46 protein-coding genes, 1 tRNA gene and 1 pseudogene (2 of these 48 cut by a window edge) are annotated in these 57,671 nt (G+C 58.6%); 16 read left to right on the top strand and 32 right to left on the bottom strand.

What is annotated here, in order from left to right:
• The 8 genes from eda to V0U79_RS10665 form a co-directional block, all read right to left on the bottom strand.
• On the bottom strand, nt 1-211 hold the 5' end (the start) of the coding sequence (gene eda / locus V0U79_RS10630; RefSeq protein WP_330199489.1) for a bifunctional 4-hydroxy-2-oxoglutarate aldolase/2-dehydro-3-deoxy-phosphogluconate aldolase. It extends 416 nt beyond the left edge of the window; only the first 211 of its 627 coding nucleotides appear in the window; the start codon lies at nt 209-211; the stop codon falls past the left edge of the window.
• 1 nt (nt 212) lies between these two features.
• Nucleotides 213-1,181, bottom strand: a complete 969-nt coding sequence (glk, locus tag V0U79_RS10635) for a glucokinase (protein WP_330199490.1) — start codon at nt 1,179-1,181, stop codon at nt 213-215.
• Nucleotides 1,181-3,019 (bottom strand): phosphogluconate dehydratase, encoded by a 1,839-nt coding sequence (gene edd, locus V0U79_RS10640; RefSeq protein WP_330199491.1) that lies wholly within the window; start codon nt 3,017-3,019, stop codon nt 1,181-1,183. Before edd ends, glk begins: the two co-directional genes overlap by 1 nt.
• Complete coding sequence (gene pgl / locus V0U79_RS10645) at nt 3,016-3,765, bottom strand: 6-phosphogluconolactonase (RefSeq protein WP_330199492.1); 750 nt, start codon at nt 3,763-3,765, stop codon at nt 3,016-3,018. The genes edd and pgl overlap by 4 nt, the downstream gene beginning before the upstream one ends.
• Entirely contained in the window at nt 3,749-5,224 is a 1,476-nt protein-coding gene (gene zwf, locus V0U79_RS10650; RefSeq protein ID WP_330199493.1) for a glucose-6-phosphate dehydrogenase, read from the bottom strand. Before zwf ends, pgl begins: the two co-directional genes overlap by 17 nt.
• Entirely contained in the window at nt 5,224-6,870 is a 1,647-nt protein-coding gene (locus V0U79_RS10655; protein WP_330199494.1) for a sodium/sugar symporter, read from the bottom strand. Before V0U79_RS10655 ends, zwf begins: the two co-directional genes overlap by 1 nt.
• A 64-nt stretch (nt 6,871-6,934) precedes the next feature.
• The gene (locus V0U79_RS10660; protein ID WP_330199495.1) at nt 6,935-9,535 is read right to left on the bottom strand and encodes a glycoside hydrolase family 3 protein; all 2,601 of its coding nucleotides are present in this window, start codon (nt 9,533-9,535) and stop codon (nt 6,935-6,937) included.
• A gap of 219 nt (nt 9,536-9,754) precedes the next feature.
• On the bottom strand, nt 9,755-12,925 hold the full coding sequence (locus tag V0U79_RS10665; RefSeq protein WP_330199496.1) for a TonB-dependent receptor: 3,171 nt from the start codon (nt 12,923-12,925) through the stop codon (nt 9,755-9,757).
• A gap of 171 nt (nt 12,926-13,096) precedes the next feature.
• Between V0U79_RS10665 and V0U79_RS10670 the strand changes: the two genes are divergently transcribed.
• The 4 genes from V0U79_RS10670 to V0U79_RS10685 are packed head-to-tail and all read left to right on the top strand — an operon-like array spanning nt 13,097 to nt 19,118.
• Nucleotides 13,097-14,626: a tryptophan halogenase family protein gene (locus V0U79_RS10670; protein WP_330199497.1), complete on the top strand. Its 1,530-nt coding sequence runs from the start codon at nt 13,097-13,099 to the stop codon at nt 14,624-14,626.
• 4 nt (nt 14,627-14,630) lie between these two features.
• The gene (locus V0U79_RS10675) at nt 14,631-16,073 is read left to right on the top strand and encodes a tryptophan 7-halogenase (protein ID WP_330199498.1); all 1,443 of its coding nucleotides are present in this window, start codon (nt 14,631-14,633) and stop codon (nt 16,071-16,073) included.
• Nucleotides 16,066-17,613 (top strand): tryptophan halogenase family protein, encoded by a 1,548-nt coding sequence (locus tag V0U79_RS10680; RefSeq protein ID WP_330199499.1) that lies wholly within the window; start codon nt 16,066-16,068, stop codon nt 17,611-17,613. The genes V0U79_RS10675 and V0U79_RS10680 overlap by 8 nt, the downstream gene beginning before the upstream one ends.
• Nucleotides 17,610-19,118 (top strand): tryptophan halogenase family protein, encoded by a 1,509-nt coding sequence (locus V0U79_RS10685; protein WP_330199500.1) that lies wholly within the window; start codon nt 17,610-17,612, stop codon nt 19,116-19,118. The genes V0U79_RS10680 and V0U79_RS10685 overlap by 4 nt, the downstream gene beginning before the upstream one ends.
• Before the next feature lie 15 nt (nt 19,119-19,133).
• Here V0U79_RS10685 and V0U79_RS10690 read toward each other — a convergent pair whose 3' ends face one another.
• On the bottom strand, nt 19,134-20,183 hold the full coding sequence (locus tag V0U79_RS10690; RefSeq protein WP_330199501.1) for a LacI family DNA-binding transcriptional regulator: 1,050 nt from the start codon (nt 20,181-20,183) through the stop codon (nt 19,134-19,136).
• A gap of 331 nt (nt 20,184-20,514) precedes the next feature.
• Between V0U79_RS10690 and V0U79_RS10695 the strand changes: the two genes are divergently transcribed.
• Nucleotides 20,515-21,423 carry a TSUP family transporter gene (locus tag V0U79_RS10695; protein WP_330199502.1) on the top strand — a complete coding sequence of 303 codons (909 nt, stop codon included), beginning with the start codon at nt 20,515-20,517 and terminating at the stop codon, nt 21,421-21,423.
• A gap of 6 nt (nt 21,424-21,429) precedes the next feature.
• Here V0U79_RS10695 and V0U79_RS10700 read toward each other — a convergent pair whose 3' ends face one another.
• Nucleotides 21,430-23,019, bottom strand: a complete 1,590-nt coding sequence (locus V0U79_RS10700) for an AbgT family transporter (RefSeq protein ID WP_330199503.1) — start codon at nt 23,017-23,019, stop codon at nt 21,430-21,432.
• Between the two features lie 166 nt (nt 23,020-23,185).
• On the opposite strand from V0U79_RS10700, the gene V0U79_RS10705 reads away from it, so the two are divergent.
• Nucleotides 23,186-24,571 carry a M24 family metallopeptidase gene (locus tag V0U79_RS10705; RefSeq protein WP_330199504.1) on the top strand — a complete coding sequence of 462 codons (1,386 nt, stop codon included), beginning with the start codon at nt 23,186-23,188 and terminating at the stop codon, nt 24,569-24,571.
• 43 nt (nt 24,572-24,614) lie between these two features.
• On the opposite strand, the gene V0U79_RS10710 is transcribed toward V0U79_RS10705, so the two are convergent.
• The 10 genes from V0U79_RS10710 to V0U79_RS10755 all read right to left on the bottom strand — a co-directional run bounded on the left by V0U79_RS10710 (nt 24,615) and on the right by V0U79_RS10755 (nt 36,198).
• The gene (locus V0U79_RS10710) at nt 24,615-26,828 is read right to left on the bottom strand and encodes a glycoside hydrolase family 3 N-terminal domain-containing protein (RefSeq protein ID WP_330199505.1); all 2,214 of its coding nucleotides are present in this window, start codon (nt 26,826-26,828) and stop codon (nt 24,615-24,617) included.
• 51 nt (nt 26,829-26,879) lie between these two features.
• The gene (locus tag V0U79_RS10715) at nt 26,880-28,355 is read right to left on the bottom strand and encodes an MFS transporter (protein WP_330199506.1); all 1,476 of its coding nucleotides are present in this window, start codon (nt 28,353-28,355) and stop codon (nt 26,880-26,882) included.
• A 37-nt stretch (nt 28,356-28,392) separates the two neighbouring features.
• Nucleotides 28,393-29,379: a glycoside hydrolase family 16 protein gene (locus V0U79_RS10720; RefSeq protein WP_330199507.1), complete on the bottom strand. Its 987-nt coding sequence runs from the start codon at nt 29,377-29,379 to the stop codon at nt 28,393-28,395.
• 357 nt (nt 29,380-29,736) lie between these two features.
• A complete protein-coding gene (locus tag V0U79_RS10725) occupies nt 29,737-30,609 on the bottom strand; it encodes an aldo/keto reductase (protein ID WP_330199508.1) in 873 nt (290 codons plus the stop codon).
• 39 nt (nt 30,610-30,648) lie between these two features.
• Nucleotides 30,649-31,527: a glycoside hydrolase family 16 protein gene (locus V0U79_RS10730; RefSeq protein WP_330199509.1), complete on the bottom strand. Its 879-nt coding sequence runs from the start codon at nt 31,525-31,527 to the stop codon at nt 30,649-30,651.
• Between the two features lie 3 nt (nt 31,528-31,530).
• Complete coding sequence (locus V0U79_RS10735; protein WP_330199510.1) at nt 31,531-32,544, bottom strand: LacI family DNA-binding transcriptional regulator; 1,014 nt, start codon at nt 32,542-32,544, stop codon at nt 31,531-31,533.
• A gap of 74 nt (nt 32,545-32,618) precedes the next feature.
• Nucleotides 32,619-33,518, bottom strand: coding sequence for a glycosyl hydrolase family 17 protein (locus V0U79_RS10740; RefSeq protein ID WP_330199511.1), 900 nt, complete (start codon nt 33,516-33,518; stop codon nt 32,619-32,621).
• A gap of 41 nt (nt 33,519-33,559) precedes the next feature.
• Nucleotides 33,560-34,450, bottom strand: a complete 891-nt coding sequence (locus V0U79_RS10745) for a glycoside hydrolase family 17 protein (RefSeq protein WP_330199512.1) — start codon at nt 34,448-34,450, stop codon at nt 33,560-33,562.
• 110 nt (nt 34,451-34,560) lie between these two features.
• Entirely contained in the window at nt 34,561-35,124 is a 564-nt protein-coding gene (locus V0U79_RS10750) for a hypothetical protein (RefSeq protein WP_330199513.1), read from the bottom strand.
• A gap of 114 nt (nt 35,125-35,238) precedes the next feature.
• The gene (locus V0U79_RS10755) at nt 35,239-36,198 is read right to left on the bottom strand and encodes a Gfo/Idh/MocA family protein (protein ID WP_330199514.1); all 960 of its coding nucleotides are present in this window, start codon (nt 36,196-36,198) and stop codon (nt 35,239-35,241) included.
• 178 nt (nt 36,199-36,376) lie between these two features.
• Here V0U79_RS10755 and V0U79_RS10760 point away from each other — a divergent pair, with 178 nt between their 5' ends.
• Both V0U79_RS10760 and V0U79_RS10765 read left to right on the top strand, forming a co-directional pair.
• On the top strand, nt 36,377-36,907 hold the full coding sequence (locus V0U79_RS10760) for a PadR family transcriptional regulator (RefSeq protein ID WP_330199515.1): 531 nt from the start codon (nt 36,377-36,379) through the stop codon (nt 36,905-36,907).
• Nucleotides 36,904-37,725 carry a hypothetical protein gene (locus V0U79_RS10765; protein WP_330199516.1) on the top strand — a complete coding sequence of 274 codons (822 nt, stop codon included), beginning with the start codon at nt 36,904-36,906 and terminating at the stop codon, nt 37,723-37,725. Before V0U79_RS10760 ends, V0U79_RS10765 begins: the two co-directional genes overlap by 4 nt.
• Here the strand turns inward: V0U79_RS10765 and V0U79_RS13705 are convergent.
• The 5 genes and pseudogenes from V0U79_RS13705 to V0U79_RS10785 all read right to left on the bottom strand — a co-directional run.
• A pseudogene (locus V0U79_RS13705) lies at nt 37,724-37,885 on the bottom strand (IS6 family transposase); the annotation flags it as partial. The gene V0U79_RS10765 and the pseudogene V0U79_RS13705 overlap by 2 nt on opposite strands.
• 270 nt (nt 37,886-38,155) lie before the next feature.
• Nucleotides 38,156-38,860: a hypothetical protein gene (locus V0U79_RS10770; RefSeq protein ID WP_330199517.1), complete on the bottom strand. Its 705-nt coding sequence runs from the start codon at nt 38,858-38,860 to the stop codon at nt 38,156-38,158.
• Between the two features lie 421 nt (nt 38,861-39,281).
• Nucleotides 39,282-40,148 (bottom strand): hypothetical protein, encoded by an 867-nt coding sequence (locus V0U79_RS10775; RefSeq protein WP_330199518.1) that lies wholly within the window; start codon nt 40,146-40,148, stop codon nt 39,282-39,284.
• Nucleotides 40,149-41,222: 1,074 nt separating this feature from the next.
• Entirely contained in the window at nt 41,223-41,969 is a 747-nt protein-coding gene (locus V0U79_RS10780) for a hypothetical protein (RefSeq protein ID WP_330199519.1), read from the bottom strand.
• The gene (locus tag V0U79_RS10785) at nt 41,966-42,793 is read right to left on the bottom strand and encodes a hypothetical protein (protein WP_330199520.1); all 828 of its coding nucleotides are present in this window, start codon (nt 42,791-42,793) and stop codon (nt 41,966-41,968) included. The genes V0U79_RS10780 and V0U79_RS10785 overlap by 4 nt, the downstream gene beginning before the upstream one ends.
• A gap of 159 nt (nt 42,794-42,952) precedes the next feature.
• Between V0U79_RS10785 and V0U79_RS10790 the strand changes: the two genes are divergently transcribed.
• Nucleotides 42,953-44,272, top strand: coding sequence for a S41 family peptidase (locus tag V0U79_RS10790; RefSeq protein ID WP_330199521.1), 1,320 nt, complete (start codon nt 42,953-42,955; stop codon nt 44,270-44,272).
• A gap of 156 nt (nt 44,273-44,428) precedes the next feature.
• Nucleotides 44,429-44,887, top strand: coding sequence for a hypothetical protein (locus V0U79_RS10795; RefSeq protein ID WP_330199522.1), 459 nt, complete (start codon nt 44,429-44,431; stop codon nt 44,885-44,887).
• A 369-nt stretch (nt 44,888-45,256) separates the two neighbouring features.
• Here the strand turns inward: V0U79_RS10795 and V0U79_RS10800 are convergent, their stop codons facing one another.
• Nucleotides 45,257-45,868: a TetR/AcrR family transcriptional regulator gene (locus V0U79_RS10800; protein WP_330199523.1), complete on the bottom strand. Its 612-nt coding sequence runs from the start codon at nt 45,866-45,868 to the stop codon at nt 45,257-45,259.
• Nucleotides 45,869-45,993: 125 nt separating this feature from the next.
• On the opposite strand from V0U79_RS10800, the gene V0U79_RS10805 reads away from it, so the two are divergent.
• From V0U79_RS10805 to V0U79_RS10815, 3 genes are all read left to right on the top strand, one after another.
• Complete coding sequence (locus V0U79_RS10805; RefSeq protein WP_330199524.1) at nt 45,994-46,740, top strand: DUF3108 domain-containing protein; 747 nt, start codon at nt 45,994-45,996, stop codon at nt 46,738-46,740.
• Nucleotides 46,741-47,325: 585 nt separating this feature from the next.
• Nucleotides 47,326-47,964, top strand: coding sequence for an SOUL family heme-binding protein (locus V0U79_RS10810; protein WP_330199525.1), 639 nt, complete (start codon nt 47,326-47,328; stop codon nt 47,962-47,964).
• A 158-nt stretch (nt 47,965-48,122) separates the two neighbouring features.
• Complete coding sequence (locus V0U79_RS10815) at nt 48,123-49,121, top strand: hypothetical protein (protein WP_330199526.1); 999 nt, start codon at nt 48,123-48,125, stop codon at nt 49,119-49,121.
• Nucleotides 49,122-49,522: 401 nt separating this feature from the next.
• Here V0U79_RS10815 and V0U79_RS10820 read toward each other — a convergent pair whose 3' ends face one another.
• The 6 genes from V0U79_RS10820 to V0U79_RS10845 all read right to left on the bottom strand — a co-directional run bounded on the left by V0U79_RS10820 (nt 49,523) and on the right by V0U79_RS10845 (nt 54,831).
• Entirely contained in the window at nt 49,523-50,488 is a 966-nt protein-coding gene (locus V0U79_RS10820) for a glycosyltransferase family 2 protein (protein ID WP_330199527.1), read from the bottom strand.
• Nucleotides 50,485-50,850, bottom strand: a complete 366-nt coding sequence (locus V0U79_RS10825) for an EamA family transporter (protein ID WP_330199528.1) — start codon at nt 50,848-50,850, stop codon at nt 50,485-50,487. Before V0U79_RS10825 ends, V0U79_RS10820 begins: the two co-directional genes overlap by 4 nt.
• Nucleotides 50,851-50,852: 2 nt before the next feature.
• Complete coding sequence (locus tag V0U79_RS10830) at nt 50,853-52,226, bottom strand: DUF2142 domain-containing protein (RefSeq protein WP_330199529.1); 1,374 nt, start codon at nt 52,224-52,226, stop codon at nt 50,853-50,855.
• A 408-nt stretch (nt 52,227-52,634) separates the two neighbouring features.
• Nucleotides 52,635-53,336: an IS6 family transposase gene (locus V0U79_RS10835; RefSeq protein WP_330199530.1), complete on the bottom strand. Its 702-nt coding sequence runs from the start codon at nt 53,334-53,336 to the stop codon at nt 52,635-52,637.
• Nucleotides 53,337-53,949: 613 nt separating this feature from the next.
• Nucleotides 53,950-54,039, bottom strand: a tRNA-Ser gene (locus tag V0U79_RS10840).
• A 57-nt stretch (nt 54,040-54,096) separates the two neighbouring features.
• A complete protein-coding gene (locus V0U79_RS10845) occupies nt 54,097-54,831 on the bottom strand; it encodes a hypothetical protein (RefSeq protein ID WP_330199531.1) in 735 nt (244 codons plus the stop codon).
• Nucleotides 54,832-54,981: 150 nt separating this feature from the next.
• On the opposite strand from V0U79_RS10845, the gene msrA reads away from it, so the two are divergent.
• The 3 genes from msrA to V0U79_RS10860 form a co-directional block, all read left to right on the top strand.
• Nucleotides 54,982-55,638, top strand: a complete 657-nt coding sequence (gene msrA, locus V0U79_RS10850) for a peptide-methionine (S)-S-oxide reductase MsrA (protein ID WP_330199532.1) — start codon at nt 54,982-54,984, stop codon at nt 55,636-55,638.
• 173 nt (nt 55,639-55,811) lie between these two features.
• Entirely contained in the window at nt 55,812-57,113 is a 1,302-nt protein-coding gene (locus V0U79_RS10855; protein WP_330199533.1) for a phosphoribosylglycinamide synthetase C domain-containing protein, read from the top strand.
• Nucleotides 57,114-57,191: 78 nt separating this feature from the next.
• Nucleotides 57,192-57,671, top strand: the 5' portion of a protein-coding gene (locus V0U79_RS10860; RefSeq protein WP_330199534.1) for an HAD-IB family phosphatase. Its footprint extends 183 nt past the window's final position; only the first 480 of its 663 coding nucleotides appear in the window; it begins with the start codon at nt 57,192-57,194; its stop codon lies off the right edge, out of view.

Raw genomic sequence — 57,671 nt, forward strand, 5'->3', positions numbered from 1 at the left:
TGCGCAGAGTCCCCATGCCGACAATCAGCTCGGGCGAAGCCTGCTTCATCTCTGCCATGATCGTCAGCGCATCAGCCGTGCGCATCGTCATCTCGATAACCCGCAAACCGCCCGCAGCCAACGCTTTGGCCAGGGGGGCTGAATCGGCCCGGTCACCGACGGTCAGAACCGGTATGACGCTGGCGGCGCTCATGAGTTGTTCGACAGTCATTTCAGGCCTCTCCTGCTTCCGCAATGGCCCCCGCGCCCAGCAAGGCGGCAGCATCTGTGGTGATGAGGTCAACCGGTATGGATTCGACGTACTGGGTCATTGGCCCGCGCCGTGATCGGCGGGCATTGAAGGCGCTGTCGGGCAACATGCCGGCAATGGTCGGCAGTATGCCGCCCGCCAGGAAGGTCCCGCCCCGGGCACCGGTAATGACGCTGATATCTCCGGCATAGGCGCCCAGCGCAGCCAGAAAGAGATCCACCACCCGGCCACACAGCGAATCGCGGTTGGCGAGCGCTTCCTCGGTGATGTTTTCCGGCCGATGACCGGGCCAGCGCACCCCCTCGATATGGCAGAGTGCCCGATGGATATTCACCAGCCCCCGTCCGGACAGCAGCCTTTCCCAGGAAACAAAGCCATACTCGTCGGCTATGAAACGCCCGACCTCGACCTCGATATCCGTGCGCGGCGCAAACCCGGCATGGCCGCCCTCGGTTGCAACGACATGGACATGATCGCGTCCCGGCATCAACAGGCCGAGGCCCAGACCGGTTCCCGGCCCCAGGACGGCAATCGGTGTATCCAGCTGCGGGGTTCCGGGGCAAACGGAGATCACGCCGTCAGCCGGGCACAGCGGGGCGCCTCGGGCCTGGGCCGCAAAATCATTGATGGCGACCAGCTTCTTGAGCCGTAGCTCCTCGGCCAGCTCTTTCGGTTCAAACCGCCAGCGGGAATTTGTCAGGCGAACGACGCTGCCACCCACCGGTCCGGCAACCGCAATGCAGCCGGAATCCGGGCGCTCGTCATCAATGCTTTCCAGAAACGCATTCGCAGCATCGCGAAGATTCTCGAAATCCTCGGCCCGGAGGCGCTGGACATGTTTCAGTGTGAATCCGCTTTCAGCGGCGCCTTCCGCGATGGCAAAACGCGCATTGGTTCCGCCTATATCCGCCACCAGATAGGTCGACGACATCAGACCGTCTCCCCGGACTGAACAGCCTGGTCGATACCGGGCAGCGAAATACCCCCCGTCTCGGCACTGGACGCGACCGACCGGAATCCGGCAAACAGTTCGCGTCCAAGGCCGGACTCACTGACCGGTTCGAATCTGGCAGGCGTTCGCTCCAGCACGGATGGGTCAACCGACAATTCACCGGTCTCGCCATTCAGCGTGATGACATCACCGTCCATGACCTTCGCGAGGGGGCCGCCACAGGCCGCTTCCGGGCAGACATGGATGGCCGACGGCACCTTTCCGGACGCACCCGACATCCGGCCATCGGTCACCAGCGCCACCTTGAAGCCACGATCCTGGAGAACGCCCAGCGACGGCGACAACTTGTGCAATTCGGGCATACCGTTGGCACGCGGACCCTGGAAACGGATGACGGCTATGAAATCGCGATCCAGTTCCCCGGCCCTGAAACGTTCGAGGAAACTGTCCTGATCGTCGAAGACAATCGCCGGTGCGGTGACAATGCGATGTTCCGGCTTGACCGCCGATACCTTGATCACCGCACGGCCCAGCGGCCCGTCCAGGACTTTCAGCCCGCCATCGGCGGAGAAGGGCTCCGCAACACCGCGCACGATATCAGTATCGGCACTGACCGGCGTTCCCGCCTGCCATCTGACCCCGTCACCCGCCTCGACCGGTTCTTCCGCATAAGCCGCCAGGCCTCTGCCCGCGACGGTTTGGACATCCTCATGCAGCAGGCCGGCATCGAGCAATTCGCGGATCACCAGCGCCAGCCCGCCCGCGGCGTGGAAATGGTTCACATCGGCAGGGCCATTCGGATAGATGCGGCACAATAGCGGCGTCACACCGGCCAGATCGTCAAAATCATCCCAGTCGATAATGATCCCGGCCGCCCGTGCAATCGCGACGAGGTGCAGGGTGTGATTGGTCGAGCCGCCCGTGGCATGAAGCCCGACAATCGCGTTCACAATGGCGCGCTCATCCACCACTTCACAGAGCGGTGTCGGCGAAGAACCCGACGCTGTCAGGTCAACGATCCGCCGCGCGGCTGCCTCGGTCAGACGCGGGCGGAGCGGATCATCCGGATTGATGAAGGCCGCGCCCGGCAGGTGCAGCCCCATGATCTCCATCAGCATCTGGTTGGAATTGGCGGTGCCATAGAAGGTGCAGGTACCCGGAGAATGATAGCTGGCAGATTCCGCTGCCAGCAGCTTTTCCCGGCCAACCTTGCCCTCGGCATAAAGCTGACGGATCCTGGCCTTTTCCGGGTTCGGCAGACCCGAACGCATCGGACCGGCCGGCACGAAGATCGCCGGCAAATGCCCGAAACGCAGCGCTCCCATCAACAGGCCGGGCACTATCTTGTCGCACACGCCCAATGCCAGTACGCCGTCGAACATGTCATGCGACAGGGCAATGGCGGTCGACATGGCGATGACATCGCGGCTGAACAGCGACAATTCCATGCCGTCCTGACCCTGGGTGACACCGTCACACATGGCTGGAACACCGCCGGCTACCTGCCCGGTTGCCCGGACCTCTCGCAGCGCCGCCTTGATGATATCGGGATAGGTCTGGAAGGGCTGATGCGCCGACAGCATGTCATTATAAGCGGTAACAATGCCGATATTCGCCGCCCGCTCACCGCGCATTTCTTCCTTGTCTGACGCCGGACAGGCTGCATAGCCATGCGCGATATTTCCACATGACAGGGACAAGCGCCGCGGTCCCTCCGATCGCATGGATCGCATCAGGTCCAGATAGGCCGCCCGGCTTTCGCGGCTGCGGCCGATAATCCGGTCCGTGACCTCGCGAAGCACAGCCGGCCGGTTCATGACGCGGCCTCGCCATCCGCTGGCGCCCAGAACACGATCGGCTCGATCGACGGGTCATTGATCAGGGCCCGAACGGGCATGTCCTCGACCGGCCCCGGATTGACGGCCCGGATCCAGGTTTCGCGCTTGTCCTGTCCTTTCAGCAAAAGGATTGTGAAGCGCGCCCCGCGCAACGCGGCCCTGCTGAGCGTCATGCGTTCGGTGAAGGGGCCAGTGATCTCGGAACGCTCGGCCGTCAGCGCCACGGCCATCGGCGCATCCTCCGCCAGGGCCGCCGCCAGTCCCTCGGCATGCGGAAACCAGCTCGCGGTATGACCATCACCGCCCATACCCAGAACCACGACATCAAAGGGCCGTTCCAGGATGGCCAGGCGTTCATTGACCGCCTCTTCCGCTTCATCCGGGCGGCCATGTGGCGTCTTCAGCCCGATGAAACGCGCTGACGCGGCAGACCCTTTCAACAGGTCAGACCGGATAGCCCCTTCATTCGATCCCTTCAGACCCGGCTCGACCCAGCGGTCATCGACCAGAACGATTGTGACCTTGCTCCAGTCCAGCGGGTAATGGGACAGACGCTCATAGACGGGTAGCGGCGTAGAGCCGCCCGACACAGCAAAAACAGCATGGCCGCGAGACTTGATGGCGGCATCCAGAGCCTCGGCGATCTGATCGCTGACATCTGCGACAAGCCCATCAAACTCGTCGTATTCACGGAAGTCTGTCATCAGCTCAAGCACTGCCTTCATCGAACCATTCCCTGTTGTCCCTCGCCAGCATGAGCGCCGAGGCAGTCGGGCCGTCTGTGCCGGCCGGATAGGTCTGCAACGGGCTCTGCGCATCCTCCCAGCTCTGCAGAATGCGGTCGGTCCAGCGCCACGCGGCTTCCACCTCGTCACGGCGCATGAACAGGCCGAGATTGCCCCGGATGACCGCCATCAACAGGCGCTCATAGGCATCCGGATAATCCTTCTCGAAAGTATCGGCATAGCTCAGATTGAGCGGCACATAGCGCAGGCGGACCCCGCCCGGGCCGGGATCCTTGGTCATCAGCATCAGGCGGACAGCCTCATCGGGCTGCAGGCGGATGATCAGCCGGTTGGGCTGAATCTTTCCACTGTCGGCCTGCACCACATCATGCGGCACCGGCTTGAACTGGATGACGATTTCCGAATAGCGGCGCGACATGCGCTTGCCGGTCCGCAGGTAGAAAGGCACACCTGCCCAGCGCCAGTTATCGATCTCGGCCTTGACCGACACGAAGGTCTCGGTTCCGCTCTTTGAGCCCAGCTCTTCCTGATAACCGGGAACAGCCACCCCCTTGATGGCCCCGGAACTGTACTGCGCGCGGATCACCTTGTCGGTGATCTCGGCCCGGCCGATCGGGCGAAGCGCTTGCAGGATTTTCAGCTTCTCGGTCCGGACCGTGTCGGCTCCCAGATCAGAGGGCGGCTCCATGGCGACAAGACACATCAGCTGGAGCAGATGGTTCTGGACCATATCCCGGAGCGCGCCGGCGGTGTCGTAATAGCTTGCCCGCTTTCCCGCGCCGACGGATTCGGCCACCGTTATCTGGACATGGTCGATGCCGGTCGCATTCCACATCGGCTCGAACAGGAAATTTCCAAACCGCAGGATCAACAGGTTCTGGACTGACTCCTTGCCGAGATAATGATCGATGCGGAAGATCGCATCCTCGCCAAACACGGCCCCGACCCGCTCGTTTATCTCGCGGGCGGTATGGAAGTTCGACCCGATCGGCTTTTCCAGCACAATGCGCGATCCCGGCACATTCAGCGCGTGATGCGCCAGGTTTTCCGAGACCGGCGCATAGAGGCTGGGCGGCAGAGCCAGATAGAACAGGCGCAGGTTTTCGCTGGTGCCGAATACATCCTGCAGCTTGTCCCAGGACCCATCCCGGTCCGCCGCGTTCAGCGGCACATAGGTCAGCCGCTCGGCAAAGGCCTGCCAGTTACTGTCCTCATCAAGATTGCGCTCATGCCCGTCGAGATAGCGCTGCCGTACGAGCTGACGAAAGGCATCATCGTCGAGCTCGTCACGTGCAACGGCAATGATCCGCGAACTTTCGGGAATCTGGCGGTCACACCAGCGGTGGAACAGCGAGGGCAATAACTTGCCCAGCGCCAGATCCCCCGTCGCTCCGAAAATAGCGAGATCAAAAGGCTCTACGGGTACAAGCGCAGCCACTACCAGAATGCTCCATAAATACCGATCAGGATCGCGATGATCACCAGGCTGGCCATGTTGAAAACCGGCTCGGTTGCGAACCGGATTCCGCCGAGTTCGACCGGCCGGTCTTCCGCCGGCTTTCCGGTCACGTGCGAAACAACCACGCCGATCACCAGGCAGGCGATGAACACGATCCAGATCCGGATGACGAAGGGCAGATCAAGCGCTTCGAGCCCGAACGCCGACAACAGCCCGCTGCCGGCACCGCCAATGGCTGCGGGATTGGCCATCAGCCAGAACAGGAAGGACAACACCACCGAGCTGATCAGCAGAGCGAAGGCACCGGCCGTATTGGTCCGCTTCCAGAAGAAGCCCAGCAGGAAGACGGCCACCACGCCCGGAGCGACAAAGCCGGTATATTCCTGGATCGTCTGGAAGGCGCTTTCCATACCACCCAGGAAGGGCTGGGCGAGGATCAACGCAATGGCCATGGCCGAAAACGCCGTGATCCGGCCCACGGTCACATAGTGATGCTCGGACTTGTCCTTCCGGATGGCCCGGTAGAGGTCCATGGTGAAGATCGTCGAGATCGAGTTCATCATGGAGGCGAGCGAAGACACGATCGCCGCAATCAGCGCGGCAAACACCAGGCCGCGGATACCGGCCGGAACCAGCGTCATCAGCACGCCATAAGTGCTGTCCGGGCGCGCATCGAGCGTCGCCTGGTCAATCATGCCGTTCTGGGCGAGGTGAAGGGCTGCGATACCCGGTACAACCACGATGACCGGGATCAGCAGTTTCAGCGACGCGGCAAAGGCGAGGCCCTTGCGCGCTTCGGCCAGGCTCTTCGAGCCGAGCGCCCTCTGGATGATGTACTGGTTGAAGCCCCAGTATGAGAAGTGCAGCACCCACAGTCCGCCGAGCAGCGTCCAGATACCCGGCAGATTGGAATAGCTCGGATGCTCCGGGTTGAGGATCATGTTGAAATGACCGGGGAAGCCGTCCAGCAGAGTAAAGAAGCCCTGCATCGGTCCAGCGCCATCCCCCACCAGGGACAGGGCGATCCACGTGATCAGAATGCCCCCAAGAATGAGGATGACGACCTGGATAATGTCGGTCAGGGCGACGGCTTTCAGACCGCCATAGATGGAATAGACAATGGCGACCGCAGCCAGCCCGGCCATGGCGGGCCAGACGGCAAGGCCGGAAACCGCATTGATCGCCAGACCGCCCAGCCAGAGCACGCTGGTCAGATTGACCGCCGTGTACAGGGCAATCCAGAACACTGCCATGATCGATTTGACACCGCCGCCAAACCGCTGATCGAGAAATTGCGGCATGGTGTAGATGTTCCGCTCGAGGAAGATCGGCAGGAAATACTTGGCAACGATCAGCAGCACGATCGCCGCCTGCCATTCATAGGCGGCGATGGCGAGACCGACGACATATCCTTGTCCGGACTGCCCGATGATCTGCTCGGCCGAGATATTGGCCGCGATCAGCGAGGCACCGACCGCCCACCAGGGCAGCGCCTTGCCGGCCAGGAAGTAATCCGTTGAATCCTTGGTGTGACCGGCTTTTTCGCGGCTCACCAGAGTGGCGATGGCGATCAGTGCCAGCACATAGCCGGCGACAATCGCGAGATCGATGGTCTCAAGAGTCATGATTTCTCCTCATGGCCGGAGCACAACCGGCCCCAGCAACGGTTTGCCTGGCGGCAGCCATCGGTCAGAGCTCACACGCGGCATCTTCGGCCGCTTCGCCGCTGATCGAAATGTCGTCGATCCAAAGATCCAGCCCTTCCGGGCCGGTAATGATGAGAGGCGCGTCGATGGCAGAAAGATCTGCCCCGGCCTCGGCAAAGCAGCGTAGCGGCAAGCTGGCAATCTGCCAGTCCTTGTTCTCGGCCCAGCGAATGCCCGCTGTAACATCAACCGCGCCTTCACAGCCCTCACCACATCCCATGGCAAAGCTCACCGGCCCGTTCCCACTATCCGTCACCTGGTAGGAAATCTGGATCAGCTGATTGTCCGGAAGATCGCTGGCCTCGCCCGTCAGGCGCACCGAAGCATTATCGGACCAGTTGAACCGGCGCGTGTCGTCCTGGACATCGCGCTCATCCAGCGTGGTGGAAACAAGACCGTCCGGTGTCGCCGCGTCGGGACCATTTACTGCGACCGCTTCACCGCCGCTCGAAAGCATCAGGGCCAGCCCGCTCATCGCACGGCCGTTTTCCATCAGCACAAGCCGGTCCCCGCCCGTCTCGGATAGACCGCTCTCCTCGCTGAGCTCAACGAAAGGCTCGCCCGGTTCTGCATAGCTGAGACCAAAGCCGTAGGCGAAAAGCGGCTCATAGCCTTCGTCCCAGGGGTTCAGAACCGTCTGGTCTGCTCTGCGCGGCCAGGAATAGGAGAGCCGGCCCGTGAAATCATGACGCGGCGTACCATCGGCATTGCCAACCAGAACGTCGGCAATTCCGCCGGCTTCCGAACCGGGCAGCCAGGCCGCTACGAAAGCATCGGAAGCATTCAGTTCGGTGTTTACCCAGAGCGGACGGCCCGAGATGAAAACCGCTACCGTCGGGATGCCATCGGCCTGGAACTGCCGCAGCAAGTCCAGCCCCCTGTCATCGTCAAAATCGACTGTTTCACGGTCACCGACGAATTCCGCATAGGGTTCCTCGCCGAATACCACAACCGCAACATCAGGCCGGTCCGTATAGCCGCCTTCCTCGCTGAGCGTTACGCGACCTCCGGCTCCGGACAGCGCCTCCTCAAAGGCATCGAACACGGACTGACCGCCGGGGAAGTCCTCATTGGTGTGACCATCACCCTGCCAGTTGATGGTCCAGCCACCGGACTGGATGCGGATATTGTCGGCACCCGGGCCGGCCAGCAGGACATGGGCGCCCGGATCCAGTGGCAGGAGACCATCATCATTCCGCAAAAGGACCAGCGAACGGCGCACCGCCTCGCGGGCAACGGCGCGATGGGCCTCACTGCCGATCAGATCGAAGTCGCCGGCATGAGGCCGCTGGGACGGGGCAACACCGTCGAACAGGCCGGCGCGCGCCTTGACCCGGAGAATGCGCGTAACGGCCTCGTCCAGGCGCTCCATCGGAATGGTGCCATCGCGGACCTGCGCCAGCAGGCTTTCATACAGGCCGCGCCAGCTTCCGGATGCCATATACATGTCGACACCGGCCAGCAGGGCCTGCGGGCAATTCTCGTTTTCGCAACCGGCAATCTGGCCATGGCCTTCCCAGTCGCCGATGACAAAGCCATCAAAGCCCATACGATCAACCAGCACGTCGGTCAGCATGGCGCCATTGCCGTGCATTTTCACACCGTGCCAAGAATTGAACGACGCCATGACAGTCTGGACGCCCGCAGCGATCGCCGGCCGATAGCCGGCTGCGTGAATATCTCTCATCTCGGCTTCGCTTGACCGGTTATCGCCCTGATCGATACCCCGGTCCGTGCCACCATCCCCGACCCAGTGCTTGGCGGTCGCGACGATATGGTCGGCGCCCAGCAGATCGTCGGATCCGGCCAGACCCTGAAGCCCCTCGACCATCGGCGCGCTCAGGCGGGCCACGATCTCCGGGTTTTCGGAATATCCCTCATAGGTCCGCCCCCAGGTATCGTTCTGGACAACGGCCAGGGTGGGCGCAAACGTCCAGTCCTGACCGGTGGCGCGGATTTCCAGAGCCGTCACTTCGCCAATCCGGCGGATCAGGTCCGGGTCATTGGCAGCACCCAGTCCGATATTGTGCGGAAACAGCGTGGCCCCGACGATATTTGAATGGCCATGGACCGCGTCAGTTCCCCAGATAATGGGAATACCCACGCCGCCATCAGACGTATCCGTGGACGCGTTGTAGTATTCATCGGCCAGGGCCAGCCAGGCCTCCGGCGGCGCGAAATTGTCGTCACCGGGTCCGGAATTTCCGCCATTCAGAATGGATCCGAGATTGTATTGCGCCGCCAGTTCCGGCGTCACCGTCGAAATATCGGCCTGGATAATCTGTCCGACCTTCTCTTCAACACTCATCCGGGAGACAAGATCGGCAATGAAGGCCTCGATTTCCGGGTCTCTCTCCACACCCGATTCCCCTTCCGGCCAATTAGCCGGATCGACAACAACGCTGCTGGTGCCATTGGAAACCGTGATCGCCGTGCTTTCTGCGGAAGCGGTTTCATCCGCCTCAACCGCGTCCGGTGAGGGTTCCGCCATTTCCGGGTTTGCCGGCTGGCAGGCCGTCAGCATCAGGGCAAAAGCCGATACCGACAGAAGCAGAACCGGAACGTGTTTGATCTTGTGCGTCATCTAAGCCTCTGGAGCGGCGGGATTCGAGGGTTTCAGAAGGCATTTCACCCTCCCGCCCCCTGTCTGGTTTGTGTTGAAAGGACAGCCGGAATCCGGGTCCGCGCGCCGCGTCATGAACGGTTGGCACACGCCGGGCCGGCCCCTGTCCCGCATACAGGAAGGGGCAGGCTTTGCAGCCTGCCCCGCCTTTAGCCATCCAACCAATTCGGGGGCAGGACGTTAGAATTCGTAGCGCAAGCCGAATTCAAACCGTCGGTCATTGACGAAAACGGATCGTCCAAACCGCTGCCCTCGAGCGTCAACCTGCTGATAGGCAACAGATTTTGTATCGAGAATGTTGGCCACCTGCGCCCGGACCGTGATGTTGTCGGTTATATCCCAACGCACCGAAGCGTCGAGGAAGCCGATATCATCCTGGATGATCGGGTTGCCGGTAATATAATCGCGATAGGAGCTGACATATTCAGAGCGCCAGTTATAGGCGAGACGCGCCTCCAGAGTATCGCTCTGATAGATGCCGATCAGATTGTAGGAGTAGTCAGACAGACCCAGAAGGTCGGCGACACCCCAGCGATAGACAGTCAGGAAGCCATCGACACCATCAGAGTCCTGATCGCGCACCGTTGGCAATGCCGTCGCCTCGGAAGCGAGATAGGTGAAGTTGGCCTGAACACCCAGATTTCCAAGCAGACCGGGCCATTCAGTAAAGAATTGCTGGTAGGCAATTTCGATACCTTCAACGTTACCATTGTTGCGGTTCGTGTTGCCAAAATAGGTAACCGGAACCGTATACCCGTCGAGCGTGATCGTATCGACCACTTCCTCACCGTAGACGATGATATTCTCGAGCTCCTTGTAGAAAGCCGACACGGTGAACAGACCGTCGCTGCCGAAATACCATTCAACCGCAACGTCGAGATTTGTCGATTCAATCGGCGCGAGATTCGGGTTTCCGCCGAATACATTGATACCGCCGAGAACAACATCCGTAATCACCGGCGGCGTGGCGGTTGGATCCACCACGAAGCCCAGCTCCGCTACCTGGCTTTGATTCGAGTTAAGGTCGGCGATATTGGCCGGCGTAATCGCGCGGCTTGCCGCAACACGGACCAGCCACTCGTCATTCAGGTCCCATCTGAGATTGAAAGACGGGAGAACGTAGGAGTACGAATTGGAAATCGAATTCTGGGTATTCGCCTGATCCAGATATGCGGCCGTTTCCGGGAGGAAATCTCTCGGCTGCGTCGGGTCGGCGGGATTGTCGGCTGCCAATTCCGCAAAGGACAGAATGCCGCCGCCAGTCGTTTCCGAATTGATATACCGGAGACCAAAATTACCGGAGAGCGACTGACCATTCTGAAGCTCCCGGCTATAGTTGGTCTGGAAGTAGGCGTTGAACGTCTCTTCCCTTACCGAACCATCAGACCCACGATTTGCATAATCGACAACGCCATTCTGACGCAGCGGGACCCAATCTCCCAGCTGCAGGTTGCCGTCGCCATTCACGCCGCCGCCGATCAGCGGCTGCCCCGCCAACATGTTCACAAATGCGGTGTAATCCTGCATCTGCGCTCTGCTGGGGAAGACAATTGAGGTGTTGGTACCCAGGAACACTCCGCCACGTTGGAAGTCGGCGAAATTATGAACGTCGTAGGCGCCGTCCGTGAGGTTGGCATACGGCAAGTAACCGCCCGCCCACGGCGGCGCAATTGCGGCCCAGTTGAGACCTGCGCTTCGATTGTTCTGTTCACGCCGCGAATAGCGGGCGCCGAAATCAATCGAGTCAAACCAGCCATCACCGTCGAATTCATACTGGGCGTCGCCGCGCGTTGCGAACAAATCGCCCGAATTGTCCTGGAATTCGTCTGCCGAATACAACAGGAAGGCATAGCGCGGATCATTAAGATCACCGAGGATGCCAGGATCGGCGCCACGGAAAGTACCACCCCAGTCAGCAAGCCGCACCTGATCGGACATGAAGAGTTCGATTTGCGGATTTTCGATATCCGAGAAATCGAACCGGTAATCCGCAAAGTGATTGCCACCGGTCCACAAACGCTGAAGCGATGCCTCGGCCTCTGTGTAATGCGCATCCAGCTCGACAAACAGGCGATCACTGACACGCCATTGCAGATTGGCTGCAAAATCCTGCGTCATCGATTCCTGCCGCTGCGCAATTGCCAGCGACTGCAAAGGCGTCTGGAGATTGCCCGTCTGACCCAGCCAGTCGCGCAGATTGTTGGAAACAACGCCGGATTCCATCAGTCCGCTTCCAACAGGGATCAGATTTTCGCAGATGCCGATACCGCCATTGGCGGCTTCACCGGCGCCATTACAACGCGGCAGCCCTTCCGATGCGAACGGGCGGAAGCTGCGCGAGCCGGGACCGTCCAGAATGGACCAGCTTGCCCAGGATTCGGCATCCGTGAAGAACTCGATCGTGCGCTCATTGGTCTCGATCTCGTTTTCGACCCGGATAGCCGTGAAACTGAACTCCACATTGCCACCCGACGAGCGCCATTGGCTGGCCAGATAATAGCTGTCGCGCGCCCGATTGATATCGGCATCGCGCGCCTGCCAGCCGCCCGGCAGTGCCATGTTCGTGCTCGGCACATCCGGATTGGAAATGGCCAGAAGCGGGCCGTACTGGAACCCGTTAATGTTGGACTGCAGCTCTGAAGTGGAGAAGGAGCCGAGCAAACCAAACCGCCCGTTGGCGGTATCCCAGGAATCCCCCAGCACTACGCTGAAACCCGGGCTCCACTCTTCAGCCAGGTCCGTAAATGTCTGATCCGCTGCAAAAACGGCGATCCGGTCATCACGATCAAAAGGCAGAAGCGTGCGCAGATTGACCGTACCGGAAATGCCACCCTCGACCATGCTGGCGGTCTGGTTCTTGTAAACCTCGACAGCGCCGATCAGCTCCGGCGGGATGCTTGCCCATTCCAGAGCGCGGCCACCATTCGCACTGAAGGCATCGCGGCCATTGAATTCCGAACGGACATATTGCAGGCCGCGAATAATGTTGCCCGACCCTTCTGGCGACGGGAAGTCACCATCACTGCCACCCAGCTCGAACCGCTGGGTCACAACACCCGGCACACGCGAGAGCGCCTCGGCGACAGAGAGGTCCGGCAATTCGGAAACATCCGTTGCCGCAATGGAATCAACAAGCGTGTCTGAATTGCGCCGGATATTCCGCGCATTCAGCAATGCACCGCGCACACCCCGGACGACAACAACGTCCCGGGCTTCTGCATTTTCATCGGTGTCGGTTTCGGCGTCCTGCGCCATGGCTCCCGGCGCACCGAAAGCGGTCACCAGAGCGGTGGTGGCCAACAGGGCATATTTGCTTGCCCCCCAGCGGCGGGACTTGTTGGAATTGGTCACGAGCTCTCTCCCCTAGCACGTTCTTTTTTCACTCGACGCTTGCCGTGACGGATTCCCGCAAAGGCATCAGTTCAGCAGACATCTGTATTGTTAGCGCTACCATAAATGCTAAACCCTTTGCAATAGGTGATCCGTATTGGCACTGTTTTCCGGGTTTCCGGGGGAGCGAAAGTGGGCAGGATTTCGAGAATTTGCATTTTGGGCGGCGGCACAGCCGGCTGGATGAGTGCCGCCGCGCTTTCCAGAAAATTCAAAGGCTTGGACCTGGAAATCACGCTCGTCGAATCGGACCAGATCGGGACTGTTGGCGTCGGTGAGGCAACCTTGCCACACATCCGGCTTTTCAATCAGGCGCTCGGTATTGACGAGCAGAATTTCATGAAATCGACCGAGGCCACATTCAAACTGGGCATCCAGTTTTGCGACTGGGGCCGGCTGGGCGATCATTATATTCACCCGTTCGGAGATTACGGTTTACCGCTCGATGATCTGGACTTCCACCAGTTCTGGCTCCGTTCGCGACAAGGGGGCAATAAGGTACGCCTCAGCGACTATTCCTACCCGGTTCTCGCGGCCGAAAAGGGGCGGTTCCGAATTCCCGAAGGCGATGTCAACACGATCGGGTCGAATTTCGGCTATGCCTATCAGTTTGATGCGAGTCTTTATGCCCGCTTCCTCCGGTCTTACAGCGAGGAGAATGGCACGCGGCGTGTCGAGGGGCGGGTCAATGATGTCGAGCTTGACGGTGAAACCGGCGCCGTCAGATCGGTCACGCTCGAGAGCGGCGCAAAAATCGAGGCCGACCTCTTCGTCGATTGCTCCGGCTTTCGTGGCCTGCTGATCGAGCAGGCGCTGGAAACCGGATATGAGGACTGGAGCCACTGGCTGCCCTGCAATCGTGCCATCGCGGTTCCCTGCGAATCACGGGGCGAACTGCTGCCCTATACGCGGGCAACGGCACGGACCGCGGGCTGGCAATGGCGCATCCCCTTGCAACACCGGACCGGCAACGGGCATGTCTACTGGAACGAGTTCATCTCCGATGACGAAGCCACCAGCCAGTTGATGAGTTCGCTGGAAGGCCCCTCCCTCGCGGATCCCAAGCAGCTTTTCTTCAAAACCGGCAGGCGGAAGAAGTTCTGGAACCGCAATGTGGTCAGTATCGGCTTGTCGGCCGGGTTTCTTGAGCCACTCGAATCCACGTCCATCCACCTGATCCAGGAAGGCATAACAGCGCTGGTCGAGCTGTTCCCCATTGATGCGATCGAGGCGCAGGATATCGCCGAATACAATGATCGCATGGCGCTGAACTTCGAGCGCGTGAGGGACTTCCTTCTTTTGCATTACGTCGCCACGCAACGCGATGACAGCGAGATGTGGCGCTATTTCCGTTCGATGGAACTGCCCGACAGCCTGCAGGAGAAAATCTCGGCGTGGACGGCGCGTGGCTATGTCCTGAAATACGAATTCGGAACCTTTTTGCCACCGAGCTGGGTCGCAGTGATGCTGGGCCAGAACCTGGTTCCCGAAAGCCACGACCCCCGGGTGGACCGGTATGATATGACCACGATGATGGAACGACTGGAACGGATAAGGATGGAGACCGCGCAAGCCGTGGCCGCAACGCCATCACAAGCCGAATTCCTGCAGCAATATGGCGCTGCCTCCGGTTCCCGGCCAGTTCTCGCGGCCGGACACTGAGCGGATGGGCGCTTCAACAGGCAAACCCCGGCCCATAGTGGTCAGCGGCGGCGGACTTGCCGGCAATCTGGCCGCCATAAGCCTCGCCAACAGCCTCGGCCAGGGTTTCGAGATTATCCAGATCATGGAACCCGGCGCCCCGCCAGAGGATCTCGTTTACGGTCACGCCGCCGATCCGGAAATCTACAACTTTCTGCGACGTGCCGGCCTGGGCGAACCGGCCCTCATCCTCGCGACCGGGACATCATTTTCCTATGGAACCGAATATCGGCACTGGCCGGGCTCAGGCGGCTGGATGCAATGCCACCATGCGCCTTTCCCGACGATAGCCGGCATTCCCCTCCGCCATCACATCACACGCGCCGGACTGGCACTGGAGCCTTTTCTGATATCCGCCCAGGCCGCCAGGGCCGGGCGTTTTGCGCATCCACCATCTGATCCCGACAATGATTTGTCCGGGGCCGAATATGGCTACCAGTTCGACCCCGCCGAATGGACGGCGCAGCTTGATCAGCTTGTCGCCGGAAGCCGGGTGCGGCGCATCACATCCCCGATTGTCGAAGTCGCGATTGAGGATGGCCTTGTCTCCGCCATCCAGCTGGAAAATGGCCAGACCGTCACCGCTGATCTGTTCATCGATGCCAATGGCCCGTCGAGACGCATCATCGAGGCCGCCGGCGGGCGCTTCCGGACTGAACGGACAATCCGTGCCGGACTGAGTGTCCGGGAGACACAACAGCCAGGACCGCCCTGCCTGACCATCGAAGCCGATGCGGCGGGCTGGACCAGTAAGGCCCACTTGCAAACGGCCGAGCGCATGATCCGCGTCGGGGCGGACGATGCCGGTGCAGAGGCCCCTTCGGCTGTTTCCATCGCACTCGGCGAACTGTCAGAGGCCTGGGTCGGCAATTGCGTTGCCATCGGGCATGCCGCCAGCGTCATCGAACCGCTGACCCCGGCGCCAATGATCATGCTGCGGCGCGATATCGAACGCCTGTTGGAACTTGTCCCGGCATCAGCGGGCATGACCGTCGAACGGCGCGAATTCAACCGGCGCTTCCTGGAGGACGTTGAACACATCCGGATCTTCCACGATGCGCTCTTTCTGTCCGTGTCAGCTCCGGAAGAACCGTATTGGCAGGCGGCAGCAGCGAGCACGGAAAATGCCAAGCTTCAGCGCAAGATCAGCCAGTTCGGGAACCGGGGCATCCTGACCAGCTACGATCTGGAACCCTTCAATGAGGAGGACTGGACAATTGCGCATATGGGCCTGGGCCGCCGGCCGGAACACTATGACCGGCAGATCGACGGGCTTGCAGCGGCCGAAAGCGACCAGGCCCTGGCGCGGATGAAACAGTCGATCCGGCAACTGGTTTCAAAGATGCCGCCTCACAATGTCTATCTGAACCGTTTCAAACAATATCTCCGGAGGCAGAACCATGCCTGAGACCCGGCCTCCCGCAATCAGGCAGATTGTCATTGTCGGCGGCGGGTCCGCCGGCTGGATGACGGCCGCCGCCCTGTCGAGCCTGCTACCGGCCGACCAGGTGGGCATTTCGCTCGTTGAGTCCGAACAGATCGGCACGATCGGCGTCGGCGAGGCGACAATTCCGGACATCATCAACTTCAACGCCCTGCTCGGCATTCCGGAGACGGATTTCCTGAAGGCCACCAATGGCACGTTCAAGCTGGGCATACGCTTCCTGAACTGGGGCGGGCTTGGCGAAGATTATATCCACCCCTTTGGCCAGCACGGGGTGGATATGAATGGTATCGACTTCCACCAGTTCTGGCTGCGCTACAAGGCGGACCATCCCGGCAGTACGATCGAGGAATTCAGTCTCAGTGCAGTGGCGGCAAAAAGCGGCAAGTTCACCATGCCGGATGCCAATCCGCGATCCGTGCTGTCGCAGCTGCGCTATGCCTACCATTTCGACGCCACCGCCTATGCCGCCTATCTCCGCAACTATGCGGAACAGCGCGGCGTCCAGCGTATCGAAGGCAGGGTGACGGAGGTGCACCAGGATGCACAGACCGGCAATATCACCGCCATTGATCTGGATAACGGCCAGTCCGTGGCGGGTGATCTGTTTTTCGACTGCACCGGCTTTCACGGCCTGCTCATCGAGAAGACGCTGGGCGTGCCCTTCCGCGACTGGTCGCACTGGCTTCCCTGCGACACGGCCCAGGCGGTGGCCTGCGAGCGAGGCGACGCGATTCTGCCCTATACGGTGTCCACGGCAAAAACGGCCGGCTGGCAATGGCGGATCCCGACCCAGCATCGGACCGGCAATGGCCATATCTATGCCAGCCATCTCCTGAGTGATGATGAGGCGATCGACAGCCTGCTCAAGGATCTGGATGGCGACGTCATCGGCTCACCGCGGAAAATCCGGTTCCGAACCGGCCATCGCGCGAAATTCTGGGAAAAGAACTGTGTCGCGGTCGGTCTCTCCGGAGGATTTCTCGAGCCGCTCGAATCAACATCGCTTTTCCTGATCCAGGAAGGCATCAGCAAATTCATCGCGCTTTTTCCGGCAGCCGACATGCCCTCTGTTGTCCGCGACGAATACAACCGGCAGCTGGTGAAGAAGTTCGAGCAGGTCCGCGACTTCATCATTCTGCACTACAAGGCCACGACGCGGGATGACAGCCCGTTCTGGAATTACACCCGGACCATGGACATCCCGGACTCGCTGACAGACAGGATCGAACTGTTCCGGGAGGCCGGCCGGGTCTTCCGTTATGAGGATGAGCTGTTTTCAAAGCCGAGCTGGGTTGCGGTGATGATGGGACAGAACATTGTGCCAAAATCCATTGATCCGATCGTCCGCACGGTTGACCCTGCCGGCATAACAAGAAGCCTGCAGTCAATGAAGTCGGCCATGACAAGCGCCGTCAGCAACATGCAGACACACCGGGCCTTCCTCGAGACATATGCATGGTCCGGCAAGGACGCCGAACGGGGAGCGGGGGGAGAAAGATGACAGATCTGAACATCAGGGAGATCGCCATCATTGGCGGCGGAACCGCCGGATGGATGGCCGCAGCCGGATTATCCATCCTGCTGAAGGATCCCACTGTCCGCATTCGCCTCATTGAATCCGACGAGATCGGTACGGTCGGTGTGGGAGAAGCGACCATCCCCCACATCCGCTATTTCAATCAGCTGGTCGGCCTGAAGGAGGAGGAATATCTCCGCCGCACCAATGCGACGTTCAAGCTGGGCATCGAATTCGTGAACTGGGGCCAGATCGGGGACCGGTATTTTCACCCATTCAGCCCGTTCGGCGTGAACATGGACGGCATTCACTTTCATCATTTCTGGCTGCGCCATATCCAGAAGCCGGGCGCCGCCCCGATTGATGACTACAATCTGCAGGTTCTGGCCTCCAAGCTGAACAAATTCACCCACCCGCAACCGAATGTCCGCTCTTCGCCGCTGGCGACGATCGAATATGCCTACCAGTTTGATGCCAGCCTTTACGGAAAATACATGCGCGAGGTCGCGGAAGGCCGCGGCGTCCAGCGCATTGAAGGCAAGATTGTCGAGGTCAAGCAACGGCCGGAGGACGGTTTTGTCCAGAGCGTCACACTGGAATCCGGCGAAGAGATCGCCGCCGAACTTTTCATCGATTGCACCGGGTTCCGCGGGCTGCTGATCGAGCAGACCCTGAAGTCGGGATATGATGACTGGTCGAATTATCTCCCGGTTGACCGGGCCGTCGCACAGGCCTGTGAACTGGCCGGGCCACTGACACCCTTCACGCGCGCCACAGCCCATGAATCCGGCTGGCAATGGCGCATTCCGCTACAGAACCGGCTGGGCAATGGCCATGTCTATTGCAGCGAGTACATCAGTGATGACGAGGCCTGCGCGAAGTTGCAATCCGGCCTCGATGGTGAACCGATTTCCGAACCCCGCTTCCTGCGCTTCAAGACGGGCATCCGCAAGAAGCCGTGGAACAAGAATGTCGTGTCCCTGGGCCTGGCCTCCGGCTTCCTTGAGCCGCTGGAATCAACATCCATCCACCTCATCCAGACCGCCATTGCCCGCCTGATGACGAACTTCCCGGACAAGTGCTTCAACGAGAAGGATATCGACTATTACAATGAGCGCACGCTGGCCGAGTTCAAACAGGTTCGCGATTTCCTGATCCTTCACTATTGCGCCACCCAGCGCGACGACACACCGTTCTGGAACTATGTGCGCACGATGGAGCTGCCCGAGACACTGCGCCAGCGCATCGATATCTATCTCGAGAATGGACGGCTGTACCGGCACGACAATGAGCTGTTCGGGGAACATAGCTGGTTCGCCGTGTTCGAAGGTCAGAATTTGCGGCCGAAGCGCTATCATCCGGTCGTCAATCATATTCCTGATCAGATGCTGGATCAGCGTATGGCAGAGATCCGCCGCGCCATGAACAAATGCCTCGAGCAGTTCGAGGACCACGATCAGTATCTGAAAAAGCGATGCCAGATGGCCTAGGCCATCCAGAGCAGATCAGCCCGTCCCGGCCGGCGGCGGCCCCGCCGATTCCCTGACGACCAACTTGTGAGCCAACCGCAGCTTTTCCGGTTCGACAGCCGTATCGGAGGCGGATTGCTCGACCAGACGCTCGAGCATTTCGATCGCGGCGGAGGCCAGTTCCCGGATCGGCTGGTGGATGGTGGTCAGCGGCGGCCAGGTTGCCGAGGCCGCTGGCGTATCATCGAAACCGACAACGGACATGTCATCGGGAACGCTTAGTCCCGACCGGTGGACGGCATTGATCACACCGAACGCCATGTCATCATTGCTGGCGAAAATGGCTGTCGGCCGATTGGTCGATTCCAGCAATGCCTTGGCGGCCCGCATGCCAGACACATAGGTAAAGTCGCCTTCGCCAATGAGGCCGGGATCAACCGCCAGTCCGCGGGCCTCAAATGCCTGCTTGTAACCTGTCAGGCGCAATTCACTCGCCCTGTGATCCGGCGGCCCCTTGATAAAGCCGATGCGTTCATGGCCCAGATCCAGCAGGTATTCCGTCATCTCCCGCGCCGCTTCGGTTTCGGTAATGCCGACACCGGGACCGGCATAATGATCCAGCCGGGGACTCACGCAGACATAAGGAATCTTGATCCGTTCAAGGACGTCGATCAGCTGGGGATCATCCGATAGGGGCGGCACAACAATCAGCGCCTGAATGCTGGTATCGAGAAAACGGCGTTCAATCAGTTCCAGATCGACCATCTTCCGGTCGATAAACGGCTCTTCCACAACCAGGTTGTGACCCAGGCGGCGGCAGGTATTCAACGCTCCGAGCAGGAATTCGCTGAGATATCCATAACTCGGATTCCGGTAGATGAGGCCCAGGAACAGGCCCGACCGGCCGGCCAGATTGCGGGCCATGAGATTCGGGCGGTATTTCAGCGCCCGCATCGCTTCCTGTACCCGTTTCCGGGTTGCCTCCTTCACCACGCCTTTATTGTTCAGCACGCGGGAGACCGTCATGGGCGAGACCGCCGCCATTTCAGCCACGTCCTGGATGGTGATTTTCTGCTTCTTGTTCATTCTTCTCCCACCCGGTTCCGGCAAGCGCGGTGCGGAATCAGTCGACGGAACGGATTGTGTAGCTTTATCCTGCCATTGGATAGTTTCTCAACAAAAATGTTAACGGTAACAATTCGAGTCTGATGCAACTTCCCGGCTTCCCGGCCTCGCCCAGACAGGCCGGCAGGCTTGCAGGAGAACGCTTTGTGGGCTGATAGGGCGCGGTGACCTCAGCGCGACGATTTGACAGGGGCGGATTGCAGGTTAGGACGCGTTTTCCTGCGCATGAGATTTTCAACCGGAGAGTCGGCCACTCGCCGCCGACCGCATCGAGCCGACGACAGACATGCCCATGAATTTTCGACTCCTGCTCGGCACGATCATCCTGCTTCTCTGCCTGGCCTATGGCGGGATTGTCTACTTCGCGGCCGCAGCCGGCCCGCTTCTGGCCTTCTCACCCTTTGCCGCGATCGGCCTTTTTGGCGCGCTTGTGGCGAATTCGACCGGCGTGGGTGGCGGCGTCGTTTTCGTCCCGGCATTTTCCATGCTCCGCGAAACGGGGATCATGGACGTCTCGCCCGCACAGACGATTGGTGTCAGCTTCGCCATCCAGTGTTTTGGCATGACAACAGGATCGCTGACCTGGCTGAACCGGTATCGGAAAACACCGGTCACCGACCGGGCAGCGAATGGACAGGACAGGCTATGGCTGGTTATCGCCCTGGTTCTGCCCTTGAGCCTGGCATCCATGCTGGCCACGCAATATCTCGCCCGGCCGGACCCGCTCCTGTCCTTCCTCCTGTTCAAGATCTTCTCGATCGGTCTGGGCACGGCGCTGTTGCTCCAGCTTTTCCTGTCGCGTGGAAATCACCGGGCCCGGGTCCGGTTCGAACAGGCGGACTATCTTGCCCTGGCCACTATCGGCCTGGCCGGCGGGGTCGCCACCGCCCTGTTTTCGGTCGGCGTTGGCGAGCTGATGGCGCTCTACCTTTTCCTCCGGCGTTTCCCGCTCGAACTGACGGTGGCATCCGCGGTCATCGTCTCGGCCATCTCGGTTGTGGCCGGGGTGCCGTATCATCTTCTATCAGGCAATCTTGTCTCCGAGATTCTGCTTTTTGCGGCGCCAGCGGTCGTCCTCGGAGGATTTCTGGCACCGCGGCTGGCAGTCTGGCTGGGCGCCTTCCGGCTCAAACTCGGAGCCGGGCTCTGGATCGTGATCTCCAGTGCCGCGCTGATCGCCATGTCGCTTCAGGGCGCATAGAGGGCATCAGGGCGAATAATAGGTCGGTGAGCCCGGCCCGACCGGCAGATCGAAGCCAAAGGTCCAGAGGAAGAAGAAGCTCGACCAGGTGATGATGAAGAAGATCGTGTAGGGCAGCATCATCGCGATCAGCGTGCCCACGCCGAGATCAGACTTGTAGCGTGTGGCCCAGGCCAGGATCAGCCCGAAATAACTCATCATCGGGGTGATGATATTGGTGGTGGAATCCCCGATCCGGTAGGCCGCCTGGATCACTTCCGGCGAATAGCCGATCAGCATCAGCATCGGTACGAAGATCGGCGCGGTGACAGCCCATTGCGCCGAGGCCGAACCCAGCATCAGATTGACGAAGCAGCACATCAGGATGAACAGGATGAAGAGCGCCGGCCCGGTCATGCCGGTATCCTGCAGGAAATTGGCCCCTGTCACCGCCGTGATGGCACCCAGATTGGTCCAGCCGAAGAAGGCCACGAACTGCGCTGCAAAGAAGACCAGCACGATGTAAAGGCCCAGCGAGGACAATGCCGCCGCCATCGCATTGATAACGTCCCGGTCATTCTTCATCGTGCCCACCACGCGGCCATAGGCAAAGCCGGTAGCGACGAAGAAGATCAGGATCCACACAACGAAACCGCGGAAGAAAGGCGCATTGATCCGGTCGCCGGTATCGGGATTGCGCAGGATTCCCCATTCCGGCACCAGCGTGACGGCCATCAGCGCCAGAACGCCCAGCAAGGCGAAGCCTGCCCACATCAGGCCCTTTCGCTCCTTGTCGCTGAGCGGCTCCATCATGCGATCGTCGAGAATGTCTGGATCGGCTTTCCCGGCGTCGAATTTTCCCAGCTTCGGTTCGACGATGAAGATCGAGACCAGCGAGCCGACAAGGGTGATCAGGAAGGTCGACGCGACCATGAAATACCAGTTCGCGGTCGCCAGAACGACATACTCCGGATCGATCAGCCGGGCGGCTTCCTGCGTGATACCGGCCAGCAGCGGATCGATCGTGCCGATCAGCAGATTGGCACTATACCCGCCGGAGACCCCGGCGAAGGCGGCCGCCATGCCAGCCAGCGGGTGACGGCCCAGCGCATAGAAAATCGCACCGGCCAGCGGGATCAGCACCACATAGCCCACCTCGGAAGCGGTATTGGAAACAATACCGGCAAAGACGATGGCCACTGTGACAACATGCTTTGGCACGCCCAGGACGAGGGCGCGCACCGCCGAGGACAAAAGCCCCGAGCGCTCGGCCACGCCGACGCCCAGCATCGCCACCAGCACCACGCCCAGTGGCGCGAAATTGGTGAAATTCGTGGTCAGACCGGTAAAGATGCGGCGGATGCCATCACCGCTCAAAAGGCTGACGGCGCGGATCATGCCATCATCGGCACGGCCCGACGTTCCAACCGGCCTGGGGTCTTCCACGGCAAGGCCGATCGCCCCCAGAAGCCCGGACAGAAGCACAATGCCAACGGCCAGCAGGGCAAACAGGGTCACCGGGTGCGGCAGCAGATTTCCGAGCCATTCCACCCCGTCCAGGAAGCGGGTGAAAAAATTGCGCCGGGGCGCGGAAGTCTCTCGGGCGTCTGCGGCCATTTTCTGCTCCGTTCAATGCGGGGAATGGAGAGAACAAGGCCGGAAAATGCGGGAAATTCAAGCTTTTTCGGCGAGGCTTTCCACATTGCGCCAGCAGGCTTGCCGCTTGACCATGTTGGCAGACACCGGAACAGTCCAACGGTTCGGGATCAGCACGGGGGATAGCATGACCGGCCAGGCAGTCAGAATATTGGCAATCGCATTGTCGAGCCTTGTGGCTTTCGCACTCGGCGGTGAACTGAATGCGCAGCACACCGAGCCACCGCTTCAGCCAATGCATGACACCGAGACCGCGGCACCGGACATGCCGGACATTCTGCCTCAACGCGACCGGGCACCGGTCATTGACCGGATCATTGCTGACCGGCTCGAAAGTGTTCTGCCGCAAATCATGCGCGAACAGGGCGTGGACATGTGGGTCCTGATGTCTCGCGAGTATTTCGAGGAACCGGTCGTCGCCAGCCTGCTCGACGCCCGCAGCATGGCCGCGCGCCGCCGGACCATCCTGATTTTCTTCGACCCTGGCGATGGCCGTCCCGTTGAACGTCTGACCGTCAGCCGTTACGGCCTTGCCGGACTGTTTGCTCCCTCCTGGGTTCCAGAGGAGCAGCCTGATCAATGGCAAGCCGTTGCCGATATCATCGTCGACCGCGACCCCGCGTCGATCGCGATCAACACTGCGGAAATGACGGCCTTTGGTGACGGCATGACGGTAAGCCAGTACCGCGCCATGATGTCGGCCCTGCCAGCCGCCTATCAGGAACGGATCATTTCCGGAGAGAGGCTGTCCGTGCGCTGGCTCGAAACCCGGACAGCGTCGGAGATGGATATCTACCCCGGCATCGTGCGGATCGCTCATTCCCTGATGGGGCGGGCCTTCTCCCGCGAGGTCATCACGCCCGGAACGACCACCGCCGATGACGTTGTCTGGTGGTATCGCGAGGAATTGTCACGCCTTGGTCTGGTGCCCTGGTTCCATCCCTCTGTCGGTATCCAGCGCGCGGGCCATGATGGCATGTTGCGCGGTGATGAGATCATCCTTCCCGGCGACCTTCTATGGACCGATTTCGGCATCACCTATTTGCGGCTCAACACTGACACACAGCATCTCGCCTATGTCCTGCGGCCCGGAGAAACGTCGGCTCCCGCCGGACTGGCCGAGGGATTGCAGGCCACCAACCGGGTGCAGGATATCCTGCTGTCTCATTTCCGGTCCGGCCTGTCGGGCAATGAAGTGCTTGCACGCGCGCGCGCCGAGGCCGTCGAGCAGGGGCTGAACCCCTCCATCTACACTCACCCGATCGGGCTTCACGGTCATGGTGCCGGACCCGCGATCGGATTCTGGGACAATCAGGGCGAAACGCCGCGCGGCGCACCTGACATCTATCCGGACACGGCCTGGTCGATAGAGCTGACAACCTTCAACCCGGTCCCGGAATGGGATGACCAGATCGTCGATTTCCGGTCCGAGGAGAATGCCTTTTTCGATGGTGAAACGGTACGCTTTCTGGATGGCCGCCAGACGGAACTCGTCCTGATCCCGTCCGATTGACCGGCGGAATGCTTACGAGCCGTCCAGCCGCAACATCCGGTACCTATGGCAACAGGGTGATGCTTCCATGCAGCCCGCCCACGCTCGATGCGGCGACCCAGATATCGAAATCGCCCGGTTCAGCCGCGAATTGTCCGTCACGGCCGAAGAAGGCCAGATCATCTGTGTGCAATTCGAACGAGACCCGCCGCGTTTCGCCGGGCGCGAGCTCAACCCGCTCGAAACCTTTCAATTCCCGAACCGGCCGGGTCAGGCTTCCGAAGCGGTCCCGGACATAAAGCTGAACGATTTCCGTACCCGCACACTCACCGGTATTCGTGATCGAGGCTTCAACGACAACCCGTCCACCCAGGGGGATCTCCTGCCGGTCGATCGCCAGGTCGTGATAGGCAAATGACGTGTAGCTGAGACCGAAACCGAACGGGAAAAGCGGCTGATAACCGGCATCCAGATGGAAGGCCGTCATCCCCAGCGATGTCTGTTCGGCACCGGCCGGAATATCATCAATATGAATGACCGTTTCCGGTGTCGCCGGCCGGCCCGTCTGCTTGTGGCTGTAATAGATCGGCACCTGACCGGACAGGGTGGGGAAGCTTACCGGCAGCTTGCCGCACGGCACGCACCGGCCAAACAGCATATCCGCGATGGCCGGCCCGCCCATGGATCCGGGGTGCCATGCGTAGATCAGCGCATCGAACTGGTCGATCATTTCAGCCAGCGCCAGCGGCCGGCCAGCCAGGATGACCCCGATTACCGGCGTTCCCGCCTTGCGCACTTCCCGCACCAGATCGGCCTGCGCGCCGGGCAGGGTGATATCGGCCCTGCAATGCGCTTCACCGGACAAAATAGCTTCTTCCCCGAGGAACAGAATGGCCACATCGGCGCTGGCAGCCGCATTCCGGGCGGCTTCAAAACCGGACCGGTCCATACTCCGGCTGGTCTCGAGCGCCCGCACATAATCGATCTCCGCCACCCCGGTCAGCATGGACTGGAGGGCCGATAGCGGCGTCACGCTGCGGCTGGCATCGCCATCAAAGACCCATGTCCCCAATTGCTCGGCAGGCTCGTCGGCCAGCGGTCCGATGACGGCAAGGCGTTCGATCCGGTCGGTACCCAGAGGCAGAACGGCATGCTCATTGCGCAGCAGGACAAGGCTTTGCTCAGCCGCCTTGCGAACGGCCGCCAGTGCCGCCATGCGCGATGGCTGGGCAGGAAACGCCGTCACATCACGATCCATCAGCCCGCCATGGATCTTCGCCCTGAGCACATTTCCGGCCAGCTCATCAATGCGGCGTTCGGACAGACGGCCGGCAGTGACCAGCTCGGGCAGGTGACGCGGATAGGCTGCGCTGACCATGTCGATATCAACGCCAGCGGTGGCCGAGAGATAAGTGGCCTCGGTGTCGTTTTCGCACAGGCCATGAACACAAAGCTGGTGAATGGCATCCCAGTCACTCACGACAGCGCCATCAAAATTCCACTCTTCCCTCAGCACCGTCTTCAACAGGAAGTCGTTGGCCGTCGCAGGAATGCCGTCAATGTCGCTGAACGACGTCATGAAGGTCCCGACACCCGCCTCCCGCGCGGCGAGGAAAGGCGGCAGATAGACGTTTCGCAACTCATTCAGCGGGATATTCGTCGTGTTGTAGTCGCGGCCGGCTTCAGACGCGCCATAGCCGGCAAAGTGTTTGGCGCAGGCGATCATCGTGTCCGCCTCGCCGGTTTCGCTCATCTGAAATCCGGTGACCATAGCGGCACCCAGCTCGCCCGTCAGGAAGGGGTCTTCGCCGAGGCTTTCGGCAATTCGTCCCCAGCGCGGGTCACGCGCAATGTCGATCATCGGAGCGAAGGTCCAGTTGATCCCGAACGCGCTGGCCTCCTGCGCAGCAATCCGGGCGCAATCCCGCACGAGGTCCGGATTCCAGCTGGCCGCCTGACCGAGGGGCAAGGGTGCGATCGTATGAAAACCGTGAATGACATCGCGGCCGATCAGCAAGGGAATACCGTGACGGCTCTCATGAACGGCAATGTGCTGGAGCGCTCTGATCGCTTCAGGATCAACGACATTGAGGATCGAACCGATACGCCCGGCCCGAATGTCATCCGCCAAATCCTCGACCACATCGGGGCCTGTGCACTGGACCAGGTTCAACTGGCCGATCTTCTCTTCCAGCGACATGCCCTCCAGCAGGGCTGCAATCCGGTCTTCCACATCCTGCGAACTGGTCATTGCCTTCGCTTCCCGCACATTCGTCATGACGGCTTTCCTTACTTCACACGAAGACGGCTTCCCGCCCTTTGTTTGTTGTCAGTTTTGAGATTCAGCGCCTGAACCGGCTTCTCCGGTTGTTCCCCGGCGAGCCTCCAGCTCGGCGCGGACCTTTGCCGCGGACTCACGGCTAATATCCAGCGTGGTAACCAGCCAGATGGCCACCAGATAGAAGCTAACCGGAATCACAACATCCCAGACACGCAACCAGAACAGAGTTGATTCTGCCTGGTTGCCACCCAGCGCCTCATCGAAGCCGGTGCTAGCCAGAAGGTACCCACCAATGGCAATGGCCGCGCCTTGGCCAAGCTTGACCACCCACCAGAAAATCGAGCCGAACATGCCTTCGCGACGCTGATGCGAGCGTAGCTCATCCATATCGACCACATCGGCGACCATAGACGGCATAAGAGTGAATAGGCCGCCCAGACCGAAAGCCATCAATGGTGCCGCGAAATAAAGCAACCACGGCGCAGCGGGGTCATACAGAAACCACTTCAGACCATAGCCCAGGGCCGCCAATCCAATAGCGATACCGAACATCCTGCGCTTGCCGACCCGCGACGCCATCCAGGCCACAACAGCCACGGCAACGAAGGAGAACACGATGCGTAAAGAGTCGACTGCGCCGTTATGAGCCGCACCTGCCTCGATATCACCCGCAAAGACGTAGTAGGCGACGACATAAAATTGGAAAGCGGCAATCATGATGAAGCCGTTGAAGACCAGGAATGTCGCCGCGCACAGTTTCAGGAAGGGGATAAAGGAGATGGCAGAACCGAAACCCTTCAAGAAATCCCAGACATTACCGATAATGCTGCGGCGGCTGGCACTGGTTTCATCCAGCTCACGGGCGGCCACTTCCGCCATTCGCTCGCGCAGGAAGATCGCGGGCACGATACCGAACAGAACGACCAGCGCCGATATGCCCCAGGCAATGACGGAAGTCCCCTGCACCATGTTGTCGAAAAGGTTTTCGTTCTGGGCCCAGAATACCAGCCATGGCGGAATGAAATAGGCCAACTGGGCGATGAAGTTCTGCGTGCCCATTAGCAGATTGCGCTGGTCATAATCCGGAGTCAGCTCGTAACCGAGCGCCACCCACGGAGTGGCAAAGAGTGTGTAGGCAAGGAAAAAGATGAATGAGCCGATGAGGAAGTACCAGAAATAGAACATTTCCGATTGCCCCTCGGGTAATTGCCACAACATGCCGAAGGCCACCGCTGTGGCAATGGCACCGAGGAAAATGTACGGCCGGCGGCGTCCCCAACGTGTTCTGGTGTGATCAGATATATAGCCGACGATCGGATCGGTCAGTGCATCAAAGAAGCGCGGCAGACCACCAAGCAGTCCAACCAGTACAGGGTCCATGCCAAGCCCGATATTCAGCACGACCATCATTGCTCCGATAGAACCCGCCAGCAGATTGTTGGCAAAGGCACCGGACCCGTAAGCCAGCCTGTGAAGGAAGGAAATCCGGTCTTCCGGTCGCGTCTCTTTTACTGCTTCGCTCATGGCATTGTCCTATCTGACAGCTCGCTACGAGCGTCGCTCAATTGACGCAGGCCCGCGCCGTTTCGCTATCTTCGGGGCAGTCATAGACTCGTACCCAGTCCACCAGGAATTGACGGGGATAGCCCTCATAATCGACACCGCCAGCCGTGTGGCTTTCAGCCAGGTGACCGCCGATGGCGAGATTGAGAATCAGGTGAAAGCGCTGATCGAAAGGCGCGTTCGGATTGCCGTCCGCCAGCGGGGAATCCGTTCCCCATTCATCCGGCGTCAGATAGCCATAGCTCTGGCCATCGACAAACCACTCGACCCGGCCCTCGCTCCATTCGATGGCAAACACATGGAATACCTGTTCGCCATCGGGTCCGGTTGGCAAGGTCGTGCGCCGGTTCTCGTGGCGATTGTGGGGCCAGGCTCCGCCAAAGTGGAGTGTACCGAACATGCGGTTCTCGACAGGCCCGTCGCATGCCTCGCACGGAGCGCCGAGATTGACCGTTTCCAGGATATCGATCTCGCCCGACAGCGCCCAGCCGCCATAAACCTCGTCGGTCGGCAGCATCCAGATGGCCGGCCAGGTACCCTGGCCTTCCGGCAGCAGGGCCCGGACCTCGATCCGTCCATACCGCCAATCGCCATTGCCGCGTGTGTTCAAACGCGCCGAGGAAAAGGGCTGGGTTGCGGTTTCAACGCGCTGCTCCGGCGTCAGATCGTCCATCAGCCGCTCGGGCCAGGCCGGCCCGCTGGTGTCTTCGAGATGGGCCTCGATAATGAGGCAGCCTTCCTCGACCCGGGCATTCCGGTCCGACGCCGTATAGCACTGACGCTCCTCGTTTCCGCCGCCCCAGCAATCGACTTCCCGCGTCCAGCGATCCGCATCGATCTGCGACCCGTCGAACTCGTCAGCCCAGACCAGGCGCCAGCTTGTATCAGACGGATCCAGCCCCGCCGATCCATCGCAATCCGCCCATACCATGGCCGGGAGGGCCAGGCTTGCCGTCAGGCCGAGAACGACGTTTCGCATCATCATTCCCCCATCCCCGATTGGCGCGCCAACACAGGGTGGCCCGGATACGCGAAAACGAAAGCTGAAAGATAGGGAAGGCAAACCGCCAGGCCGGCCGCCGGGCCGGTCGCCAACTCCGGGCCTGCCGTCCAGGCAGCCTCCGGACAGGTATGCCGACAAAGGTCTGGCACAGCCCGTTTCTCCCCTAAATATTGTTGCCCGTCTTCGGTGCAGATTACCCCCACTATTCGAGGTCCGGCGCGGGCTTGTCAATAAAAATGTCCAACCTTGTCATTTCGCATCTGCGAAGCGCAGTCATGAATCCTCCGGAAACTGAAAGCCCGCCCGCACGCCGCAAAGGGCGCGCTCCGTCAATCAGCATCACGGTACAGGCTGGCCGCGCGAAGCCTCCAGCACGGCATACCAGCGCTCAGGATCAAACCTTGCCGTCTTCATGGCCTTCACCTGGTGCTCGATCCGTTCGATCCGCGTTCCGCCCAGTATCGGGACGGGCGCAACCGGATGATACCGGATCCAGGCCAGCGCCGTTCCTGCAATCACGTTCGGATCGTCATCCCCGGCGATTTCGGCAAGAACATTCCGGACCCGCGCTGCCGTTTCGCACCGTATGTCGAACAGCCTTCCCCCACCGAAGGGCGACCAGGCCGAGATCGAGCGCCTCGCAGTCTGGGCCTCGTCCAGAAGGCCATTGTCCAGACAGGCGGTCTCGAGAACGGAGAACTCGATCTGATGGTGGGCGATCGGGACGTTGGCAGACGCCTCCAGCCGCGCCAGTCGATCGGCCGGAAAGTTCGATACCCCGATCTGCCTGACCCGTCCCGATGTCACCATGCGTTCGAGCGCCCGCGCCGTTTCGTCGAATTCGAGAAGATAGTCCGGGCGATGAACCAGGAAGAGATCGATCTGTTCGCTCCCCAGCCGGCGAAGCGTTGTCGCGAGGGAAGCCTCGAGATGCCCGGCATCATTGCGGTAATGATGCGCGGACGCCTTGTCCTTCCCGGAGGCAAAAACGACCGCCGATTTCGCAATCAGGGAAAACCGGGAACGCAGGTCCGGCGAAACGGAAAACGCTTCGCCCATCAATTCTTCACAGCGGCCCTGTCCATAGATGTCGGCGAGGTCAATCTGCGAGCAACCCAGCGCGGCACAGCGCTCCAGGAAATCAGCCAGTGACTTTCCGTCCGAAGTTTCCGGTGATGCCGTCGCACGCATGCTGCCCCAGATGAATGTCATGAGATTACTCCAAACCGGATCCGCGGCCTTTACCGCGCATCACGTCCTTTCGACCCTTACCCAATCGATCTGGATGGCTGCGCCGTCGCGCTTGATGGCCTCGGCGGTCGCCGCGGGAACGCCATAATAGGGCGACTTCCTGCCATTGATTTTGTGCGGGTACTCACCGCCAACGGCCAGGTTGAGGATAAGGTGTTTCGGCGTATCAAACCGCCAGTCACCGTATAATTCCACCATCGTCCGGGTCACGCGGTAGATTGTCCGGCCATCGACCTTGAAGATCATCACTTCCGGTGTCCACTCGACTTCATAGACATGCCAGTCCGCCGCAGTCTCATCGTCCGCAAAGAAATATTTGTTCACCAGCGGTGTCTCGCCGGAATAGCCCGGACCATGGACCGCTACGCCAACCCAGTCCGGCTCGCCGACATATTCCAGAATATCGATCTCGCCCGTCCCCGGCCATTCACCATTGCCCAGCATCCAGAAAGCGGGCCAGACCCCTTCCAGGTCCGGAAGACGGATCCGCGCCGCAGCACGGCCATGTGTGAAATCGAACTTTCCGCGCGTATCTATTCGGCCGGACAGAAAATCGACCCGGCGTCCATCCGGAGTCTCGAAGTCCCGGGAATATCCCGCCCTCAACTCCAACACCTTGCCTGTCGCGCCAGGAATGCTGCCCTCTGGCAAAAGGCGGATCGTCTCGGGCGAGTCGATATAGGCTTGCGCTTCACGGTTCACCCAGAATACCGGGCCTTCAACATTCCATCGGCTCCGGTCGAGCTCGGGTCCGGAGAAATCATCTTCGAAGAGGATGGCCGGCTTTTCTGATTGTTCTGGATCGGACACTTCGGGACTCTCAATCTTCTGACCGGCTGAAGCGGCGGCTTTCAGGTTGACGAACGACGGACGGCTCACGGGTCAGCCGACCGGCGGCGGTGCGGTCGATTCCCGTATGATCAGGCGGCATTCCAGCGCCTCGTTCTGGCCCTGATCCGCTTCCGGATCCGGCTCGACAAGGCGCCGTACGGCCTCCGCCGCAATGGCAGTGAAGGGCTGCGAAACCGTTGTGAGTGGCGGCCAGATTGCTGTTGCGATGGCGACATCATCGAATCCGGCAACAGACAGATCATCAGGCACTGTCAGGCCAAGACTGCTGGCCGTGTAGCAAACCGCGGCGGCCATCTCGTCATTCGCAGCGAAAATGGCGGTCGGCCGCTCGCCGGGGTCAGCCAGCATCTGCCGGGCAACATCCCGGGCGTCACGGAAATTGAAGGCCCCGACGCCAAGCCAGTTTTCGCGAGCCTCAAGGCCCGCCTCGGCGAGAGCCCTGAGAAATCCGGCTTTGCGCAATTGCGTGGCGACATGATCTTCAATGCCGGCAATGTGGCCGATCCGTTCATGCCCCAGCGAGACGAGGTGCTGTGTGACCTCATAGGCAGCCTGCTCTTCATTCATCCCCAGGGAAACCGCATCTGCAGCCGGAATGGATGGCGAGATCAGCGTGAAAGTAACGCCCTCTTCCCTGAGCTGTTCTCGCAGGTCGGCCGAGTCGCAGAAGGGCGGAACCAGGATCATTCGCCGGATCCGGGTGCGGTTCAGAAACTCGGCAAGCTGGTCCGCCCAGTTGTCGCTACCTTCCTCGATAAGGGCGGCGGTCAGAAAACACCCGGCATCGCGGCAGGCGGACAGGGCCGCGCTGTGCAGGCGGCCCTGGAAGCCGCCACTCGGGTCGCTGAAAATAATGCCGATGGCTTCAGACTGACCGCTGCGCAGTTCGCGAGCCGCAAAGCTGGGGTGATATTCCAGCTCGCGCATGGCGAGCTGGACTTTCTTTTGTGTCTGGGGACGCACATTGGACGCATTGTTCAAGACCCGCGAAACGGTCTTGATCGATACGCCGGCCCTGTTTGCCACATCGAAGATCGTTGCCATCTGATTTCCCCCAACCGGCCGGCTCCGCTTCCCGCTATCGGTATGACATACCCGATCCGGACTCGCACCGCGTGTCAAAACCGTTTTGCCACTGCCGGTTTCGGCGTCCGGTCCACAGTGAAGACACCCCAGTGTTTTTCCGGCTCGTCCGGATCGGCCGAACCCTTCCAGTTTTCGTCAAACGCCTCGAAGACAAATGTCAGGACGCCATTGGCCCTCGACCAGTCCTCGAGCGCTTCCAGATAGCGGGCCTGCAGGGCCTCTGATGCGTTATCCGGCTCGATACCGCGCCCATTGGCCCGCGTTGTCCATCCGGCTTCGGTTATGACAACCGGAATGTCGGGAAACCGGTCCTTCACGGCCCTGAAATTGGCGTTGGTATAGGCCATCGCCTCATCGATCGATTTGTATTCCCATACCGGATAGGTATGAACGCCAAGCACGTCCAGATAAGGGACAAGCGGATCGAGCTTTCCGGTCCAGGGCACATAATTCTCGCAGAAGGTCACCGGATGCCGGGCCTTGCGCCGCAGGACTTTCGCAAAGTGAATCAGGCGCTCGACACTGACCATGTGATCATTCCAATCGACGCTGGCTTCGTTACCGATGGACACGGCCAGCACTTCACGCCGGTATTTGCGCGAAAGGCCGATCATCCGGCGAAGCTCGGCGTCATTGCTGCGCCGGTTCGCCGCAAGAATGTCCTCGGGATAGGTCCCGCCCCACGGGCAGCCCGGATTGCTGACCTCTGCCTGCAGACCCATGCCCAGCATGACTTGCAAGGGCAGTTTGTGATCCCGGATAACCTTCAGGACCGTGGCTGCATGGGGGGTGCAGTCATAGATCCGGATATAGCGCCAATGCCGCGCCAGGATTTCCAGATCCTCGCGGATCTCCTGATAGGATGGAAAGACGCCTGAGGGCGGGCTCTGACCGTCGCGATACCCCGAATAGCAGATTGCCGGCGCGAACACCGGAGCAAATCGCCGGCGCCGTGGTTTGAAAATTCCGAACATCAGGCCGAATGATATTTCGGTTTTCCGTCCTTGTCCCATAGCCCCCAGAAGGCGCCGACATCGCCCTCCTTGGCCACTTTCCAGGCCTCGTCAAACCCGGCGAAGTAGAAGAGCTCGATCCCCTCTTCCCCGGTCCATTCAACGGCATCGATGAAATATTTCATCGCGTTGATACGGGAGGGTTCGGCACCCCGGTCGCGCGTTCCGACATTCGGCCAGCCTGTCTCGGCAATGATGACCTTCTTGCCATTGGCCACGCGCTGGGCCCGCCGGTACATCTCCCGCATATAGATGTGGGCGTGCTCGATCGGATAGCCTTCCCAGAAGGGATAACAATTGACCAGCAACACATCGCAGGCCTCCGCTACGCGCGGATGTTTCTCGAACAGGAAGTAGGCGTCGACATATCCGACCGGTATATCGACCTCCGCCTTGGCCTTCTCGATATAGGCGATCAACTGGTCTTCCGTCAGCTCCTCCCGGAGCATGACCTCATTGCCGATGGCCAGGATGCCGGCATCCCCGCGCTTCGCGATCGCGATACTGTTGGCCAGCTCGATCTCGTTGTTTTCCAGATCGGCATCAATCCAGGCGCCAACCATGGTTTTCAGACCCAGCTCGGTGGCCACGGCAGGGGCCAGCTCATTGCCGCGCGTGCAGGAAAATGTCCTGACCCAGCGCGTATAGGGCGCCAGCATGGACATGCGCGCGCGGATCTGCCCTTCGGTGACCTCGCTGCTATTGTCCTGCCCATCCGTATAGGGGCTGAAGGCCACACCATGCAGGCCATCCTCGAGGATCGCTCTGATCCGCTCGGACATGACGCCCTCACCGACATCTGACGGGTTGACTCCCATCAGATTGAGTTTGCGATTATACGGATTTGACATTGTCACCCTCATCACGAACACGGTCGGCTGCACCGCGTGAAACGCAATATGACAACGATGGACATTTTACAAGACGAAAGCGCCAGCCCCCTGCTTCAGGCTCTGGCTGCCTATTCGGCCGGATCGATCCGGTTGATGAAGATCGGCCCGAACTGGATAGTTTGCCGCCCGTATCCGAGATTGGCCCCGAACACGACATCATCCGCATCAAAATTCGACTGAGCCACGCCACGAACCGTGTAGTACCGGCCTTCAGCGGTCGGCCGGATATTCTCGCTGAAAATGTTGTCATAGGGCTCACTGGTCCGCACGATTTGCAGATCGACATTGCCCGTTCCCAGCGAATTCAGCGGCGATTCCGCGCGAATCCAGACGCGCAGCTCAACTTCATCGCCGGCCCGGATATCACGCACCAAAGGCACGGTCACACGTGACCGCCAGGCCTCGCCATTGCGGCGACGGACACTGACCTCCAGCACAGCTCCTCCGGGAGCGGTCGCCGATTCGACAATATCGCGGCGAACGCCGCGTCCTTCCGTATCCCAACGGACCGAATAACGGTCATTCAGCGCTTCATCGAATCTTGCTGCGGCTACGCCGGGCAAAGCCAGGCTGAAACCGATCGCCGCGGCCGCAAGCATGGCCGGCAAAGAATTCCTGCGTTCCCTTGTCATGATCAAACCCCTGATCCGGTCAATTTTGATAGCGCTAACATTCTGGATTGTCTTTGGCCGCTATTCAACCCCGTGCAGCGCCCGCACGAAGCAAATCCTGAGACGGCCAGCCACTCACGCAGCGGCGTTCATCACCCTTTGCATGTCATCCTGCAAAGCCAGGCTCAGAGCATGTGGAACGGTTTCCGATTCCTTCCGGCCGGCCAGGATATCCCGCGACGCGGCCTCGATTTCGAACTCGAATCCGCCACCCTGCCGTTGATCATGAAATACCTCGGCCTGTTTTCCGTGCCGGAATAAGTGGGCCTCGCCGGAGCGCCAGAAATCGGGCAGTTCGATCATCCCCTCACTACCCAGCACCCGCCCGGTATTGACCAGATCACACAAGAAAGAACAGCTGAGGACAGATGTGACAGTCTCTGTCCTCAGGATCGCACTGACCTCGGCATCCACGCCGGTGGGCGCCTTGCGTACCACCGAACTCACCTGGCCGGGACCGCGGCCGGTCATCAGGCGGTTGAAGGCAATCGGATAGATCCCGATATCCAGCATGGCGCCACCGGCAAGGTCCGGATTCCAGAGCCGGCTGTCCGGATCGAACGGCGCGCGGAAACCGAAATCGGCCTGGATCTGCAGGACCTCACCGATCCGCCCCTCATCGATCCAGTCACGGGCTTTCCGGATGGCCGGCAGGAACGCCGTCCACAGCGCTTCCATGAGATAGACATCAGCGTCCCTGGCGGCGGAAACCAGGGCCTCGCTCTCCCCGGGCGTCGCTGTCAGAGGCTTTTCGCACAGAACAGCCTTGCCAGCGCGAATCGCCTGAAGCGAATGTTCAAGGTGAAAGCTGTGCGGGGTGGCCACATAGATGGCATCCACCTCGGGGTCGGACACCAGGCCTTCATAGGACCCATGAGCCACCGGTACTCCGAATTCGCCGGCGAAAGCCTTCGCCCTGCCCGCATCACGGGCCCCTACCGAATGCAGGCATGCACCCGGCGCATGATGAATATCAGATGCAAATTGCCGCGCGATTTTCCCGGCCCCGAGAATTCCCCACTTGACCTGTTCCATCACGCTCTCGCCTCTGTTTCCGGCAACGCTACCATTTTACCAAGCCGATGTCGGCACCCCCTTTTAACCGGACGCTCATGACGCATCCCGGTGCTGCAAGCCCGGCCGGATTTCGCGCCTTGACATTTAATACGTATCGTATCAAATAAAATACGATGCGTATTAAATGGACGGACCAATGAAACTTACAACCCTCGGATATGCATTGATCGGCCTGGTCCAGGCTGAGCCCTGCTCCGGATACGCCCTGCGGAGAGTGTTCGAGACCACCCCGATGGGAACATATTCATCCAGCCCCGGCAGCATCTATCCCGCGCTTGCCAGACTCGTCGCGGCCGGTTTTCTTGAAAAGCGGGCACCGGCAGGCGGTGGAAAAAAGCTTTTCCATGTCACCACGCGAGGACGCGATGCGATGAACGCATGGCTCCGGACCCCCGTCACAGAGGAAGAGGTCACCCGATCGGTCGATCTCGTTCTCCTGCGGTTTGCGTTCTTGGAAAATGTTGACGAGCCGGGTGTCACGCAAAGTTTTCTGGCGAGTTTTGAATCGGCGCTAAGCAACCGGATTGAACAGATTGAGGCCTATCTCGAAAGCCCTGCCGGCCGGGCGCTGGGCCGTCATGGCCGCCTCGCCGTCGAAAATGGCCTGCAAGGTCTGATGACCCAGCGGCAATGGGCCGCCACGTCCAAAAAGGAATTCAGGTCATGATCAAACGGACCATCGTCTTCACACTGAAATCCGCCGCATTATGGATTGTGATCCTCATGTCATCGGCGGCCGCAGCGGCCCTTCTCGGCATGGGCAGCGAGGTAGTCAACGATAACGGCCCGCTCGGTGCGGGATCTGCCTTTCTGGTTGTGAATGGGCTGCACGCGCTTGTTCTCGCGGCAATCGGTGCCCGAGCGGCAGTCCGTGGCTGGAAACTTGGCGCGCTGCTGGGTGCCACGCTCTATTTGGCCCAGTCGTTTCTGCTGATCATCGAAGCGTTCTATTTCGCGAGCAGTGTGGACACGCCGGCCGGGCAATTGATTGACAGTAGCCTTTTAAGCCTCGCCGCCGCTGTCGGGGTCGGTATCGCAGCCACCTTTCTCTGGAAACCTCCGGAGCCAGACAGGCATCCGGGTCGAGGGGTCCGGGCGCTGGTGATTCCATTGTCGAGCGTCGCCCTCCTCTATCCGGTTTTCTATTTCACGGCCGGCTTCTTTATCGCCTGGTCGGTACCGGAGGTGCGCGATTTCTATGGCGACGGGCTGGACATCAACATCATGAATCTCCTGGCCTTCCAGGTCTTCAGGGGGATGATTTGGGCGCTGCTTGCACAGGCACTGGTCCGCAATATGAAGCGCGGCACACTGGCCGCAGCCACTATTGTCGGAGCTTCATTTTCTATCCTTGCATCCGCCCAGCTTCTTTACCCGAATGCTTTCATGCCCTGGGAGGTCAGACTCCCGCACCTCGTGGAGATCGGCATCTCCAACTTCGTGTTCGGCGTCATTGCAGGACTTGTGCTAGGCCGAAAAAACTAGGGCGGAAGCGGTCCGCCCGCTTCCGCCGGATCTCAGAAGCGAACATCGGACCGAACCTATTCCACCAGAAACGCGCGGTCTCGTGGCTCAGATCGACCCCACGCTCGTGGAGCAGATCCTCGACATTCCGAAGCGACAGCGGAAACCGGACATACATCATCACCGACAGGCGGATCACTTCGGGCGATGTCTTGAAATACCGAAAGGGGTTCTTGTTCATGCCGCCAAATTGGCGGCGAACTAGCTAATGGCCGGTTTCCTCTGACAGTGCCCTGTCATGGGATGCGCTCAATGAGTTTGGTGGTTCCGGGTCCGGAGTGTCACTTAGCTTTAACTGGGTGATGGAGGATTAGGAGCTAAACGGGTTTCGAGAGTTTTTGAATCGCTGACGCCTCCAATGAGTGACGGCAGGCCAGGCATCCTATTCGGATTATTCGCTTTCTTCATTCAGCGAATTCAACGATTCACGCAATGCAACCAGTGCATTCAGCTCCCTGCGGGTAAAATCCCTTAGAGCAGTAACCCGTTGAATGTTCCCAAAAAGCGCATTCTGGAACTCAATCGACGCCGCCATTGCTTCCACATTACAGATCGGAATTCCTGCACCATAGGCGTCAGAACGCGCTTCATATCGAATTGAATTCGGGAAATTATCTGGCAAGGAAATCATCGATTGTTGGATAAAAAGCATCACCTCGCGATTGCCGGCGTGCACACGAGAATATTCGAATATCAATCCCCGTAACCCGGTTGCCTGAAGCACGCGGGTCGCCCCCGAATTAGTAAGCTCATCAACAGTCTGGACTTCAACATTGTCAAAAAACGGCACGTGTGAGTCGCGTATGCCGTCACACTGTGGAGCAGTAAGGTCCTGATTCTCGTCGGACTGAATGACCTGAGCAGTTTGCGACAGTAATTCGAGCCGTAATTCCCGGCCTCGAAGGAATTGTTCCGTCTGTTCTATGGCGCCAGCGATTTCTGCGTCGAGCTGGGCGAGTATACGTTGTTCTTCCCGCCGATCAGCTCGGTTTCCTGAATTCAATGAGAACTGAAAACCAATCACGACACCAAGAACGACGATCACGAATTCAAGGCCTACAGCCAGCCAGTTCTGACGTTTAATGGCAGTGGTCAACCGCGACAGTATCAAAAGCCCAGCCCCTCTTCGGTATTGCAGCCGTCTTCACAACCGAATGCCGACGACGGAGCCACAACGGTGGAGGAACCGTCGCAAGAAATCATCCTTGATGCAATTCATTGCCGGTCTGCAGGGCTTCACCAGGCACCTGACCCTATGAAGCACCAGCTTCAGAAGTCGTGATCCGATTTCAATGAAGCCGGTCAGGCGTCACAAGGGCTTGGTTGAATGAGGTATACGACAATAGCCTAACCGAAGGCGCTACTAATGAGCTACTTTTTGATCGGTGGCCCCACGGCGGGGTTATGGGCGGCTGAGGTCTGGGGTGGGTGCCGAATGTTCAGAGCAAATATCTAAGCCCCCACCAAAACCCGGCCAACTTAAAAGTACAATCTCGGGCAATCAAAAAAGTATTGTGCTAGTCGCCGCCGAGCTGAATCCGAGCGCCGACGCCGCCATAGAAGCCGCCATCGAGATCGCAATAGAGTCTCGGGACGCCTTCACAACCATCAGATTCCCGAATTTCGAATATGCTCGTGCCTATCACGCCTTCAATCACCGCAATTGTTTGGTCGAAAGAATCCAGATTGTAAGTGACGTGCAGTTCTGCCGCCCCGCGCGCCGATGAAAGATCATGTCTCGAATATCCCAATTCGGACGTGGCATGGTTTTGCGCAATGCCCAACGCACGAGCAATGGGCACTAGGCTGGCACCCTCGGCGGGGAGTTGCTGTACGCTCCCCGATATGAGTTCAAAACCGAGCGCTGCCTCAACCGATAGCCGGTCTGACAGGGGAAGCTCGTAACCAACCATTGCGCGTACGGAAAAATCCCGGCTAGCCCGGCTTTCAACCGATGTTGTGTTCTCAATAATGACAGGCCCTAAATCCGGATCGTTGACAGTGGATATCGTCGTGACATCGCGAAAGGCGGATGTTGAGCCGCCACTTCCAGTGACGCTTCCGCGAACAAACCAGCCGCTATTTCCCACGGGGATCTGGCCGCCCAGCGTCGGGCTCCAACCCTCGTCGTCACGATACTCCGCTCCGCCGAAGACATAGCTAGAGGCTTCTCGGGTTTCCGCGGTCTCGGCAGCTCCCGCCCCGATGCCTGGGCCAGAAAAAGAGTCAGGGGGAGACCCTAGTTCGTCGTTGCTGACGGATGTTGGATTCGCGCTATCGAAGATATAAAGGGGGTGATTGTTCGGATCGTCGGAATTTGGTCTGCGGGCTTCGGAGGCAGCAGCCTCTGCCACGACCTCTGAAACCTGATTTGTGGGTTCCATCGCTGTGGTAACATCCGAACTTGCGGAGGGCTCGCGTGAGAGCTCCGACCCATTGGAATCCAGTATGGTTATATTGTCTAGGTTCCTCGGTAGGGGCGGATTACAGTTCCGTTCTCCTACCTGTTCAAATGTTGTCTCGCCGACCGTAAGGCGACGCTCTTCCGAGCCATTACTGCTTGAACATTCAGGGATACAGCTAGATTCAGGGTTGCCCGATCTGTAATCCTCCAGGAGAGAGGTGCAAATACGGTCGTCTATCCTGAACATTACGTATTGGCTCGCATCCCCTGGGGTTTGCCTTGCTGTATAAAGGCCAGGAAACGGCCCTTCAGGAGACCCAACTCCAAGAATTTCATGCCCGGAAAGAGGTGCAAGTGGTCGAGGTGCGCACTGATCCAAAACAGATTCACCGACTGTCATTCGCGAGCCGTAAGTTGAACAGTCAGGGTCGCATATAGCGGGACGTCCTGACCGAAAATCATCAATCCTCTGAAAGCAGATATCGTCGCCAGAGCTGAACCACACGGACTGGCCCAAAACCCCGATAATCTCGCGTTCGGGGACCGTCTGAACGTCTTGGGTTGCTTGAAGAAGCGAGAAAACAAGTGCCAAAGCACCGCTCGAACCTAAAATTCCCATTACATCCCCCAAAGTAATGAAGCCGGGAACAGCCTAGGCCAAAATCCTCGAGCGCCAAACAACCATAAGCTATATGCGCTTTCTCCACGTGCTCATCGGGCGAATCCAACCTGGCAGGCGGTGCCCCGGTTCGGGAGCGTCGCAATTAGACCCGTCCGGAATTGATTCTGACTATGTGCAAGAAGAAGGTAGGAAATGGTGCCGCTTGCGTGACTCGAACACGCGACCTACGCATTACGAATTATGGATTAGTTGCCCTGAACAAGTTCGAAAGAACGCGAACAACAACGAAAACACCAAGCTGTCCAGCAACTTAGGCTTCGAAAGAGCTCGAGCCTCATAGAAGCTTTTTGAATCCCAGGCGCTACTAATGCGCTACTTTTGCTCCGGTGGCCCCAGCGCGGGGTTATGGGTGGCTGAAGCCCTCGGTGGGTGTCAGGTGGCCGCAGCAGATGTCTCATAGGACACGGCGGGCATCCCGAGTTCCGCACGGACGCCAGCATGGAGCTCGCGGACCAGATCGCGAGCACCCTCAAGCCACATAATGTTGATCGTCATAAGGTGGGTTACATTACCGAACGCGTTCAGAAACTCCTCGTCGGCGGCCAGCTCATCAAAGTCATAAATGACGTCAGTGTCCTCGCCGAATCCGTTGAGGATCAACATTCGCGTTCGATAGAAGGGGACCAATGCATTCTGTCTCTCGCCGATAAGCGCATTAAGGCGATCCAACTCTTCGAGGCCGTTAGTCGTACGCGTTATGAGTGTCCGAAGCTCGCTATTTCTGATCAAACGCATCCGACCCGTGCTAATGAGCTCATCGATCGTTCCGTATTGCCCTCGAACAAATTGAAGCCGGCCGCCGAAGACAAGCGCGCGGGAAAACTCGAAATCGCTGATCTCGCCTTGATCTCCAGAAATGAGGGCTTCGGTCGCATTTAGCGCCTGACGATGCCATTGCCGCAGATTATTAATGTCCTCGGATAGTAATTCTTCACTGGCGGCGAGATCGGCCTCCAGCCTCTGCAGGTATTCACGTTCAAGAAGAACATCTTGCTGCTTCACATTCCATGCCGTGATTTGGAAACCAATGACCACACCGAGTATGACAATCACGAACTCAATCGCGACAGCAAACCAGTTCTGCTCGCGGATGGCTTTGGAAAGACGGGCGAGGATCATTCCGCTGTTGCTCCCAATCGCACTGAAACTTCATCCACGAGCTCCATGCCAAGCTCTTCTCGCATCTGGTTGATTACCGGCTCGAAGTATCTCACGAGCTGGGTATAGCCATAGGCCGCCTCTCCCAACGCGTTTGTTGCCGCGCGAAGTTCGTCGACGAGCTGCGTGTCTGCCCGGTAAGTTTCGAGAAGTGTCACAATCGCTTCATCGCTCACACCGTCGGGCGGCGCACAGTCCCGGATGGCTGTCGCGTCGCTGTCGGGCGCGAGGAATGTGCACGCCCGCTTAATGTGCATGTAGATCCGAGGTGGCGTTCGTTGCCGGACACTTTCACGATAGTCGTCCCGCCGACTGGTTCCCAGCCGGAAGACATTACTGTTGGCGGCTCCGGCATACTGCATCAGGAAGCTTCGTATTGACGAATTGCGGATCAGGTTGAGGCGGCCCGAGCTGCGCAGTTCTTCGAAGGTCGAGAGCTCCGATCGGAACTGGTTCACGTCTCCGACATAGTTGAAATCGACAACCAGGCGCCAGGCGTCGTCCTGAGGTACAGATCCGGTCCGGATATATTCCAGCGCACGTTCGCCTGCCTCGGCCTGCCATCTCCAGGCGATCACCCGATCGATGGCCCGGTCAAAGTTACGGTAGGTCTCTTCTTCGATGCGCGACAAATACTCGTCAGCGCGGGCCCGATCGGTCCTGGCATCATTCCACTGCGTGATCTGGAAACCGATCACCACCCCGGCGATGACGATGACGAATTCGAGCGCGACGGCGAACCAGTTCTGTTCGCGAACAGCCTTTGCCAAGTTTGTCAGGATCATGCCGCTCTCCCCTCGAGAGAGCATGATCATAGCTGCCCATTATCGCAAGTGAGGTGACCTCGCTGGGCTTTGGAGCCGTTCTAGCAAGTTAGCATCCAAAACTAATTTGAGCTGCATCTCTGTCACAGCGGATTCGCTGTCGTTTGCTAGGAGATTAGAGTGACAAAAACTGGAACAGGAGTCGTCGTTGGCGTTCTGCTAGCGGGGTTGTTGACCACTACGGGACCGACACATGCGCAGGGTTTCGCACGACCGCAAGCGCTCTCGAGCGAACAGTGGGAAGCAGATCTAGATGCGTTTCTGACCGTTTTATTGGCCGAGCATGACGACCCCTATTTCCATACGCCGCAATCCGATTTTGACGCGGCAGTTGGTCAGTATCGTGGCGCCCTTCCAAATTTAACAAGAGCCCAACGTATAGCTGGCTTGGCTCAAATCGCCGCCCTAGTCGGAGACGGCCACACATGGATGCCGATGCACGCTCTGCCTTTCGAAGGTTTGCCGCCGGGGCCAGGATTCCGATCTTTGCCTGTGCGCTTCGATATATTTCATGAGGGATTGTTTGTGGTTGGTGCCGTGGATCCAGATCTCGTTGGTGCTCGCGTAGCGGCGTTCGGAAATGTTGCGGCTGAGGAGGCGGTTGCTCGCGCCTTAACGTTGTTGCCTACCGACGCCGTGAACTTTGCTAGAGAAATGCTCCCGGAATGGCTTATGCAAGCCGAGCTCCTAGCCGCCCTCGGGCTTAGCGAAAGCCCTACGCTCGTTCGTTTGTCGATTGAACAGGATGGGAGAGAGCGCGAGATCGAACTTACTCCGCTTTCTATCGGTACGAGGTATGACTGGATTTACTCTTATGATGGTGGCCCGATTTCGGGCGATAGTTGGACTACAGCCGCGCAAGAAGCCCCGCTTTGGCGAGAGAGTTTCGAGGGTGCTTATCGAGCCGAACAGCTTGATGGCGCCGTCTACCTGCAAATAATACAAATTCGCGACGACGACGTAAGCTACGCGGACATTGCCGCTGTAGCTGTGGCGATGGCGGAGGCGATGGATTCACCCGCCTTGGTGATCGATTTGCGACGCTGCCTGGGCGGAGATGGAACCCTGAATGCTGGATTGATGTCTGCTTTGACCGAAAGCGGGGCACTTATGGAAACAGGCCGTCTTGCAGTGCTCACGAGTCGCCAGACGCACTCTGCAGCGGTCATGCTTGTTTCTGATCTGGAACAGCAAACCCCGGCGAGGTTCTATGGTCAGGCTACTGCCGATCGACCCAATCATCATGGCGAAACAAACCTGTTCGTTACACCAAATAGCCAACTGCCGATCATTCACGCAAGCGAGTACTATCAGACCTCTTTTGAGGGCGATGATCGACGCTTTCGTTCACCCGACGTCGCCATTCCCTACCGGTTCTCGGATTATTCAAGTGGTACAGACCCTGTGTTGGATGCGGCGTTAAGCGACTTTACTGAATAGCGAGTAGTTGGCACGCACATCTCGGTCACCCCAGAACGTCAGGAATACCTTGATTTGGTCTGACAGCACCGTTGGCTCTTGCTTCTGTATCTGCCGCCACCTTTAATGCAGGGGTGTCCAATCGGCTGACCGTCAAAGCATTGGGGGCTTGATATGATGAAAATTGGTGTCGCAATCGGCATGATCAGCTTTTTTATTCTTTGGCTGGCGCCGCAGGCCGATGCACAAACGCGGATTGCATGTTTGGATAACAGAATCATGGACGGACATTCAATGGCGGTCCAGTGGCGCGCCTGCGATGAAAACAGTCATAATTGCCTGTCATGGCAGGAGGTGAATATTTCACCTGGCGACACGGCCATTATGACGCTCCGACATCACAACTACGAATATCTGTCATCCGTTTACTTCGAAATGAGCATACAATCCGGTAGTGGTCACTTCACGCGGGAGACAATGGCGGGTGGCCGGGTCAATGCAGACCTAACCACCTATCAGGAGGCGCTTGGATACTGTGGCGGCCGCCGGTGGGCAGCTTGCGGCGATGGAACTTCAACTCTCTATGTAACTAACGATGAAGCAGCCTCGACCGACTGGAGCTGTCGGCGGAATTAAGAAGTCGGGAAGTCGGTATGGCCAGCTCCCTTAGAAGCGGCCCATCTTTTAGGTTAGGGTCAGGCGGGTTATGTGCGGCTGGGTCCCGGGGTAGGCACCGGACATCCCCCAAACTTCCGAGGCCTACCGCTCCACTCTCCAGCCTCTTGTCCCATTGACGATGAGCAGAGCGGGTTCGCTGTTGTCGTTAGCCGGGAGATCGACAGCCCCGATATAGCTTCCTTCGTCAGCACAGCCCGAGAGGTTCAGCGATACGGCCTGTGTGGCCGGACCGTTGGCTTGGCCATAGACGGCGCAGCCCTCGAGATTGACAGAAGATAGCGATTGGTTCGTATCCCGCCCTCTATCTCCCGCCTGGGGTTGAAGCTGTTATTGGGAGGACACGCCGAAGGATGAGCCAAGAAGGCTACAAAACTGGTCATAGGGTAGATAGCCTTCAACCCGGGTGTGCATGGCATAAGCCTGGATCGTCTGGATGAGCGTCAGGACTCTGATTTTGATTTGCTCTGTCGTAAGGCCCTGATCGGAGCATTCAGACATCCAGTCCTCTAGGAATATGGCGCGCTCCGTTATTAGAGCATCTTCCTTTGGTGTGAACGGCTGTCCACTGAGCTGACGCGTGAGAATGGAACGAATAACCGCGCGGTAAGCAAAGGTCACCTCGCCGAAAGTTCTGATCAGCGATTCCGGTTCGCGCGCACAGGGCCCTTCCAGCCCTTCTCGGGCCGTTTTCAGGTCATGGATATACCGTTCGAGAAAGAGCGAGGTGACGTATACCTCCAGCTCATCTTTGTTACGAAATCGGGTGTATAGCAAAGCGGCCGTAACTCCGGCTGACTTGGCAATGTCCGCCATCGTGACTTCGCGGAAATCCCTTTCCTGCAATAGCTGCTCAACCGCGGCTATCATCTTTTCGAGCGTTTTCGCGCTTCGCCTTTGCTTGGGTCTGGCGGGTGATTTTATTTCTAAATCTGAATTCATATTTACATTTTAGATCAGATGTGAGATGAGCTCAAGCGCTCGCGAGACACGCCTACATCCAAAAGCCGAGTTCCAGTGGCCTTTGACCGCTGTCGAAACTCTGACGAACGAGAAAGATAACCCAAATGGCCATCAGACCGAATTTAAAGACCATCTATCTCTCTATTTTTATTTTGCTTTTTGTCCCGCTTGAAACCGGCGCTTTGCAGAATGCTGTGACGCCTTTTGATGCCTCTCATTTGGAGCCTCATCGCGCCACCTATACGTTTTCCATAGTCGACAGCAGTGGCATCGAGCGCGACGGCGGGACCTGGACCGACGAAGTGAGGATTGAAGACCACAGTTTGACGCGATCGGTGATTCGGTTCCGAACAGATAGGCAGGCCGACCTTCAGCGCACGATTGTGGCAGACCGCGTGACGCTTCTTCCGACAACAATGGATCAACGGTTCGGCGCCGGACTTGAGGGCGTCATGCATGTCGATTACCGGCCAGAATCAGTGGACCAATTCATGCTGGCCAATCCGGCTTCAGTGATGCGCCAGGTTCAAGCGACATTTGATCGTCCGGTATGGGAGCTATCGCTTTGGGGAACGCTCGCGATGAGCTTGCCGCTAGACCAAACTGGATCTTACACGGTCCCGACTATCGCGCACGACCGGATATCCGTGCGGGATGTTATTTTTGAGGTCGGACAGGAAGAACGAATTGACCTGAATGGAACGCTGGTATTGACGCGGCGGGTGCAAATTCCCGAGGAGGGCTGGACATTCTGGGTCCGAGATACAGCTCCCTATTTAGTCCAGATCGAACACCCAATTCCAGGCGACGGGTATGCCCGGTCCCGGCTACAATCTGAATTCACCCAATGATCCGCTGAATGCTTCAGTGGAGGGCTGCCCTGCTGGCGAAGATAATTAGGCAGGGGAATAGCAAGTGGCGGTACTGTAAGACGGTGCTGTCAGACGAAAGCAAAGTGGTCTCAATTTAGCAGGCCGATTTGTGTCTAGCCGCCAAACGAGTAGCTAACCGACCAACGGTGAGTTTCTTCTGATAACATAGTCCGGTGGGCGCGATTGGTGGCGAGGAGCCCTTGGAAACTGGTCCCGGCGGCATGCCTTCGTTCTCGGCCACCTGGATCGCGAATTCCTGCGGGACGGTCGGCCGGGTGCTACCGGTCATGGCAGGGACAACCTGACCAAGGCCGCAGCTGCAAGCGCATGTTCTTTCCGGTGGTAATCGCCGTGAAACTTGCCATCGACTTCCACCATCCAGATGCCGTTTCTTGGTGCTGTCAGACGAAAGCGAAGCGGTCTCTGTCATCTAGGATGGCATTAGATCGGGCGACCATTTTCCTCTTGCAGCGCCCTGTCTGCATCGGGCGCCAGAATCGACAGGCGCGTTAATCCGGCAAGCCTTTTCTTGCGTATCCAATCTCAAAACTGGGAGAATGCGTCTTGTCCAATTTCAGCCGGCTATTCCTCGCCTCCATCCTGACTGCCCTTTTGCTTGCTGCAGAAACACGTGCGGCTGATGAGCCGCCCCATACCGTCGTGCTCAGAGACGGCCCGATCGAGATTCGTGACTACGCGCCGATGATCCTCGCAGAAGTCGAGGTTTCTGGCCCGATGGCCAGAGCTGGGAATGCGGGCTTCCGTCCACTCGCCGACTACATCTTCGGCGGAAATACCAGCCGGCAGGCCACTGGTAGCGACGAGATCACAATGACAACGCCTGTGATCCAGTCCCGGTCACAAAGTATCGCAATGACTACGCCGGTCACTCAGACCCGCGGGCAGGTTGGCCACTGGCGCGTCGCTTTCGTAATGCCCCCTGAATGGACTATGGAAACTCTTCCGGTGCCCAACGATCAACGCATTACGCTAAACGAGGCTCCCGCGCGCCGCATGGCCGCAATCCGATTTTCCGGCGGGCCGAACAGGTCGCGTTTCGAAGAAATGAGTGACGAGTTGATCGCCTTTCTCCAGAATGAGGGCTACGACATCGTCGGCGAACCGGTTTACGCGCGTTACGATCCGCCTTGGGTCCCGACGCCATTCCGGCGCAACGAAGTGATGATCGAGATCGCACGGTGATCTTCGCGCTTAATTCCGAACCGGAAACATCTCTGTCGATGAGACCGGGGTGAGTGGCGGTGCTGTCAGAGGAAAGCGAAGCGGTCTCTGGGCTGGATTGTTTGGCTGATTTTTCCTGAAAACGAGCATACCCGAAATGGCGAAAGTCGGGGTTATAGTTGTCGTTCGCAATGGCATTTCACCGCACAAAAAGACATACTTTGATCCAACGAGGTATGTTTATGATTCTGCGCCGATTCTTTGTTACTATCCGAAATCACTTCATCGGCCTTTTGCTTCTCTTCGGCACGCTTGTAACGTTCTCGCTGGCCTATTCGGCCTGGAATGCGCTTTTGCCGGACTCTTTGGTGGGTTGGGACCGCATTTCGCAATCGGCCTACCTTTCGCTAAGAGCTTTCGTGTTCGGCGACGAGTATGCGGGGATCGGGCTGCAGGCCCTCGGCATTTCGCAAAGTGATGTCGCGGCAGGGACCATACAGTCCCAGCTTCACATGGCGCGCTGGACCGGGGCGTTTGTGGCGCTCGGGGCCGTAATGAAAGCGGCGCTGACGGTTTTCAGGGAACCGCTTATCCGGCTTCAGGCGATGATGAGGGCTGGGCATGCAGTTGTTTTTGGAGACAGCTTGATGGCCCGAAAGTTCGCCGAAGACTGGGCGGCAATTCGCAAACGTGCTGTCACGCATCACGCCCACGAAATTGAGCACCAATGGGACGGGGTCCTCACCCTCCCCCGGAACGCCCGATTGAATGCCAGACTGACCCTTAACAGCTTGCGGTGGGCAGACAGGGTCGTGATATCCGAGTCCGAGGAAGCCGCAACTATCGAGACCGCCCTGGAGGCCGCCCGCCATCGTCCGAGAACCCCGGTATTCGCAATTGTTCGCGACCCGTGGCTCGCCGAACATGTGCATCATGCCATCGAGCATAAGGGTGCCGCTGACGGCGAGGGCGATCTGCTGATTACGGTATCGGAACACTCCGCCTCGGCTCGGGCTGTTTTGCACCGCCATCCCGTCCACCTCCTCGCCGAACGGGCTGGCCATGATCGGGCTCACATTCTGATTGCCGGCTTCGGAGGGTTGGGCGAGGCACTCGTGCGTGACTTGCTGCACACGAACCTCGTGTCGTTTCTGGGTCGGCCGATTGGCCCACGTTGAATGGGCCTTTGTGCCTGTTGAAGCTTTTCGAGCTGATGAATCGGCTTCACAGCAACACTTTGATCTGAATCCCCTGTAGCTCCGAGAAGAAAGATAACAATTTCGGCAATCATGACGTGCTCTTTCTGCGATCGACGCTTTTACCCTATCAGACCTATGTGGCGGCCGTCGATGTTGGCATGGGTAAGGGCCGAGCACCGGTTCAGTCTCCGTGGAGTGACGCATGGTTTCTCCGAACCCGATTAAACTTTGAACACCGCGGCAGTTTGATTGTCGAAAGACCGGTGCCCAGGGCAGTCGAGGAAATCGTGGCGCGGCTTTGAGTTTAAGCGCTCATACTAGTCTGCCCCGACTTTAAAGCGGGTCACTCCTCAGAGCTGGAGCCGAGATGAAGGCCGCGATTATGATAGGCTTCCGTGGACTGGCGTGCGGGGCGAGCTCATGATGTCTTCTTGCGCTGCGCTAAGCAGTAATTGCATCCCTATTATTATCGGTAGACTCGCCAGCATCACTTCGCCGGCTGAGCTGTAGGTTCCTTCGAAAGAGTTTCCTACCCAAGTAGCAAGGCCGTAGATCAAGCCAAAAAGTGATAGCGGAATACCAACGAGGATCTGCAGCGACGCGACACGAAAGTCTCGAATAAAATAGGTAAGTACAATTCGTTTAATGCCGTTGCGAATGTTCTTTAAAAAGAACTCCGGAATGGAGTGGGCAATAGATATGCCGCTATTTTCCGATCCGTAGGTAACGTCATTGGGCACATCCTGAACAAACGCTTTCAATAAATAGAGCTGAAAAAGAAGGTCGGATTCAAAGAAATACCTTCTTTCCAATTTGTCGTGCGGAAGACGTTTGAATAACTCCGCGTGAATTGCGACCAGCCCATTGGTTGGATCAAAAACATTCCAATAGCCGGAAGACCATTTTGTCATGAACGACAGAGCCGAATTGCCCATTAAGCGAATGATCGGCATTTGTCTTAGGAGGCGCGGATCATAAAATCTGTTCCCCTTGCAGACGTCTGCATGTCCTTTTGCGATAGGCTCAGCGACCCGTTTGACATCGTTGGGGTCAATTTGACCATCTGAGTCAATCTTGACGACAATATCCGCACCCAAATCGATTGCGTGTTTCATTCCGGTGATCGTTGCGCCGCCAACGCCCTGATTGTCTTGGTGGAACAAGACGATCAACTTTTGATTATCGCCGCATTGGTCAAGCAGATGGTTGCCAGTTTTCTCAGGGCAGGCATCGTCTACTGCGATTATCCAATCCACTTCTTTGGGCAAGCTTTGCACGACGTTCGGCGCATGGGCTGCGCTACGATAGCAGGGCAATACAACAGCAATTTTGCGAGACTTTATCATGAGGCGCCGCCCCACTTGGCAATCACCGCAATGCCCGAGATGATCAGCAGGCCGCCGACCCCATTTGCAATCGAAAGGCGCTCGTCGAGAAACAAGGATGCCAAAAGCGGGGTGGCAATAAAAGAGAGTGCCACGAAAGGATAGGCGACCGTTAGAGGCATCCGCTTTAGCGCGAGAATCCAAAGAATGGTGCCAGCGGCGTAAAGGCATATCGCTAAGATAAATCGCCAGTCGAGCGCCATATTGAAAAAAGCTCTGAAATTCATATGAGCAGGCAGCCTGTCCGCGGCCATCTTAAACAACACCTGTCCGGTTGAGAGTATTGATACCACAAATGCCAAGAGTCCAACGTTAATCAACATTTTTAAATTTCCGGATTAAAGTATTGATTGATTGTCCAGTAGTTTAGAATCAAAAAATACGACACTAGGCATATCGAAATTACGGGTGTTATTCGTAGCGCAATTCTGGAGGCTGAAATAGAAGGAAGCGCCAAAAGCGCAAAAACCAGTAACGGAACGAAATATCGCCCTTGAACGCCTTGCACGGGGCCCATGGAACCCACTGCCGTCCAACCCAAATACATAGCGCCGTAAATCAGTCCGTAACTTAGAACGGCGCATCCAATTAAGATCCACGTCCAAGCCTCTTTCACCGCTACCCGTCGATAATCTGTGAAAATCACGAGAATTGTCACCGCTGATAGCAGAAGCGCCAACTGGTCACTGGCATGAGCATTTGGATGATTTGTAACTATGAAGATTTGCCGAAGTGGTAAGGCCGCATGGTTGCTTAATGTGGTCCACGCGACTTCGAAGACGGCTAACGGATTGCTGAGAAGGAAGGCAAATTGAAGCTCAGGATTAATCCCATCGATCCTGCGATCTGGATGAGCAACGACCAAGAAGGCCCAAACGGTAGCGATTATAAAGCCAGCGATGAGAAGCAAGCTCGGCTTTTTCCCAATTTCTCTGAACGTGCTCCTTACCCAAATTGCATTCATCAACAGATAGCTTGGGCGAAGTGCGGTCGCTGCTATGATGATCCAAGCAGCCATCTGTCTTTCGCTCGACGATTTGTGAGACGGTCCTGTTCTCGTCATCATTGCAAACGCAAGCGACGATGAGGCTATTAGCCAAGCGTCCGGAGAAAAAGAGGCACCGAGAAAAACACTAATTGGCAAGCTGACGAGCAACAACAAGCCGAGCCTGCCCCAACGCGCTAGACTTAACGCCAAGTAGCCCAGATAGACGAACAGGCAGCCAAGCAGCAATCGCCCATATCTAAGCGTATCGATGATAGACACATCGAATACCCACGCCAGCCGAATTACAATTGCCTGCGGGATATAGAAGAGCGGGAAATAACCTTCGGCGTTATGTAGGAAGCCGATCTCAGCCGATCGCCAGCTGGCGGTTGGGTGATCGATGGCAGTCTGCCAACCAAAGTAACCATCCGATGCCAATTGTGAGTAATAAGTATCAATAATCGCAACGTAATCAGCCGGCACCGGTTGCATGTCTTGGCCTTCCGAGAGCATTCCAGATGGCAGTAATCGGAGCGCACTAACGGAATAGGCTCGCATAACGTGAGCGGTTTCATCCGGAGCAAACAACGGCGGCGTTAGCATGCTAAACGCGAGAATGCTCGGGAGCGCATAAGCCAAGAACACGCGCTGAGGATACCGTCGGACGACAATCGTAAGCAGTCTAACAATTTGAAATAGAGATTGGATCATTCCGAATTTCTAACCGGGGTCCTCATTGGGCACCAGAGTTTATCCGATAAGTTCATGATTTTAAGCATGTATGGATGGCGACCCGGTGGCGCTGAAACACTATGACTTCTAAGAAACACTTTGATTTTTAGATAGATCAAGAGGTGTTTATACGCCGGTCGATTTCTTGCCAGCATTCAATTAAACATTTTGGCTTGGAGGGCTTTTCTGTCACTAAGATCGTTGGATGGCCCAATTAGATGGTGCTTTGACAACCTATCCCGCCTCAGCTCACAGGCCTAACGCGCTGCGGCCTCGGAAAACCATTCACACAGAAGCCATTGCTCCCAGTATGCCGCTGATTTTGCGTCGCCCCGGGTGCCGTCAGACAAAAGCGAACTGGTCTCAAATTGCCAGGGTTTCGTCGATTTAGGCGGCAAGTCGCCGCCATTCGGCCAGGGCGATTTGGCGGCTCTCCTTGAACCAGTTTCTATCGTTGATATGGCGTTCGAGATTGAAGTGGTTGTGGACTGAGGAATGGACGGCAGCGAAGAGTTGTAAACTTCGCATTCGCCGGAAACGTAGCATCGCCCGCTCGCGTCTTCGGAACGGTAAGTGGCTGTTCTCGGCTCTGTTGTTGAGCCACCTCCCCACGTCCTGTTTGTCCTCGTTTCCGATGACCTTCATGGCGGCTTGATACGAGCGGAGTTTGTCTGTGACGATGACTTCAGGATTGCCATACCGCTTCATCGCTTTGCGCAAAAACTTCAATGCTGCATGGCGATCTCGGCGCTTGGTGACATAGGCTTCGAGCACTTCACCTTCATGATCGACGGCGCGCCAGAGGTAATGCGTCTCGCCATTTATCTTCACGAAAACTTCGTCCAAATGCCATTGCCATTGCGGCCAGGCGCGCAGCCGGTCGGCACGTTTCTTCCGGATCTCCGCGGCAAACATCGGCCCGAACCTATTCCACCAGAACCGCACGGTCTCGTGGCTCAGATCGATGCCGCGTTCGTGCAGCAGATCTTCGACGTTCCGGAGAGACAGCGGAAACCGTACATACATCATCACCGCCAAGCGGATCACTTCAGGTGACGTCTTGAAATAGCGAAACGGGTTCTTGCTCATGCCGCCAAATTGGCAGCGTTTCCGATAACAGGCCGTTTAATCTGACAAGACCCGCACCGGACATCCAGAAGCAGATCCTGGATGGCCGGCAGCCGCCTGGCCTCACCGTCAGCCAGCTTGTCGCCTGCGATTTGCCGCTCGGCTGGACCGGGCAGCGCGCGATGATCCAGGCCATGGCCACGAACCCCTCAATATCCTGACAAAACGCCGGCCCAGGGCTCAGCCTGTTATTGCGAAGAACGCACCCTGATATCCTTAATTCAGCGACCTGATACAGCGTACAAAAACCCCTGTTCTGCGTAATAACAGGAACACCGTTTCGAAGCTGTCATGGTGCTGATTTATATGGGATTATTCGGTTATCTGCAGCGGCACCGCTTCCAAGGCCCCTGTTATTGGGCCGAAAATTGAAAAAATTCCCTGTTAATCGCCCATAACAGGCAAACTTACCCATGTCGGCGAAGCACAGAGACCAGCCCTCCCAACGCACCCAAACAGGCCCGCAAGACGGCGTTAGAACGGCGGCCAGTTAGGGATGATGGAGACAAAACCCGCCCTGTTACCGAGCCTTGGCAGAGAAAGCCCGCGGGCGGAGACCGGTGTTGGGGGTTAGTGGCGGAGAGAGAGGGATTCGAACCCTCGATACGGTTGCCCGTATACACGCGTTCCAGGCGTGCGCCTTCGACCACTCGGCCACCTCTCCGCACTGGAAGGCGCGCAAAATAGCCAAGCCACCCCGCGGGTCAAGCGCGCGCGGCGGTCAGAACCGCCGGTAGAGGCGAAAGCGGACCGGCACATCACTGGCCGCGTTTGATATCGCGAACTGCGAAGTGACATGCCAGCGCCAGCGCTCATTGATCGGACCGAACACAGCCGGGCCAATCGTGTGGCGCTGCGCATCGAAACCGGGCAGGCCGTCTGCAAGGTTTCCCACCCGGCCAAACGCCTCGATTCCGGCCTCCAGGCGTTCATGGAGGCGGCGCGACAATCGGGACCGGTAGCTGATCCGCACCCCGTCAGCCGCGCCCGCCCCGACTTCATGATCGCCGGTCAGGATGGCCCGTACTCGCCAGTAGCCGGCAAAATCGCGCTGATGTACCCAGCTGACACCGAGCCGGTGCGCACCGTCTGCACTGAGCCGGGCATCGAAGCGGAAAGCCGCCTGATAGCCTCCCGCTGTTTCCTCGCGATACTGCCAGAGCAGTTCGGCGCGGGCGAATTGCGGTGAAAGACTCTCCCCCGGATCGGCGGCGAACTGCACAAGGCCGCGCAATCGGACGGCCTCATTGAAAGCCTGCTGGTAATGCAGCCGGGTCGAACCGCTGATATCGGAATGGTCGTCGAGCTCGGCCATTGCCCTCCATTCCCAGCCGCGCTCACCCTCCCGGACTGTCGGCCCGAAGACATTGCCGCCCTGGGCGAAGGCCGGCGCGGTCATCGCAAGGAAAAGAAGGAGAAGAAGACAGCGCATCGGCATGATGGCGGTATTGATCATGCGCCGGCGGCAAGCAGCAAGCCCGGCCGGTTGCGGCAGACAGCCAGCGGACTCACGGAAAGCGCTGCATAATTTGATCAATGTCCCTCTGGCGAAATTGCCCCCATGGCTTATCTGTTAGGAACATTCTGATCCTGGAAAGGCACGGCCATGGCCTGGTTCGACAAGCGCTGGAAAACGGAATCCATTCCCGCAGAACAAGCCCTGCCGGGCCGCGAAGAGGCCATTCTCATGCCGCGTCCGCACTTTGTGACCGGGGCGTCCCTGACCGAGGTCAGGCCGGGCGAAGAGGTAATTTTCTTTGCCATGGGCTGTTTCTGGGGTGCGGAACGGATCTTCTGGGAAACCGGTGGCGTGGTCTCGACAGCCGTGGGCTATGCCGGCGGTTACACGAAGAACGCCACCTATCAGGAGGTCTGCACCGGCGCGACCGGTCATACCGAGACCGTGCGCATTGTCTTTGATCCGCAGAAGGTTTCGCTGGAAGCCCTGCTGAAACTGTTCTGGGAAAGCCATGACCCCACCCAGGGCATGCGCCAGGGCAATGATGTCGGCACGCAATACCGCTCGGCGATTTTCTGGACCACGGATGATCAGAAGGCCGTGGTTCTGGAAAGCGCCCGCCTCTACGAGGAGGCGCTGGGCGATGCCGGGCGGGGCCGCGTCACTACCGAGCTCGCCGAGGCCGGCCCCTTCTACTATGCCGAAGATGATCACCAGCAATATCTGGCCAAGAATCCGGGCGGCTATTGCGGCATTGGCGGCACCGGCGTGGTCTGTCCGATTGCGCCACCGGCGGCCAATTGATTTCGATAGACAGCGCCTGAAAAACTGATAGAGGAGCGGCGCCGAACAGGACATCGATACCGGATACGGTATGATCCAGCCGATGGCGGCAGTGTCTTGTTCGATAACCCCGCGCGATACCCGAAGGGATAGTCCCGGCCGCCAGGTCGCGCCTCAATTCTGTGCGCATTGCCATGACCGATTCCGCTAAACGCCACTTCCTCTTTGTTTCCACCGATGGCCTGCATGTCGACCCGGCCTGGCGCATCCTGCGCGAGGGCCATGAGGTGCGCTATTGCATCGAAAACCCCGCTGAAGCCGATATCGGCGACGGATTCGTGCCAAAGGTCGATGACTGGCGCGAGCATGTCGACTGGGCAGACATTATCGTTTTCGATGATGTGCTGGGCCAGGGCGAGAAAGCCCACGCGCTGCGCCAGCAGGGCAAGGCTGTCATTGGCGGCACGCCCTATACCGACCAGCTGGAAGATGACCGGTCCTTTGGTCAGGAGGAGCTGAAGAAGGCCGGGATCAACATCCTGCCCTATCGGGAATTCACCGATTTTGACGAAGCCATCGCCCATGTCCGCGCCAATCCGCGCCGTTATGTGATCAAGCCGTCAGGCGAGGCCCAGAACATCAAGCGGCTTTTGTTCGTTGGCATGGAAGAAGACGGCTCGGATGTGGCCCGCGTCCTCGAGGCTTACAAGCGGGTCTGGTCGGACACGATCAAGGTCTTCCAGCTGCAGCACAAGGTGACCGGGGTCGAGGTGGCGGTCGGCGGCTTCTTCAATGGCCGCGAATTCATGGACCCGATCAATATCAATTTCGAGCACAAGAAATTGCTGCCCGGAAATGTCGGCCCGGCGACCGGCGAAATGGGCACCAGCATGTTCTGGTCCGGTCCCAACCGTCTGTATCGCGAAACCCTGGCCAAGCTCGCCCCGAAGCTCGCTGGAGAAGGCTTTGTCGGCTATATGGACCTCAACTGTATCGTCAACAGTCACGGGATCTATCCGCTCGAGTTCACGTCGCGCTTCGGCTATCCGACGATCCAGATCCAGTCCGATGGGCTGGCCATGCCGCTGGCGGATTTCTTCCACCAGATGGCCACCGGCGGTCCGGCCAAATTCAAGGTCAAGCGCGGCTTCCAGGTCGGGGTCCGCCTGGTGGTGCCGCCCTATCCGTTCAAGGACAAGGAAACCTTCGAGAGTTATTCGAAAGGCGCCGCCATCGTCTTCAAGCGGCCGATGACGGAAGGCGTCCACATCCATGATGTGAAGCGGGTCAATGACGAATGGCTGGTGACCGGCGGAGCCGGGCTGGCGCTTGTGGTGTCCGGTTCCGGTTCGACCATGCGCGAAGCCCAGAAGCAGGCCTATGCCCGCATCCAGAACATATTGATCCCGAACATGTATTTCCGTGATGATATCGGCGATCGCTGGATCGATGATTCTGACCGGCTGCACACTTGGGGCTATCTGCGCGAGAACTAGTCCGCGAACCGGCGCATCGTCCAGAATTGCTTAACCGGCTGCGCAGACACTGTTTCTTTCAACGGAGTCTGCCTGTCCGTGCTCACCGGTCCGCGCCTTGTCTGCTTTGATGTCGACTCGACCCTGCTGGCGGTTGAAAGCCTCGACTTCGCGCTGACGCGCAAGCTGGGACCGGAAACCGCCGAGCAGATCGAACAGCTCACCTCTGGCGGCATGAACGGCACCCTGTCCTTCCGCCAGTCCCTGATCTCCCGGCTTGATCTGACCACGCTGACCCGCAGCGACATTGCCGGCGCGGCCGTGGCGCTCTGCGAACATCTGACGCCGGGCATGAGTGATCTCCTCTCTGCCCTGCGCAAACGCGGCGACAGGGTGTGCGCCATTTCCGGCGGCTTTGCCGACATTCTGCGCCTTGCCCTTCGCGATCTGGGCTTTGCCAGCAGCGAGATTTTCGCCAACACATTCAGCTGGGATGGCGACAAGGTGGCCGGCATCGATGTCCACAATCCGCTATCCGACAATGGCGGCAAACCGCGCATCCTCTCCGTGCTGAGACAG

It is taken from the genome of Hyphobacterium lacteum, from assembly GCF_036330345.1.
Taxonomy (GTDB): Bacteria; Pseudomonadota; Alphaproteobacteria; order Caulobacterales; family Maricaulaceae; genus Hyphobacterium; species Hyphobacterium lacteum.

What these genes read in the sequence shown, in the direction of transcription:
- V0U79_RS10785 (WP_330199520.1), bottom strand. Translation starts at nt 42,793, where the DNA reads ATGATCCTGACAAACTTGGCAAAGGCTGTTCGCGAACAGAACTGGTTC.
- V0U79_RS10780 (WP_330199519.1), bottom strand. Translation starts at nt 41,969, where the DNA reads ATGATCCTCGCCCGTCTTTCCAAAGCCATCCGCGAGCAGAACTGGTTT.
- V0U79_RS10775 (WP_330199518.1), bottom strand. Translation starts at nt 40,148, where the DNA reads ATGGAACCCACAAATCAGGTTTCAGAGGTCGTGGCAGAGGCTGCTGCC.
- V0U79_RS10725 (WP_330199508.1), bottom strand. Translation starts at nt 30,609, where the DNA reads ATGACATTCATCTGGGGCAGCATGCGTGCGACGGCATCACCGGAAACT.
- V0U79_RS10760 (WP_330199515.1), top strand. Translation starts at nt 36,377, where the DNA reads ATGAAACTTACAACCCTCGGATATGCATTGATCGGCCTGGTCCAGGCT.
- V0U79_RS10680 (WP_330199499.1), top strand. Translation starts at nt 16,066, where the DNA reads ATGCCTGAGACCCGGCCTCCCGCAATCAGGCAGATTGTCATTGTCGGC.
- V0U79_RS10735 (WP_330199510.1), bottom strand. Translation starts at nt 32,544, where the DNA reads ATGGCAACGATCTTCGATGTGGCAAACAGGGCCGGCGTATCGATCAAG.
- msrA (WP_330199532.1), top strand. Translation starts at nt 54,982, where the DNA reads ATGGCCTGGTTCGACAAGCGCTGGAAAACGGAATCCATTCCCGCAGAA.
- V0U79_RS10820 (WP_330199527.1), bottom strand. Translation starts at nt 50,488, where the DNA reads ATGATAAAGTCTCGCAAAATTGCTGTTGTATTGCCCTGCTATCGTAGC.
- V0U79_RS10715 (WP_330199506.1), bottom strand. Translation starts at nt 28,355, where the DNA reads ATGAGCGAAGCAGTAAAAGAGACGCGACCGGAAGACCGGATTTCCTTC.
- V0U79_RS10705 (WP_330199504.1), top strand. Translation starts at nt 23,186, where the DNA reads ATGACCGGCCAGGCAGTCAGAATATTGGCAATCGCATTGTCGAGCCTT.
- V0U79_RS10655 (WP_330199494.1), bottom strand. Translation starts at nt 6,870, where the DNA reads ATGACTCTTGAGACCATCGATCTCGCGATTGTCGCCGGCTATGTGCTG.
- V0U79_RS10795 (WP_330199522.1), top strand. Translation starts at nt 44,429, where the DNA reads ATGAAAATTGGTGTCGCAATCGGCATGATCAGCTTTTTTATTCTTTGG.
- V0U79_RS10695 (WP_330199502.1), top strand. Translation starts at nt 20,515, where the DNA reads ATGAATTTTCGACTCCTGCTCGGCACGATCATCCTGCTTCTCTGCCTG.
- V0U79_RS10700 (WP_330199503.1), bottom strand. Translation starts at nt 23,019, where the DNA reads ATGGCCGCAGACGCCCGAGAGACTTCCGCGCCCCGGCGCAATTTTTTC.
- V0U79_RS10845 (WP_330199531.1), bottom strand. Translation starts at nt 54,831, where the DNA reads ATGATCAATACCGCCATCATGCCGATGCGCTGTCTTCTTCTCCTTCTT.
- V0U79_RS10755 (WP_330199514.1), bottom strand. Translation starts at nt 36,198, where the DNA reads ATGGAACAGGTCAAGTGGGGAATTCTCGGGGCCGGGAAAATCGCGCGG.
- V0U79_RS10660 (WP_330199495.1), bottom strand. Translation starts at nt 9,535, where the DNA reads ATGACGCACAAGATCAAACACGTTCCGGTTCTGCTTCTGTCGGTATCG.
- V0U79_RS10745 (WP_330199512.1), bottom strand. Translation starts at nt 34,450, where the DNA reads ATGTCAAATCCGTATAATCGCAAACTCAATCTGATGGGAGTCAACCCG.
- V0U79_RS10685 (WP_330199500.1), top strand. Translation starts at nt 17,610, where the DNA reads ATGACAGATCTGAACATCAGGGAGATCGCCATCATTGGCGGCGGAACC.
- V0U79_RS10710 (WP_330199505.1), bottom strand. Translation starts at nt 26,828, where the DNA reads ATGACGAATGTGCGGGAAGCGAAGGCAATGACCAGTTCGCAGGATGTG.
- V0U79_RS10835 (WP_330199530.1), bottom strand. Translation starts at nt 53,336, where the DNA reads ATGAGCAAGAACCCGTTTCGCTATTTCAAGACGTCACCTGAAGTGATC.
- V0U79_RS10825 (WP_330199528.1), bottom strand. Translation starts at nt 50,850, where the DNA reads ATGTTGATTAACGTTGGACTCTTGGCATTTGTGGTATCAATACTCTCA.
- V0U79_RS10830 (WP_330199529.1), bottom strand. Translation starts at nt 52,226, where the DNA reads ATGATCCAATCTCTATTTCAAATTGTTAGACTGCTTACGATTGTCGTC.
- V0U79_RS10690 (WP_330199501.1), bottom strand. Translation starts at nt 20,183, where the DNA reads ATGAACAAGAAGCAGAAAATCACCATCCAGGACGTGGCTGAAATGGCG.
- V0U79_RS10805 (WP_330199524.1), top strand. Translation starts at nt 45,994, where the DNA reads ATGGCCATCAGACCGAATTTAAAGACCATCTATCTCTCTATTTTTATT.
- V0U79_RS10855 (WP_330199533.1), top strand. Translation starts at nt 55,812, where the DNA reads ATGACCGATTCCGCTAAACGCCACTTCCTCTTTGTTTCCACCGATGGC.
- V0U79_RS10800 (WP_330199523.1), bottom strand. Translation starts at nt 45,868, where the DNA reads ATGAATTCAGATTTAGAAATAAAATCACCCGCCAGACCCAAGCAAAGG.
- glk (WP_330199490.1), bottom strand. Translation starts at nt 1,181, where the DNA reads ATGTCGTCGACCTATCTGGTGGCGGATATAGGCGGAACCAATGCGCGT.
- pgl (WP_330199492.1), bottom strand. Translation starts at nt 3,765, where the DNA reads ATGAAGGCAGTGCTTGAGCTGATGACAGACTTCCGTGAATACGACGAG.
- V0U79_RS10675 (WP_330199498.1), top strand. Translation starts at nt 14,631, where the DNA reads ATGGGCGCTTCAACAGGCAAACCCCGGCCCATAGTGGTCAGCGGCGGC.
- edd (WP_330199491.1), bottom strand. Translation starts at nt 3,019, where the DNA reads ATGAACCGGCCGGCTGTGCTTCGCGAGGTCACGGACCGGATTATCGGC.
- V0U79_RS10750 (WP_330199513.1), bottom strand. Translation starts at nt 35,124, where the DNA reads ATGACAAGGGAACGCAGGAATTCTTTGCCGGCCATGCTTGCGGCCGCG.
- V0U79_RS10765 (WP_330199516.1), top strand. Translation starts at nt 36,904, where the DNA reads ATGATCAAACGGACCATCGTCTTCACACTGAAATCCGCCGCATTATGG.
- V0U79_RS10720 (WP_330199507.1), bottom strand. Translation starts at nt 29,379, where the DNA reads ATGATGATGCGAAACGTCGTTCTCGGCCTGACGGCAAGCCTGGCCCTC.